Annotated in this window: 45 protein-coding genes and 1 other RNA gene; 18 read left to right on the top strand and 28 right to left on the bottom strand. The window is 65.1% G+C overall.

The genetic code is table 11. The features are described 5' to 3' along the window. The 9 genes from AAGA11_13145 to rsmI form a co-directional block, all read right to left on the bottom strand. A partial coding sequence (locus AAGA11_13145; GenBank protein ID MEM9603805.1) for a phospho-N-acetylmuramoyl-pentapeptide-transferase occupies positions 1-557 on the bottom strand: 557 nt, incomplete at its 3' end. After that, the gene (gene murF, locus AAGA11_13140) at positions 554-1,903 is read right to left on the bottom strand and encodes a UDP-N-acetylmuramoyl-tripeptide--D-alanyl-D-alanine ligase (protein ID MEM9603804.1); all 1,350 of its coding nucleotides are present in this window, start codon (positions 1,901-1,903) and stop codon (positions 554-556) included. The genes AAGA11_13145 and murF, both read right to left, overlap by 4 nt. Next, a complete protein-coding gene (locus AAGA11_13135) occupies positions 1,900-3,384 on the bottom strand; it encodes a UDP-N-acetylmuramoyl-L-alanyl-D-glutamate--2,6-diaminopimelate ligase (GenBank protein MEM9603803.1) in 1,485 nt (494 codons plus the stop codon). The genes murF and AAGA11_13135 overlap by 4 nt, the downstream gene beginning before the upstream one ends. After that, positions 3,381-5,108, bottom strand: a complete 1,728-nt coding sequence (locus AAGA11_13130) for a penicillin-binding protein 2 (protein ID MEM9603802.1) — start codon at positions 5,106-5,108, stop codon at positions 3,381-3,383. Before AAGA11_13130 ends, AAGA11_13135 begins: the two co-directional genes overlap by 4 nt. Beyond that, positions 5,105-5,374 carry a cell division protein FtsL gene (ftsL, locus tag AAGA11_13125; GenBank protein ID MEM9603801.1) on the bottom strand — a complete coding sequence of 90 codons (270 nt, stop codon included), beginning with the start codon at positions 5,372-5,374 and terminating at the stop codon, positions 5,105-5,107. Before ftsL ends, AAGA11_13130 begins: the two co-directional genes overlap by 4 nt. Then, positions 5,371-6,294 (bottom strand): 16S rRNA (cytosine(1402)-N(4))-methyltransferase RsmH, encoded by a 924-nt coding sequence (rsmH, locus tag AAGA11_13120; protein MEM9603800.1) that lies wholly within the window; start codon positions 6,292-6,294, stop codon positions 5,371-5,373. Before rsmH ends, ftsL begins: the two co-directional genes overlap by 4 nt. Next, positions 6,294-6,785 carry a division/cell wall cluster transcriptional repressor MraZ gene (locus AAGA11_13115; protein MEM9603799.1) on the bottom strand — a complete coding sequence of 164 codons (492 nt, stop codon included), beginning with the start codon at positions 6,783-6,785 and terminating at the stop codon, positions 6,294-6,296. The genes rsmH and AAGA11_13115 overlap by 1 nt, the downstream gene beginning before the upstream one ends. Positions 6,786-7,210: 425 nt before the next feature. Then, an RNA gene (gene rnpB / locus AAGA11_13110) (RNase P RNA component class A) lies at positions 7,211-7,562 on the bottom strand. Positions 7,563-7,583: 21 nt separating this feature from the next. Further along, positions 7,584-8,450: a 16S rRNA (cytidine(1402)-2'-O)-methyltransferase gene (gene rsmI, locus AAGA11_13105; protein MEM9603798.1), complete on the bottom strand. Its 867-nt coding sequence runs from the start codon at positions 8,448-8,450 to the stop codon at positions 7,584-7,586. Positions 8,451-8,497: 47 nt separating this feature from the next. Here rsmI and AAGA11_13100 point away from each other — a divergent pair, with 47 nt between their 5' ends. After that, the gene (locus AAGA11_13100; GenBank protein MEM9603797.1) at positions 8,498-10,543 is read left to right on the top strand and encodes a penicillin-binding protein activator; all 2,046 of its coding nucleotides are present in this window, start codon (positions 8,498-8,500) and stop codon (positions 10,541-10,543) included. Then, complete coding sequence (locus AAGA11_13095) at positions 10,536-10,904, top strand: YraN family protein (GenBank protein ID MEM9603796.1); 369 nt, start codon at positions 10,536-10,538, stop codon at positions 10,902-10,904. The genes AAGA11_13100 and AAGA11_13095 overlap by 8 nt, the downstream gene beginning before the upstream one ends. 108 nt (positions 10,905-11,012) lie before the next feature. Here the strand turns inward: AAGA11_13095 and AAGA11_13090 are convergent, their stop codons facing one another. The 6 genes from AAGA11_13090 to AAGA11_13065 all read right to left on the bottom strand — a co-directional run bounded on the left by AAGA11_13090 (position 11,013) and on the right by AAGA11_13065 (position 15,732). Further along, positions 11,013-11,432 (bottom strand): ClpXP protease specificity-enhancing factor, encoded by a 420-nt coding sequence (locus AAGA11_13090; GenBank protein ID MEM9603795.1) that lies wholly within the window; start codon positions 11,430-11,432, stop codon positions 11,013-11,015. Between the two features lie 20 nt (positions 11,433-11,452). Then, positions 11,453-12,046 carry a glutathione S-transferase N-terminal domain-containing protein gene (locus tag AAGA11_13085; GenBank protein MEM9603794.1) on the bottom strand — a complete coding sequence of 198 codons (594 nt, stop codon included), beginning with the start codon at positions 12,044-12,046 and terminating at the stop codon, positions 11,453-11,455. A 144-nt stretch (positions 12,047-12,190) separates the two neighbouring features. Next, positions 12,191-12,943 (bottom strand): cytochrome c1, encoded by a 753-nt coding sequence (locus AAGA11_13080; protein MEM9603793.1) that lies wholly within the window; start codon positions 12,941-12,943, stop codon positions 12,191-12,193. Beyond that, positions 12,940-14,178: a cytochrome bc complex cytochrome b subunit gene (locus AAGA11_13075; GenBank protein MEM9603792.1), complete on the bottom strand. Its 1,239-nt coding sequence runs from the start codon at positions 14,176-14,178 to the stop codon at positions 12,940-12,942. Before AAGA11_13075 ends, AAGA11_13080 begins: the two co-directional genes overlap by 4 nt. Continuing rightward, on the bottom strand, positions 14,178-14,795 hold the full coding sequence (gene petA, locus AAGA11_13070) for a ubiquinol-cytochrome c reductase iron-sulfur subunit (GenBank protein MEM9603791.1): 618 nt from the start codon (positions 14,793-14,795) through the stop codon (positions 14,178-14,180). Before petA ends, AAGA11_13075 begins: the two co-directional genes overlap by 1 nt. Positions 14,796-14,970: 175 nt before the next feature. After that, positions 14,971-15,732: a Nif3-like dinuclear metal center hexameric protein gene (locus AAGA11_13065; protein ID MEM9603790.1), complete on the bottom strand. Its 762-nt coding sequence runs from the start codon at positions 15,730-15,732 to the stop codon at positions 14,971-14,973. Between the two features lie 130 nt (positions 15,733-15,862). Between AAGA11_13065 and AAGA11_13060 the strand changes: the two genes are divergently transcribed. Continuing rightward, positions 15,863-16,933, top strand: a complete 1,071-nt coding sequence (locus AAGA11_13060) for a trypsin-like peptidase domain-containing protein (protein ID MEM9603789.1) — start codon at positions 15,863-15,865, stop codon at positions 16,931-16,933. Between the two features lie 20 nt (positions 16,934-16,953). Here AAGA11_13060 and hisC read toward each other — a convergent pair whose 3' ends face one another. The 5 genes from hisC to murA are packed head-to-tail and all read right to left on the bottom strand — an operon-like array spanning position 16,954 to position 22,084. Beyond that, positions 16,954-18,006, bottom strand: coding sequence for a histidinol-phosphate transaminase (hisC, locus tag AAGA11_13055; protein ID MEM9603788.1), 1,053 nt, complete (start codon positions 18,004-18,006; stop codon positions 16,954-16,956). A 10-nt stretch (positions 18,007-18,016) separates the two neighbouring features. Continuing rightward, positions 18,017-19,078 carry a 3-deoxy-7-phosphoheptulonate synthase gene (locus AAGA11_13050; protein ID MEM9603787.1) on the bottom strand — a complete coding sequence of 354 codons (1,062 nt, stop codon included), beginning with the start codon at positions 19,076-19,078 and terminating at the stop codon, positions 18,017-18,019. A gap of 24 nt (positions 19,079-19,102) precedes the next feature. Continuing rightward, on the bottom strand, positions 19,103-20,170 hold the full coding sequence (locus tag AAGA11_13045) for a 3-deoxy-7-phosphoheptulonate synthase (GenBank protein ID MEM9603786.1): 1,068 nt from the start codon (positions 20,168-20,170) through the stop codon (positions 19,103-19,105). Next, positions 20,167-20,808, bottom strand: coding sequence for an ATP phosphoribosyltransferase (hisG, locus tag AAGA11_13040; GenBank protein MEM9603785.1), 642 nt, complete (start codon positions 20,806-20,808; stop codon positions 20,167-20,169). Before hisG ends, AAGA11_13045 begins: the two co-directional genes overlap by 4 nt. A 10-nt stretch (positions 20,809-20,818) precedes the next feature. Beyond that, positions 20,819-22,084, bottom strand: coding sequence for a UDP-N-acetylglucosamine 1-carboxyvinyltransferase (murA, locus tag AAGA11_13035; protein MEM9603784.1), 1,266 nt, complete (start codon positions 22,082-22,084; stop codon positions 20,819-20,821). A gap of 343 nt (positions 22,085-22,427) precedes the next feature. Between murA and AAGA11_13030 the strand changes: the two genes are divergently transcribed. The 13 genes from AAGA11_13030 to mgtE all read left to right on the top strand — a co-directional run bounded on the left by AAGA11_13030 (position 22,428) and on the right by mgtE (position 34,485). After that, on the top strand, positions 22,428-23,381 hold the full coding sequence (locus tag AAGA11_13030) for a calcium/sodium antiporter (protein ID MEM9603783.1): 954 nt from the start codon (positions 22,428-22,430) through the stop codon (positions 23,379-23,381). Next, positions 23,378-24,349 carry a KpsF/GutQ family sugar-phosphate isomerase gene (locus AAGA11_13025; protein ID MEM9603782.1) on the top strand — a complete coding sequence of 324 codons (972 nt, stop codon included), beginning with the start codon at positions 23,378-23,380 and terminating at the stop codon, positions 24,347-24,349. The genes AAGA11_13030 and AAGA11_13025 overlap by 4 nt, the downstream gene beginning before the upstream one ends. Before the next feature lie 30 nt (positions 24,350-24,379). Then, the gene (gene lptC, locus AAGA11_13020; protein ID MEM9603781.1) at positions 24,380-24,931 is read left to right on the top strand and encodes an LPS export ABC transporter periplasmic protein LptC; all 552 of its coding nucleotides are present in this window, start codon (positions 24,380-24,382) and stop codon (positions 24,929-24,931) included. Continuing rightward, on the top strand, positions 24,906-25,478 hold the full coding sequence (gene lptA / locus AAGA11_13015; protein ID MEM9603780.1) for a lipopolysaccharide transport periplasmic protein LptA: 573 nt from the start codon (positions 24,906-24,908) through the stop codon (positions 25,476-25,478). The genes lptC and lptA overlap by 26 nt, the downstream gene beginning before the upstream one ends. Beyond that, complete coding sequence (lptB, locus tag AAGA11_13010) at positions 25,478-26,203, top strand: LPS export ABC transporter ATP-binding protein (GenBank protein MEM9603779.1); 726 nt, start codon at positions 25,478-25,480, stop codon at positions 26,201-26,203. Before lptA ends, lptB begins: the two co-directional genes overlap by 1 nt. A 267-nt stretch (positions 26,204-26,470) precedes the next feature. Next, complete coding sequence (locus AAGA11_13005; GenBank protein ID MEM9603778.1) at positions 26,471-28,063, top strand: RNA polymerase factor sigma-54; 1,593 nt, start codon at positions 26,471-26,473, stop codon at positions 28,061-28,063. A 169-nt stretch (positions 28,064-28,232) separates the two neighbouring features. Then, positions 28,233-28,568, top strand: a complete 336-nt coding sequence (raiA, locus tag AAGA11_13000) for a ribosome-associated translation inhibitor RaiA (GenBank protein MEM9603777.1) — start codon at positions 28,233-28,235, stop codon at positions 28,566-28,568. A gap of 140 nt (positions 28,569-28,708) precedes the next feature. Further along, a complete protein-coding gene (locus tag AAGA11_12995; protein ID MEM9603776.1) occupies positions 28,709-29,185 on the top strand; it encodes a PTS sugar transporter subunit IIA in 477 nt (158 codons plus the stop codon). A gap of 2 nt (positions 29,186-29,187) precedes the next feature. Then, positions 29,188-30,105: an HPr(Ser) kinase/phosphatase gene (gene hprK, locus AAGA11_12990; protein MEM9603775.1), complete on the top strand. Its 918-nt coding sequence runs from the start codon at positions 29,188-29,190 to the stop codon at positions 30,103-30,105. After that, positions 30,102-30,962 carry an RNase adapter RapZ gene (rapZ, locus tag AAGA11_12985; GenBank protein MEM9603774.1) on the top strand — a complete coding sequence of 287 codons (861 nt, stop codon included), beginning with the start codon at positions 30,102-30,104 and terminating at the stop codon, positions 30,960-30,962. The genes hprK and rapZ overlap by 4 nt, the downstream gene beginning before the upstream one ends. 19 nt (positions 30,963-30,981) lie before the next feature. Further along, positions 30,982-31,251 carry an HPr family phosphocarrier protein gene (locus tag AAGA11_12980; protein MEM9603773.1) on the top strand — a complete coding sequence of 90 codons (270 nt, stop codon included), beginning with the start codon at positions 30,982-30,984 and terminating at the stop codon, positions 31,249-31,251. A 43-nt stretch (positions 31,252-31,294) separates the two neighbouring features. After that, positions 31,295-33,043 (top strand): phosphoenolpyruvate--protein phosphotransferase, encoded by a 1,749-nt coding sequence (ptsP, locus tag AAGA11_12975; protein MEM9603772.1) that lies wholly within the window; start codon positions 31,295-31,297, stop codon positions 33,041-33,043. An 80-nt stretch (positions 33,044-33,123) separates the two neighbouring features. Next, positions 33,124-34,485: a magnesium transporter gene (gene mgtE, locus AAGA11_12970; GenBank protein MEM9603771.1), complete on the top strand. Its 1,362-nt coding sequence runs from the start codon at positions 33,124-33,126 to the stop codon at positions 34,483-34,485. Here the strand turns inward: mgtE and AAGA11_12965 are convergent. From AAGA11_12965 to AAGA11_12950, 4 genes are all read right to left on the bottom strand, one after another. After that, positions 34,482-34,808 (bottom strand): DUF1428 family protein, encoded by a 327-nt coding sequence (locus tag AAGA11_12965; protein ID MEM9603770.1) that lies wholly within the window; start codon positions 34,806-34,808, stop codon positions 34,482-34,484. The genes mgtE and AAGA11_12965 overlap by 4 nt on opposite strands. A gap of 135 nt (positions 34,809-34,943) precedes the next feature. Beyond that, positions 34,944-35,849, bottom strand: a complete 906-nt coding sequence (locus AAGA11_12960; protein ID MEM9603769.1) for a DMT family transporter — start codon at positions 35,847-35,849, stop codon at positions 34,944-34,946. 90 nt (positions 35,850-35,939) lie between these two features. Continuing rightward, positions 35,940-36,629, bottom strand: coding sequence for a glutathione S-transferase N-terminal domain-containing protein (locus AAGA11_12955; protein MEM9603768.1), 690 nt, complete (start codon positions 36,627-36,629; stop codon positions 35,940-35,942). After that, positions 36,626-37,339 carry a glutathione S-transferase N-terminal domain-containing protein gene (locus AAGA11_12950; protein ID MEM9603767.1) on the bottom strand — a complete coding sequence of 238 codons (714 nt, stop codon included), beginning with the start codon at positions 37,337-37,339 and terminating at the stop codon, positions 36,626-36,628. The genes AAGA11_12955 and AAGA11_12950 overlap by 4 nt, the downstream gene beginning before the upstream one ends. An 83-nt stretch (positions 37,340-37,422) precedes the next feature. Here AAGA11_12950 and AAGA11_12945 point away from each other — a divergent pair, with 83 nt between their 5' ends. Beyond that, complete coding sequence (locus tag AAGA11_12945; GenBank protein ID MEM9603766.1) at positions 37,423-38,232, top strand: DUF2797 domain-containing protein; 810 nt, start codon at positions 37,423-37,425, stop codon at positions 38,230-38,232. A 57-nt stretch (positions 38,233-38,289) separates the two neighbouring features. Here AAGA11_12945 and AAGA11_12940 read toward each other — a convergent pair whose 3' ends face one another. The 4 genes from AAGA11_12940 to AAGA11_12925 all read right to left on the bottom strand — a co-directional run bounded on the left by AAGA11_12940 (position 38,290) and on the right by AAGA11_12925 (position 43,148). Further along, entirely contained in the window at positions 38,290-39,858 is a 1,569-nt protein-coding gene (locus AAGA11_12940; protein MEM9603765.1) for a BCCT family transporter, read from the bottom strand. Positions 39,859-40,121: 263 nt separating this feature from the next. Then, positions 40,122-41,615 carry a tripartite tricarboxylate transporter permease gene (locus AAGA11_12935; protein MEM9603764.1) on the bottom strand — a complete coding sequence of 498 codons (1,494 nt, stop codon included), beginning with the start codon at positions 41,613-41,615 and terminating at the stop codon, positions 40,122-40,124. A gap of 7 nt (positions 41,616-41,622) precedes the next feature. Beyond that, on the bottom strand, positions 41,623-42,105 hold the full coding sequence (locus tag AAGA11_12930; GenBank protein ID MEM9603763.1) for a tripartite tricarboxylate transporter TctB family protein: 483 nt from the start codon (positions 42,103-42,105) through the stop codon (positions 41,623-41,625). A 68-nt stretch (positions 42,106-42,173) separates the two neighbouring features. Next, positions 42,174-43,148 (bottom strand): tripartite tricarboxylate transporter substrate-binding protein, encoded by a 975-nt coding sequence (locus AAGA11_12925; protein ID MEM9603762.1) that lies wholly within the window; start codon positions 43,146-43,148, stop codon positions 42,174-42,176. Between the two features lie 95 nt (positions 43,149-43,243). On the opposite strand from AAGA11_12925, the gene AAGA11_12920 reads away from it, so the two are divergent. After that, positions 43,244-43,609: response regulator (locus AAGA11_12920; protein MEM9603761.1), on the top strand; the 366-nt coding region annotated here is incomplete at its 3' end.

Here is a 43,609-nt window from a genome sequence, read left to right as displayed (position 1 = left end):
CCGACAATGACGAAGTACGCAAAGGGAATGAACAGCACGCCGAGCGCCACGGTGACATCCTTGAAGAACGGTACGATCAGGGTGGTCTCGAGCGACGAGGTGGCCAACAGATACAGGGTGATCGCAGCCACCGCCGCACACAAAGACTGCCAGCCGTACTTCTCGCGCGCCGAGAGGCCCGCACTGTTCTGCTTGACGATCTTCCGGTAGTCGTCCACCCAACCGATGACGCCAAAGGCGAGTGTCGTCAGCAACACAATCCAGACCTGGTGGACGCCAAGGTCCGCCCAAAGCAACACCGACACCGCCATGGCGACGAGGATCAGGGCACCGCCCATGGTCGGCGTGCCGCGTTTGTCGAAATGGCTGCTCGGGCCGTCCTCCCGAACCTGCTGGCCAATGCTCTCGCGCGACAGGAAACGGATCAGACGAGGGCCGATCATCAACGAGATAAGCAAGGCCGTGAGCGCGGCCATGATCGAGCGCAGCGTGATGTATTGCAGCACGCCGAACCCGCTGTCCAGCTGACCCAGCCAGTCTGTGAGGAGAAGAATCACGCGCACGACTCCGACAGGGCCGCACGCAATGCGTCAACAACGTTCTCCATGCGAGCGAGTCGAGACCCCTTGACGAGCACGCTATCACCGGCCTGCACCCCGTCGACCAGTTCGGCAATCAAGGCATCCTGATCCTGAAAATCAAGCCCCTTGGCGCCGAATCCGCGGCGGGCATCGACGGCGTGACGACCAATACTCAGGAAACACTCGATGCCGAGTTGCGCCGCCTGCTTGCCGACCTTGCCATGTAACTCGCCCGCCTCGTCGCCGAGCTCCGCCATCTCGCCGAGCACGCACCAGCGGCGTCCACCCCGTTGCGCTGCCAGCACTTTCAGTGCAGCGAGCGTCGAAGCCGGGTTGGCGTTGTAGCTGTCATCCAGCACGTGCACGGAGCCGAAGGCCTGTGGCACGAGGCGGCCGGGTACCGCGTGCATGGCCGCCAGGCCCAACGGGATATCAGCCCACGCAACACCGAGCCCGCGGCAGACCGCCGCCGCCGTCAAGGCATTGCAGAGATTGTGCTCACCGGCCAGCGGCAGCTCGATCGTGTGGGTTTCACCCGCTTCGCTGACCTCGAGCACACCGTCGCTGACGATGCGTCCCTGCAGGTCGCCGACACCGCGCATCGAAAAGCCAAGCACAGTACTACCGGTGGAGCGTGCCAGCCAGTCATCCGCTGCAAACTCGTCGAGGTTGATCACCGCGACGCCAGGGCCAACGAGGTGCTCGTAAATCTCACCCTTGGCTGCAGCCACACCGTGCAAACTGCCGAAACCGTCCAGGTGGGCGGGCCCGACATTGTTCACGACGGCGATGTCAGGCTTGACCAGCGACGCCAGGCGGTCGATCTCGCCGGCGTGGTTGGCGCCCATCTCCAGCACCGCGTACTCGGTGGACTCGGTCAAGCGGAACAGCGTCAGAGGCAACCCGACATCGTTATTGAGGTTGCCTTCGGTCGCCAGCGTCTCGCCGAGCCGTGTCAGGATCGAGCGCAGCATTTCCTTGACAGTGGTCTTGCCGTTGCTGCCGGTCAAAGCGATGCGGCGGGCTGTCGTTCGAGCACACCAGAGCGCGGCACTGTCTCCGAGCGCGCGGCGCGCATCGCGCACAACGAGTTGTGGCACCAAGACACCGCACTCGCGCTCAACCACCACGCCGGCCGCGCCTCGCGCGACCGCGTCTTCGACAAACTGGTGGCCGTCAAACTGGTCACCGGTCAGCGCAAAATACACATCGCCCCGCTGCAGCGTGCGTGTGTCGACACTGACGCGCCGCAGCTCGAGTTCACCGCCGAGCAAGGTGCCTCCCACCTGGGCCGCGATGTCTGAGAACGCCAAGCTGATCACAGCACACCCCCGAAATGGGCTCGCACGACGGCGTGGTCGCTGAACGGGACACGCTGACCGCGAATGTCCTGGTAGGGCTCGTGACCCTTGCCGGCGATCAGCACGCAGTCGTTCGCGGAGGCATGCGTCATGGCAAAGGCAATTGCTTCAGTTCGATCGAGAATGGTCTCGATCGGGTGCCCGCTGACCAGCCCCCGCGCCGCATCGCGGGCAATGGCCTCGGGCGACTCGAAACGGGGATTGTCGGTGGTCAGCACCACACGGTCTGCCAGACAGGCAGCGCGCGCCATGCCCGGGCGCTTGCCCGGATCACGGTCGCCACCGCACCCGAACACACACCACAGGGTGCCCGATACGTGCTCACGCACGGCCTGTACTGCGCTGCGCAGGGCCTGCTCGGTGTGGGCGTAGTCGATCACGGCAACCGCGTGGCCTGGCGCGCGCAGGCACTCGAGTCGCCCGACCACAGGCGCCAATGCCGACAGGCGCGAGAGGATCTCAGCCGGTGCGCGCCCGGCGGCGTCGGCCATGGCACACGCACACAGCACGTTCGCCAAATTGAAGCGGCCCAACAGGGGCAACTCGCACTCGATGCTGCGTGTCGATCCGACATCGATCCGGCAGCGCATACCCGTCGCCGTCATGTCGAGCACCGCACCGCGCCAGCGCGCGTCCACGCTGCCCGCTGTGCTGTACCCGAGCGCGCCCGGCGTCTCGGAAAACCACTGTGCGCCCACCGGGTCGTCGAGGTTGAAGACCGAGCGCACGGCGTGCTGCTGGAACAGCCGGCGCTTGGCCGCGATGTAATGCTCGAGCGTTCCGTGGTAGTCGAGGTGGTCGCGCCCGATGTTGGTCAGCGCACCCACGGCGTAAGACAAGCCCCCCACCCGCGCCTGGTCGAGAGCGTGCGAGGAGACTTCCATCGCAACGGCCTGTGCGCCCTCGTCGGCGACATCCGCCAGCGCACGGTAGGTTGAAAACACGTCGGCCGTGGTGTGCGACGCGGGTTCGAGCTCGCCGAGGAAGCCCGTCCCGAGGGTGCCAAGCACACCGCACGGTGCGCCGGCGGTGTGCATCAATTGGGCGAGAAACACCGCAGTCGAGGTCTTGCCGTCGGTGCCGGTCACGCCGCACAAGGTGAGGCGCGCGTCGACATCGCCTGACACGGCGCGCGCCCAGTCTGGCAAGCGCGCGCGCAAGCCGTCGACGGCAAAGCCTGGCAGGACCGTGTCCGTGTCGTTCAGGCGCTGAGCGTCCGCGGCGTCCACCACCACGGCAGCGGCGCCGGCCGACTCGGCCTGCGCAAGGTGGTCGAGCCCGTGCGACGCCGCGCCTGCCAGCGCGACGAAGCCGTCACCGGGGCGGATCTGCCGCGTGTCCAGCGCCAGTCCGCCGACACGAATCGGCGACGACACTGGCGCACCGACCAGGCGGGTCAGATCAACCCCGTGCTCTGCTGATCCGAGCGACAGCGCGGTCACAGCGCCGCCCCCTGCTCGGGCTCGCCCGCCGCCAACCGCGCCGGGTGCTCGATGGCGTCCATCGGCGTGCCCAGCACGCGCAGAGAACCCGCCATGATCGAAGCGAAGGCCGGCGCGGCTACTTCGCCGCCGTAATACTGCTTGCCACTCGGCTCGTCGATCAGCACGACCACGACCAGCTCGGGATCACTCGCTGGCGCCATGCCTGCAAAAAAAGCGTAGTACTTGTCGTCGCGGTACCCGCCCGGCGCGGGCTTGCGCGACGTGCCGGTCTTGCCGGCAACCCGGAAGCCCGCCACGCGTGCGCGCTCACCTGTGCCGCCGGGCTCGACCACGGACTCGAGCATGCGGCGCACCGTGCGCGCAACGTCGGGCGAGAGCACGCGACGGCCACGGTAGTTCGCGTCGTCGCGCTTGAGGAAACTGATCTCCGGCAGCACCCCGTCGTTGCCGAGCGCCGCGTACGCGCGCGCCAGTTGCAGTGGCGTGGCGGACAGACCGTAGCCGTAGGCGATCGTGGCCTGCTCGATCCGGCGCCAGTTCGAGCCGTGTCGCAGCACACCGAAGTTTTCCCCGGGGAACAGACTGCCGGTGTCGCGACCGAAACCGAGCTCGTCAAGCACCTCCCACATCTTGGCCGGGTCGGCGCCGAGCGACACCTTGGTCACGCCGACGTTGCTGGACTTCTTCAGGATATCCTCGAGACTCAGGTCCCCGTAGTCGCGGAAGTCCTTCACTTCCAGTCGCCCGACCCGGTAGGTGCCGGGTGCCGTGTCGACGACCTCTGCGGCCTCGACCACACCCAACTCGAGGGCCGCGGCGATGGTAAAGGGCTTGATCGTCGAGCCTGGCTCGAGCGGGTCTGTCACAGCGCGATTGCGTCGACTGGCATCGCGATCGGCGGCAGGTGCATTCGGGTTGAACGACGGCTGGTTGGCAAGCGCCAACACCTCACCGGTCTGCGCCCGCAACACCACCACACTGCCCGACAGCGCACCGTGGACCTCCACAGCGCGCTTGAGCTCACGGAACGCCAGGTACTGGATACGCCGGTCGAGGCTCAGCACCAATTCGCCACCCGGGCGTTCACGCTCGATGTACTCGACTTCGGAGAAAGCCCGGCCCTTGAGGTCGCGCATCACACGACGCGCACCGCTGGTGCCTGCCAGCAGTTCATCCCACAGGTTCTCGATACCTTCGATGCCGCGGTCGTCGATGTTGGTGGCCCCGAGCACGTGAGAGGCGACCTCACCGGCCGGGTAGTAGCGCCGAAACTCGCGCTGCAAGTGCACGCCTTCGAGCTTGAGGTCCGCCACCTGGTCTGCGATGCGCGGGTCCACGTGCCGAGCGACGTACATGAATTCACTGGTCGCCGAGGCCTTGTCGAGCGCCGCCTGCAGCCGCGGCTCGGAGATCGACAGAGTCGACGCCAGCGTCGATACCACGCCGTCCTGTTGACGCAGTTTCTGCGGCTCGGCCCAGACCGAGCTGATCGGTGTGCTGACCGCCAGCGCCGTACCGTTGCGGTCCAGAATCCGCCCGCGCGACGCGGGTACGGGGATCGTGCGCTGGTGCCGCGCAATGCCCTGCTTGACAAGAAAATCCTGCTCGTGAACCTGCAACTGCCAGGCACGACCGAGCACCACCGCTGCCATGCACACCAGCGCGACGCACATGAACGTCAGGCGCCAGGGTTGGACGATGTGGTCCTGACGTCGCTTCACAGCTGAATCATCCTGACATCGTGCAAATCCGGGGCGTACATGCCGAGCCGGCGACGCGCGATCTCGTCCACGCGCGCGTCCATGGACCACGTGCCGTACTCCAGCTGGAGCTGGCTCCAGTCCACCTCCAACTCGTCGAGCTTTCGCTCGTAGGACCGCAGCTCGCCGAACAGCTCACGGCTGACGTGCTTGCTGTACACCACCGAGAGCGCACTGACGAACACCACGAACCAGAGCGAAGGCAGCACCCAGACGTTGCGGTTCATGCGGCGCGCTCCGCGACGCGCAGGATCGCACTGCGCGATCGCGCGTTCCCTGACAGCTCCGACGCACCGGCCCGCACGGGCTTGCCACGCACACGCCAGGCTGCCGGCCGCGTCTCGACCGGCAGACCCCGCGGCACGTCGTGCTCCGGGGCCGGTCGAAAGAACCGTTTCACCAGACGGTCTTCGAGGGAATGAAAGCTGATCACGGCGAGCGTGCCACCGGCCGGCAAACAGGATTCGGCCGCCTGCAATCCGTCTCGCAGCGCATCGAGCTCGCCGTTCACGACCATCCGAATCGCCTGGAAGGTGCGCGTGGCCGGGTGCTTCTTCCCGTCACCGCGCCCGACAACACCGGACACCAGCCGCGCCAACTCCGCCGTGGTGCGGATCGGCGCTCGATCGCGCGCCTCGCAGATCCGGCGAGCGATACGCCGGGACTTTCGCTCTTCGCCGTAGAGGTAGAGCGCGTCCGCGATGTCCTGCTCGTCGGCCGACGCCAGCCACGCCGCAGCAGTCACCGCCTGCGAGGTGTCCATCCGCATGTCCAGCGGGCCGTCCTGGCGAAAGCTGAAACCCCGCTCGGCTTCATCAAGCTGCGGGCTGGACACACCGAGATCCATCAACATTCCGTTCACTTGGCCACACAATCCGTGTTCACGAAGCACGCTTTCCAGAGTTGCAAAATTTGCCCGAACAAATCGGAACCGTGGATCACGTTGTGCCAGTTGAGCTGCGTGCGCCTCGGCGGCGCCGTCACGATCGAGCGCGAGCAACGATGCCGATGAACCGAGCCGCCCGAGCAGCCGCTCCGAGTGCCCGCCACGCCCGTAGGTGCAATCGACATACACCCCGTCGGTCGGCCCGAGCACCGCCTCCACAGCCTCCTCAAGCAATACCGCCTGGTGGCCGGGATTCGACATCAGAGCATGGTCAGTCTGCTGGCGATCTGCGCATCCGCGTCGTCGCTGCCGAGATCGAGGTCCTTGGCGTCATCCATCACGGCGTCGAGGTACTCCGACCAGGTGTCCTCACGCCAGATTTCAAACTTGCCACCCTGACCCACGACACACGCCTTCTTGGCACCCGACCCCGTCTCGAGGCCGATGCGCTTGCGCAACTCCGGTGACACCAACACCCGACCGGCACTGTCCATCTTCACGTGCTCGGCAGAGCCGAGGTACAGGCGCCGCAGCCGCACGGCTTTGTCACTGGCACCTATACTCGTCAGCTCTTGCTGCAACACATCCCAAACTGGCAGCGGAAACATCAACAAATTAGGAGACCGATCCAGAGAGAGCACCAGGCAACCGTCGCAGTCAGCCAAGAGCTGCTCACGGTATTTGGTCGGAATCGACAACCGGCCTTTGGCGTCCAGCCCCACACTGGACATGCCGCAGTAACCGATGCTCACTGAGCCGAATTTCCCACAATTTGCCCCTATTTACCGCCATAACCCACTTTTCTCCACGGCGGGAACTATATGTGACCTCGACAGAGGCGGTCAAGGACCGTTTGGGGTTTCTGCGGCAAAAAAAAAGCAGACAGCACAAGCACTTAGCGACATCCCTGACAGCGAATCCAAAGGCTCCAAGTCCATTTCCTTGGATTTCATGCGCTTACACGGACTATTGAAAAATCACTTCAAGTACAGGCTGAGCGGACGGTCCCGGGTCAGGCCCGTAACGCGGGATTGCGGACCGGGGGAAGCGCCGCCGCTGTGACTGCCGCGATGGCGCCCTCCGCAAGGGCGAGTGCCGTTGCGACGGCTGCCGCACAGCCAACACACTGGCCGGCAACCTGCAGGTGGCCCTGCCTCCGCGCGGCGCCCGAGGAAAGAGGGGGAGTTGGCCGTAAGCCGGGTTCTGTCGTGGACAACCATTCATCTGGGATCTGCGTCACCGCAGACCTCTAGCGGCCTACCCGGAGGCGATGCGGGCCACACCGTGCCTCCCTATTTGGCCTTGCTCCGAGTGGGGTTTACCGTGCCACGGCGTGTTACCACCCGCGCGGTGCGCTCTTACCGCACCCTTTCACCCTTACCTGTGCCCCTGACAGGGCCATCGGCGGTCTGCTCTCTGCTGCACTTTCCGTGGGCTCGCGCCCCCCAGGCGTTACCTGGCACCCTGCCCTCCGGAGCCCGGACTTTCCTCAACACGGCGGTGCGCGCTGCGGTTGTCTGGCCAACTCCCGCGCTGAGTATGCGCTCTATTCAGGGTTTTCGGGCGAGAATCTCGCGGTACCAGTGGTTCTTCTCGCCGCCGAGGACCTGTGCTGCCAGGCTCGCCGCCTGGCGCGGCGGCAGCGCACCGGACAGCGCGCGCAACACCGCGTCGACGTTCACAGCCGCGTGCGCATCGGCACGCCCCCCGACGGCGCAGCCCTCGACGACCAACACGATCTCTCCACGTTGCTGATCGGGGTCGCGCTGGACCCAGTCGCACAACACCTCGAGAGAGGCGCGCCGCGTGGTTTCGAATCGCTTGGTCAATTCGCGCACCAGGGTCGCTCGGCGCGCACCGCCGAACTGCGCGCGCATGGCCTGCAAGGTGGCGAGCACCCGGTGCGGTGCCTCGTAGTACACCAATGTGTCCGCCACCGCGGCGACGTCCGCCAGCGCCCGGTCGCGCGCGCCCGCCTTGGCGGGCAGGAAGCCGCCGAACCGAAAACCCTCTGCGGACAGACCGCTGACCGACAGCGCAGCGACAACCGCCGACGGGCCGGGCACCGCGCGCACAGCCAACCCCAACCCGTGAAAGTGGTCAACCAGGCGCCCACCAGGGTCCGAAATCACCGGGGTGCCCGCGTCCGAGACGAGCGCCACGGCGCCCCCGTCAGCGACCAGGCCCGCCACCTCGTCGGCGCGGGCTCGCTCGTTGTGTTGGTGCAGGGACCGCACCCGGACCGCTACACCGACCCGACGAAACATCTGCTGGCTGTGCCGTGTGTCCTCGGCGTACACCCGATCGACCGAGGCCAGTACCTCTCGAGCGCGCGGCGACAGATCACCCAGGTTGCCGATAGGCGTCGCCACCACATACAAGGCGGGCTCGAGGGTCTCTGGGGTTTTGTCGCTCACTGGGCATCCTACTAAACTGTGCGATCACATCAGCGGTCCGACCACGCATGCGCGACACCATCGCCAACCGTCCCCGGGGCGGCACACCCCGCCTGCCGGCGAGCTGCCTCGTCGCACTCACGCTGCTGATCGCCGGCTGCAGCGTCCCGGAACTCGAGTCACCAACGACGCGACAGCCGGTCGAGCCCACACCGACGGAAGCCAGCCCCGACGCGATCACGGCGATCGCCGAGCAATTGCGGGCCGACGGCGACCTCGCCGCTGCGGCTGCAGCCTACACCCAGCTCGCCGAACGCGCGACCGACATCGCCGAGCAACAGCACTTCCAGCTCACCGCCGCGGAATTGCGGGTTGATGAACAGGCCTACGACGACGCGCGCGCGGTGCTCGCCAACGTGCTCGAACCGCTGGCGAGTGAAGACCTCGCGCACCGCCGCGCCGTGCTGGACGCCCGGCTGCTGCTGGTCGCGGGTGACGCCGACGCCGCGCTGCGCGCGCTGCCGGCGGAAGAGCGCGTGCTCGCACCGGACGCCTTGCTGCGGTTTCACGGCGTTCGAGCCGACGCGGCCAAGGCCGCCAATCAGCCGGGCAACGCCCTCGCGTCGCTGATCAACCTCGACATCCTCGAGGGGGGCGCCAACCGCGACGCGCGCAACCTCGAAATCTGGGACCTGTTGGCGGAGCTCGACACCCTCACGCTGACAGGCCTGTTGAACGCGTACACCGAGGACCTGCCGCGCGGCTGGTTGCAGCTCGCGCTCGATATCGACGCCGTGCGGGAACGCGGCGCCGACCTCAACAGCACGGTCGCCGCGTGGAAGACGCGTTACCCGGGCCACCCGGCTGACGCCCTGTTGGTCGCCTATGACGACACCGAAACGCCGCTCTTCGCCGGCGCGCCGAGCACGTCAATCCGGATTGGCCAGGTGAACCGGGTCGCGCTGCTGTTGCCCTTCACTGAACGGCTGCAGTCGTTCAGTGGTGCTATCCGAGACGGGGCCATCACCGCCTTGCTCGAGAGCGACACACCGGTTTCGCTCGCCGTCTACGACGTCGGAGACGCCGCGAGCGGCTCGCTCGGGGCCTACCAGCGCGCGGTCGTCGACGGCGCCGACCTGGTGGTCGGCCCGCTGCGCCGCAACGCGGCGCTGGCGCTCGCCACGTCAGCCAACCTGCAAGTGCCGGTGCTCTCGCTCAACTACCTGAACGACGGAAACGCCGTCGACAACCTGATCCAGTTCGGCCTCTCACCCGAGGACGAGGCGCGCAACGCGGCCGATTTCATCATCGGCAACGGCTTGTACAACGCGGCGATCATCCACCCCGCTACCGACGCGGGCACCCGCTCGGCGAGCGCGTTCAGCGACCGCCTGGCCGCCTGGGGTGGCCAGGTGCTGGCGACGACCGAACTGCCCTCGGACGCCACGGACTTTCGCCGCGAACTCAGCACGCTGCTGCTGACCGACCAGAGCCTGGCCCGCCGCCGAAGCCTCGAAGCGGCTCTCGGCACCAAGCTGACCTTCGAAACCACACCGCGGCAGGACATCGAAGCGTTGTTCATCCCGGTGTCACCGGCACTCGGCCGCCTGCTGAAACCGCAACTGGACTTTCACGGCGCCGAACGCATCCCGACGGTGTCGACCTCGCTGGTGTACGCCGGTCGCCCACGCGCCGAAACCGATCGGGACCTGAACCAGGTCTTTTTCAACGACATTCCCTGGTTGCTCAACGGCGAAGCCGGCGAGCAGGTCGCGCGCCAGACCGCCAAGGCGCTGGGCGTCGACGACGGCCCACTCGCCCGCTTCTTCGCACTCGGCCACGACGCCATGACACTGGCGCTGAACCTGCCCGCATTAAGTACGGGCAGCGTCTCGGCGCTCGGCGGTGAAACCGGCACATTGACACTCGTCGACGGGCGCGTCCGGCGCCAGATGCCGTTTGCCCAGTTCAACCGCGGCCTGCCACGGCGTGTCGAGTTCACGTACCCGGGTGAGCCGGTCCCGGCGGTGCCGGAGGACAGTTTCGGTGCAGGCGACCTGTTCGACAGCCAGCCAATCGACCCGCGCACCGAGACCGCACCCGCCCTTGACTAGCCGCGCGCGCGGTCTCGCAGCGGAGCGCCAGGCGCGGCACTGGCTCGAGCAGCGCGGCCTGCGTCACATCGAGAGCAACTACCGCTGCGCCATGGGTGAGATCGACCTCGTGATGCGCGACCGCGACACGCTGGTCTTCGTCGAGGTCCGTTACCGGCGCAACGCGGCCTTCGGCGGCGCCGCAGTGAGCGTCACCGCACCCAAACAGCGCAAGCTCAAGCGCGCGGTCGAGCACTACCTCGTGGCGCGTGCGGTGTCGGCTCGACGTCCGTGCCGAATCGACGTGCTGGCACTGCAGGCCGCCGACGACGCCGAGTGCACCGTGGAGTGGATCCAGAACGCCGTTGTGGGAGAGGGGTGATACCGGCCGCGTTCGGTCGGGCCGCGTTCGGTCGGGCCGCGCTCGGTCAGGCCGCGCTCGGTCAGGCCTCACTAGGTCGAACGTCGCCCGACGCCACGCGACGGAAGGCTACTTGACGATGCGCAACTGCGGGCGCTTCGGCCCGTCGTCGTCCGGTCCGTCGTCGTCCGGCGACGATCCGGCGTGGCTGTCCACGACGTCGCCGCCGGGACCGTTGTCACCGTCGTCGCTGAACATCATGCCCTGGCCGTTCTCTTTGGCGTAGATCGCCGAGACAGCGGCCACCGGGGCGGTCACCCACATGGCTTGCCCGTTGAACCGGGCGCTGAACGTGATTTCGCTGCTGCCGAGTTCGAGGTTGCGCGTCGCACCCGGTCCGATATTCAACACGATGCGCCCTTCGTCGACGTAATCCATCGGCACCTCGACGCCGTCCCGCGTCGTGTCGACCAACAGGTACGGCGTGAGGTTGTTGTCGACAATCCAGTCAAACATGGCCCGTATCAGGTACGGGCGACTGGACGTCATGGGCGTATCGCCTTCAGCCATCAGCGCATCTCGCGTTCCAGCTCGGTCAAGCTGGCGGAGAAACCGTCGCGCTTGAAGATGCGCTCGGCATACTCGTTGATCGGCTTGGCTTTGGCCGGCAGGTCCACGCCGTACTTTGGCAAGCGCCACAGGAGCGGTGCGATCGTGACGTCGATCATGGAGAACTCGTCGGAGAAGAGGAACGGCTTCGCACCGAAGATCTCGGCGGAGTTGGTCAGGTGCTCGCGCAACTGCTTGCGCGCCTCGGTGCGCTTCTTCTCACCCGCCGTCTCGAGTTGGTGCGCCAGGGGATACCAGTCGTTTTCGATGTGGTAGAGCGCAAGCCTGGCCTGGGCCCGCGAGAGCGGGTCGATCGGCATCAGCGGCGGGTGTGGAAACCGCTCGTCCAGGTACTCGCAGATCACGCGCGAGTCGTACAACACCAGTTCCCGATCGACCAACGTCGGCATCGCTTTCGACGGGTTCACTTCCAGGACTTCTTCGGGCAACGCGTTCGGGTCGACATCCTCGATTTCCACGACGATGTCTTTCTCGAACAACACCACCCGAACACGGTGACTGTGCAAGTCGGTTGGAACGGAAAACAGCGTCATGACAGAACGTCGCGTTATCGCGGTCACAGTCTTTCTCCAGGGCTCTTCGGCCAAGTCGTTAAAAAAAGCAACGGGCCCAACACGGTCAGCGTGGGCCCGTCTCAAGGCGACCGGAGGGGTCACCCGCTGGTGGCGGAGCGGTGGTCAGTGCACGTCGCGCCAGTACTCCTTCTTCAGAACCCACGCGAGGCATGAGAACACGAGCATGAATAATATCACCCAAAAGCCCATGGCCCGGCGGCGTTCCTGTCCGGGCTCGGCGGCGTAGCTCAGGAAATTGACCAGATCGGTGATCGTCTTGTCGAATTCCCGCGGGCTCTGGCTGCCCTCGTTCACCAACTCGACCCCGATGAGCTCCTTGCCGTCGTCGGAATACACCGGCGCCTGGTGTCCTTGCAGTTGCCAGAGCACGTTCGGCATGGCCGAGCCCTTGAGCACCGCGTTGTTCGACCCCAGACCCGCACGGCCCTCGTCGACGTAAAAGCTCTTGAGGTAGGTGTAGAGCCACGCCTCACCCCGTGAGCGCGCCGTCAGTGACAGGTCAGGCGGTGCAACACCGAAGGCCTGCTTGCCGTAGTCGGTCGACATCCCGCTTTCCATCATGCTGGTGACCTTGAGCGGGTTGCCCTCGTCGTCGGCCGCGAAGATCAGGTTGTCTTCAACCAGCTTGGGCGGGATGCCGAGGTCCTCCGCGACCCGCGCGTAGCGCATGTACGCCAGGCTGTGGCAGGTCATGCAGTAGTTGACAAAGGTTTTGGCGCCGCGCTGGAGCGAGCGCTCGTTGCCGACGTCAATCTGCGGGCTCTCCAGCGGGTACTTGGAGCCCGCTGCGAGCACGAGTTGCGGTGCCAGCAGCGACAGCGTGGCCACGAACACCCAGGTGGTCACACGCTTCATGATGTGACCCTCTCCGGTACGGGCTTGGTGTTCTCGTTTCCGCTCATCCACCACAGCAGCGCGAAATAGGCGAAGTAGTAGAAGGTGCAGATACGCGACAACAGGGTGCCCCAGAACGAGGGCGGCTGGATACCGTAGTAGCCGAGCACGATGAACGACACGGCAAACAGACCGAGCAGCACCTTGTAGAGCGCAGAGCGGTAGCGGATCGAGCGCACCTTGCCGCGGTCGATCCACGGGAGGAAGAACAGCACGATGATTGCGCCGAACATCACGAGCACACCGGGGAAGGCCGACCCGGCAATCGGCGGGACCGCGCGGAGCATCGCGTAGAACGGCGTGAAGTACCACACCGGTGCAATGTGCTCGGGGGTTTTCAGCGGGTCAGCCGGGATGAAGTTGGCATGCTCGAGAAAGTAGCCACCCATTTCCGGCATGAAAAACACCACGGCGAAGAAAAAAGTCAGGAAGACCGAGAGGCCGAAGGTGTCCTTGACGGTGTAGTACGGGTGGAACGCAATGCCGTCTTTCGGCACGCCGTTCTCGTCCTTGTTCTTCTTGATGTCGATGCCATCGGGGTTGTTCGACCCGACATGGTGCAAGGCGACGATGTGCAGAAACACCAGGGCAGCGAGCACCAGCGGCAAGGCGATCACGTGGAACGCGAAGAAGCGGTTGAGCGTGATGTCGGAGACGATGTAGTCGCCGCGAATCCACTCGGTCAGCGCCGGGCCGATCCACGGGATGGTGTTGAACAGGTTGATGATGACCTGCGCACCCCAGTAGGACATCTGGCCCCAGGGCAGCAGGTAGCCCATGAACGCCTCGGCCATCAGACACAGGTAGATCACCATGCCGAATACCCAGATCAGCTCACGCGGCTTCTGGTAAGAGCCGTACAGCAGGGCACGGAACATGTGCAGGTAGACCACGATGAAGAAGAAGCTTGCGCCCGTGGAGTGCATGTAGCGCAGGATGTCGCCAAAGTTGACGTCGCGCATGATGTACTCGACCGAGGCGAAGGCCTTCGCCCCGTCCGGCTTGTAGTTCATCGTCAGGAAAATGCCCGTGACGATCTGAATCACGAGCATGACCATCGAGAGCACGCCGAAGTAATACCAGAAGTTGAAGTTCTTCGGTGCGTAGTACTTCGTCATGTGGTACTGCATCGTCTCCGTGAACGGGAAACGATCGTCGACCCACGTCATGAAGGCCCCTTTCTTGGCATCGGCCATTACGCAGCCTCCTGATCAACGCCAATCAAGACAAGCGTGTCGCTCACGTAGGAGTGGGGCGGCACCTCGAGGTTGGTCGGCGCGGGCACACCGCTGTAAACCCGACCGGCAAAATCGAACTTCGAGCCGTGGCACGGGCAGAAGAATCCCCCGAGCCAGTCGGCGCCGAGATCCGGCGGTGCGATTTCTGGCCGGTATGTGGGCGCACACCCGAGGTGCGTGCAGACGCCCAGCATCACCATCATGTTGGGTTTGATCGACCGCGTTTCGTCGGAAACGTACTCCGGCTGCTGCGGCATCTCGGACGCGGGGTCGGCCAGTTCACCGGTGACCTCACCCAGGCTCGCCAGGGCTTCGTCCGTACGGTTGACGATCCAGACGGGCTTGCCCCGCCACTCGACCGTCATCATCTGGCCGGCCTCGAGCTTGCTGATGTCCACTTCCACGGGTGCGCCAGCCGCCTTCGCCCGTCGGCTCGGCGCAAAGGACGACAGCATCGGCGCGGCCAGCGCCGCCACCCCTGCCACCCCGACCCCGGCAACACCGAGTGTCAGAAGTCGGCGCCGCTTCGGGTCCGGACCGTCTGGGTCCACAGCCCCGGTGTCTGCTTCTGTCATGTTGAGTAGTCTCCGAAAAACACGAATGACCCCTGCCTCACAGACCGACGTCGGCCAAATGAACGCAAAGGTTATGCAAACCGGTAATCCGCGGAGTTTATCACATCAAACGCGCAGTCAAATGCGGCAACCGGGCATTGCCAAGCGGTTGACGCAACATCTTGCACACTGGCGTTCAGGCCGGGTTTTCGACGTCGAAAAACCGGTACTCGATCGCACACTCGTTGGCCAGAAAGGCGCCGAGTGCCTGCACCCCCAGGCGCTCCGTGGCGTGGTGCCCTGCCGCCAAAAAACCGACGCCAAGTTCGCGTGCTTCGTGCGTCGTCCGCTCCGAGATTTCACCCGAGATGTAGACGTCCGCGCCGAGCGCGGCCGCGTCGGACAAGAAGCCCTGCGCACCGCCAGAACACAGGGCAACCCGTTTGACCTCCCCGCGCGCAGGTGTGCCCACCACTGTCGGCGTCCGCGCCACCACACCGGCAACCCGCGCTGCAAAGGCGTCCAGCGGTTCCGCCTCATCAAGTTCGCCGACCCAGAGCAGGCCCTCGGTCCCGCCCGCCGCAAGAGCGCGGGTCTGTTGCAGCCCGAGGCGCGAAGCGAGCTGTGCGTTGTTGCCGAGCGTGGGGTGCACGTCAAGTGGCAGGTGGTAGGCGATCAGGTTCTGGTTGGCGCGAATCAGCTTGGCCACGCGGCGGCCCTTCATACCCACCAGCGGCTCGGCCTCACCGCGCCAGAAGTACCCGTGGTGCACCAACACGGCACACGCATCCCACCGAATCGCCTCGTCCAACAGCGCCTCGCACGCCGTGACCCCGGCCAGCACCCGTTGCACCTGGGCGCGACCTTCAACCTGCAGGCCGTTGGGGCAATAGTCGGTGATGGCGTGACTTGCCATCACCGATTCACACCGTGCCACCAGTTCGTCGCGTTCGACCATCTTCCCTCCCCCGCCCGGATCGGACAGTGCCAGCTGCTATGCTAGCGGATGATGTCGACACGATGCGTTTCCGCTGGCGAACAGCGCGACCCTTGATGAACAGCGCTCTCGTCGCCCTGGCTCCCGGACCATGAAAACAGCTTCCATCGCCTTCTGGCTGCGCTCGGCCGGCTTCGGTCTGCTTGCGGCGCTGGCGGCGTGGGGTGTCTGGCAATCGTGGCAACGCTACATGGTGCCAGCCGAGCTGGCCGTGCCGAGCTACGCTTCGGCGGTGACCCGCGCGGCGCCCGCCGTGGTCGAGGTCCGCGCACAGCGACCCGCCGAACGCGCTGCGACCGACAACCCGCTGCTGGACGAGCTGTTCAACGACGACCAGGAACCGACACCGCTGCGCACCCAGGGCTCGGGCGTTATCGTCAATGACACCGGCCACATCATCACCAACCATCACGTCATCGCCGATGCCGTTGACATCAAGGTGACGCTCAACAACCTCAACGAATACGCCGCGACCGTGATCGGTGCAGACCGCGAAACCGACATGGCCGTGCTGAAGATCGAGGCCGACGAGCCGCTGCCGGTGATCGCACTCGGCGACGATCAGCTGCTGCAAGTGGGCGACATCGTGCTGGCCATCGGCAACCCGTTCGGGATCGGCCAGAGCGTCACTCAAGGCATCGTCTCAGCACTGCGCCGACAGGTCGGCGGGTTCACCGCCTACGATCAGTTCATTCAAACCGACGCTGCCATCAACCCGGGCAGTTCCGGCGGCGCGTTGGTCAACCTGCGCGGCGAGCTGATCGGGCTCAACACGTCTGTATTCGACCGCGGCGACAGCAGCCAGGGGATCAGTTTCGCAATCCCCACGCAATTGTTGATCTCGATCGCACAACAGCTGATCGAGCACGGCACCGTGCGGCGCAGCTGGCTCGGTGTCGCAGCGACCGACTGGACGCTGGGCGACGGCCAGCCGGCGCCGGGGGTGTTGATCACCGGCATCTACCGAAACAGTCCGGCCGAGAACGCAGGCTTGCGGCCCGGCGACATCATCCGTGCGATCGACACCGAGTCGACCGACAACGTGCGCAGCTTGCAATACCTGAGTTCGCGCTACGGGCCGGGCGACACGGTGCTGCTGCGCGTGGCGCGCCAGGGCTCGCTCTACGACGTTGAACTCGTGCTCGGTGAGCGACCGTCCTGATTGTGACAGCGGCCTGGGCGTCAGACGATGGCGCTCAGTGCCTCGACCAGCGCCGCACACTCGGCGCCGCTACCGACGCTGATCCGAAGGTGGTCATCGATGCGCGGCTTGTCGAAGTGACGCACCAGGATATGCCGCTCGCGCAAGGCCGCGGCCAGTGCCGCACCGGCGTGGTCCGGGTGTCGGGTGAAGAGAAAATTGGCCGCCGACGGCACGGTTTCGAATCCGAGGCCGGCCAACGACGCCACGAGCTGATCGCGGTTGCGCACCACGCGCGCGCAATTGGCCTGGAAGTAGGTCTCGTCGGCGACGCTCGCGACCGCGGCCGCGTGCGCCAGGCGGTCGAGCGGATAGGAATTGAAGCTGTCCTTGACCCGGGTGAGGCCGTCGACCAGCTCGGCTGAGCCCACCGCGTAGCCCACCCGCATGCCAGCGAGTGCACGCGACTTCGAGAAGGTGCGCACCACCAGCACGTTGGGGTGCTGCGGCAGCAGCACGATCGCCGATTCACCGCCGAAATCAATGTAGGCCTCGTCGACGATCACGGCGCAGTGGGCGTTGCGCTCGGCAATCGCCGCGACCGCATCCAGCGGCATCAGTCGCCCGGTCGGCGCGTTGGGGTTCGGGAAAATCACGCCGCCGCAGTCGCCGGCGAATCCCTCCGGGTCAATCTTCAGTTCGGCGTCGAGTGGTACTGTGCGCGTCGGCACAGCGAAGAGCCCCGCGTACACCGGATAGAAGCTGTAGCTGATGTCGGGGTACAGCAACGGCTGTGTGTGTCGGAACAGCGCGCGGAATGCGTGTGCCAACACTTCGTCCGAGCCGTTGCCGACGAACACCTGCTCGTCGCCCACGCCGTGGTATTGCGCGAGGCTGCTGCGCAACGCCGCGGAGTCGGGCTCGGGGTACAGACGCAGGTCATCCACAGCTGCCTGTATGGCTGCCGCTACACCGGGCGCCGGTGGGTACGGACTCTCGTTGGTGTTGAGCTTGATGAGGTCCTGAACGGCGGGTTGCTCACCCGGTGTGTAGGGGCGCAACGCGTGGACGTCGGGACTCCAGAACTGGCTCATTGTGTTGCGCCTAGCCCCGCGCGTCCCGGCGCGCCTTGACCGCGTCAGCCAGCGATTGCAGCAACGGCACCGTGTCTTCCCACCCGATGCACGCATCGGTGATGCTCTGCCCGTAGGTCGGCGTGCGGTCGGCGCTGTAACTCTGGTTGCCCGCAACCAGGTGGCTCTCGATCATCACACCGACGATACGGTCGTCGCCTGCGGCGACCTGGGAGGCGACATCGCGGCCCACGTACACCTGACGTTCGTGCTTCTTGCGGCTGTTGGCGTGGCTGAAATCGATCATGACCCGCTCGGCCTGATCGGCCTTGGCCAGCAGGGCGCAGGCGTCGTCGACGCTCGCCGCGTCGTAGTTGGTGTTCTTGCCACCGCGCAGGATCACGTGACAGTCCGAATTGCCGGTCGTTGTCAGAATCGCCGACGCTCCGCCCTTGGTCACACCGATGAAGCGGTGCGGGTAAGCTGCCGAGCGCAACGCATCGACGGCTATCTGCACGCTGCCCGCGGTGCCGTTCTTGAAGCCGACCGGGCACGACAGCCCGCTGGCGAGTTCGCGGTGCGATTGGCTCTCCGTCGTCCGCGCCCCGATGGCGCCCCAACTGACCAGGTCGGCGATGTACTGCGGGCTGATCAGGTCGAGAAACTCCACCCCGCAGGAGACACCCATGTGGTTGAAGTCGAGCAACAGTTCGCGCGCCACCACCAGACCGCTGTTGATGTCGAAGGACTCGTCGAGGTGCGGGTCGTTGATCAGCCCTTTCCACCCAACGGTGGTGCGTGGCTTCTCGAAATACACGCGCATGATGATGTGCAACTCTGACGCGAATTGCGGCATGGCCTCCACCAGCCGTCTGGCGTACTCGCGGGCGGCAGCGGGGTCATGGATCGAACAGGGCCCGACCACAACGATGAGTTTGTCGTCCACGCCGTCCAGGATGGCGCGGGCGGCCTGACGCGACGCCGTGACAGTGTTTGCCGCCGCTTCTGTCAGCGGGTGCGCGTCGCAGAGAGCCTGCGGGCTGGTGAGTTCGTGTTGCTCGCGGATGCGGAGGTCGTCGGTGGTGGTGTTCATGAGCTCGGGTGTCGATGCAGTAAATTAAGCGGTTGAGAGTGCCCGGCGGGCGCGCACGGCCTCGGCGAGCTGGTGCAACATCGGGACAGTGTTGTCCCAGGCGACGCAGGCGTCGGTGATGCTCTGCCCGTAGACGGGTTCACGGTCAGCCCGGTACGGCTGGTTGCCCTCCACCAGGTTGCTCTCGATCATGACGCCGGTGATGCGCGCGTCACCGTCGGCAATCTGGTGGCAGATATCGCGGTTGACGTAGACCTGCCGGGCGTGTTTCTTCCGGCTGTTGGCATGGCTGCAGTCGATCATGACGCGCGGCATCAGATCGACCTTCTCGAGCAGCGCGCAGGCATCGTCGACGCTGGCGGCATCGTAGTTGGTGTACGCGCCGCCGCGGAGAATGATGTGGCAATCGGTGTTGCCGGTGGTCGCGAAGATCGCCGAGCCCCCGTCCTTGGTCACCGAGAGAAAATGGTGCGGCTGCATGGCCGAGCGGATGGCGTCCACGGCCATCTGCACGCTGCCGGCCGTGCCGTTCTTGAAACCGACCGGACAAGACAGTCCGCTGGCCAGCTCGCGGTGCGACTGGCTCTCCGTCGTGCGCGCCCCGATTGCGCCCCAGCTGACGAGGTCGGCAATGAACTGCGGGCTGATCAGGTCGAGGTACTCGACACCGCAGGGCAAGCCGAGCTCGTTGATGTCGAGCAGCAGTTGTCTGGCGATGCGCAGGCCACGGTTGATCTCGAAGCTGCCGTCGATGCCGGGGTCGTTGATCAGGCCTTTCCAACCCACCGTGGTCCGCGGCTTCTCGAAATAGACGCGCATGATGATCAGCAGGTCCTGCTCGAGCTCGGGCGTGAGTGCCGCGAGACGCTCGGCGTAGTCGCGCGCCGCGTCAGGGTCGTGGATCGAACACGGCCCCACCACCACCGCGACCCGGTCGTCGGTGCCGTCGAGCACCTCGCGCATGGCCTGGCGGGCGTTGAATACCGTCTCCGCTGCCGTCGCGGACACGGGGATTTCGTCCATCACCTGTTTCGGGGGAGAGAGCTCCTTGAGTTCGCGGATGCGGAGATCGTCGGTCTGGTGCTGGGTCATGAGCGGGCTTCCAGGGCGGCCTGTATCCGGGCAATGAAATCATTGACGGCCGCGTGTTTGAGTTTTGCCGAGGCTTTGTTGACCACCAGTCGCGCGCTGATGGGCATGATGGTTTCGAGCTCAACCAGGCCGTTGGCGGCCAGGGTGCTGCCGGTGTCGACGAGGTCGACGATGACATCGGCGAGCCCGACGAGGGGCGCCAATTCCATCGATCCGTAGAGTTTGATGATCTCGATCTGTTGCGGCGTGCCGGGGCCGCTGGCGAAATGCTGTTGGGCCAGGCGTTCGAATTTGGTCGCCACACGCAGGCTGCGTTCGGTGGACCAGCCGGTGCCCGGGCGGCCAGCAACGCTGAGCCGGCACAGGCCGATACCGAGGTCGAGCGGTTCGTAGAGGCCGTTGCCACCGTGTTCGAGCAAGGTGTCCTTGCCGACGATGCCGAGGTCGGCCGCACCGTGCTCGACGTACACGGGCACATCGCTCGCGCGCACGACGAGGGCACGCAAGCCGGGGTCGACGGTGTCGACCACGAGTTTGCGGTGGCTGTCAGGGTCTTCGGCCAGCCCGCAGCCGGCTGCAGTCAGCAGCGGATGCATGTCGTCGAGCAGGCGCCCCTTCGCCAGGGCAATGGTTAACACGGGTACCTCATCAGGGGTCTGCTGCGGCGCGCAGAATCGTCGCACCGAGTTGGTTGAACTTCTCTTCTATGCGCTCGTACCCCCGGTCGACGTGGTACACGCGCTGAATGACGGTCTGGCCTCGAGCCGCGAGGCCGGCAATCACCAGGCTCGCCGAGGCGCGCAGGTCGGTTGCCATCACCGGCGCAGCCTGTAGGAAATCGCGGCCAGACACAATGACCGTGTTGCCTTCGACGCGCATGTCGGCGCCCATCCGTTGCAGCTCGTGAACGTGCATGAAACGATTCTCGAAAACCGTTTCGGTCACGGAGCCCACGCCCTCGGCCACCGCATTGAGCACACAGAACTGGGCTTGCATGTCGGTCGGGAAACCGGGGTGCGGGGAGGTGCGCACGTTGACCGCACGCGGGCGCCGGCCGCGCATGTCGAGCTCGATCCAATCGTCGCCGGCGCTGATGTCGGCGCCCGCCTGTTCGAGTTTCTGCAGCACGGCGTCGAGCAGCCGCGGGCGAGTGCCCTCGGCGCGTACCCGCCCGCCCGTGACAGCCGCCGCCAACAGATAGGTCCCGGTCTCGATCCGGTCCGGCACCACGGTCCAGTCACAGCCGCCGAGCGTCTCGACCCCGTCGATCTCCAGCGTCTGCGTACCGGCACCGCGAATCCGAGCGCCGCAGGCGTTGAGAAAGTGGGCGAGATCGACCACTTCGGGTTCGCGGGCCGCGTTCTTGATCAGCGTCTTGCCCTCGGCGAGCGCTGCGGCCATCATCAGGTTTTCCGTGCCGGTGACGGTCACCGTGTCGAGCACCAGGCGCGCACCGGTCAGGCGCCGCGCAGTCGCCTTAATGTAGCCCTGCTCGACAACCACCTCCGCACCGAGCGCCCGCAGCCCCTCGAGGTGCAGGTCCACGGGTCGCGAGCCAATCGCACACCCTCCCGGCAACGACACCTCGGCGTGGCCGAAGCGGGCGAGCAGCGGGCCCAGCACAAGGATCGACGCCCGCATGGTCTTGACCAGGTCGTAGGGCGCGACCCGCTCGGGCACGTGCCGCGCGTCGATCCGGATGCCCGCCCGATCGTCGAGCGTGACCGATACCCCCAACCGGCCCAGCAAGCGCATGGCCGTGCTCACATCGCGCAGGTGCGGCGCGTTGCGAATCGAGACCGGTTCCGAACACAACAGCGTCGCCGCGACGATCGGCAGGACCGCGTTCTTGGCACCCGATATCTGCACCGTGCCATCGAGCGCTTGGCCGCCGTTGACGATGAGGGTGTCCATCACTGCACAGTGCTCGGGTTTCCGTGTGGATGTCGAGTCGACGCCGACGCGCCGCCAGTCGCCCATTGCGCAGTCGACACGTGTCGGCCTCGCGTGACGGGGCCGTTGGCGGGTCCGGGCGGTTGGGTTCGGGCTGGCGATGGCGATCGCCACGCCGAAGCAACGGAAACCGGGTGCCCGTCGACCGCGGCGCGGCGGCGGCCCGGCAGCGCGTGAGGCTGCCTTGGCTCGACCAAACCCCCTATAATAAAGGAAAGCGTGCCGCTGTGTCCGCCGCGACCGCCGCGTCGAACGGCCACCTCGACGGCGCGCAACGCGCCGACGCCTGCCCTGGAATCCCACGATGTTGATTGCCTCGCTGTCCGTGGTCATTGGACTGACAGCCTTGCTCTGGAGTGCCGATCGCTTCGTTGCAGGCGCCTCGGCGATCGCCACCCGCTTCGGGTTGTCGCCGATTCTGGTCGGCGCGGTGATCGTCGGCTTCGGCACCTCGTCGCCCGAGCTCTTCATCGCCACCCTCGCCAGCGTGGACGGCAGCCCGGGCATTGCCGTCGGCAACGCGCTGGGCTCGAACATCGCCAACATCGGGCTGATCCTCGGCGTGGTCGCGTTGGTCGCACCGGTGCACGCGATCTGGGCGGACATCCGACGCGACGCGATCGCACTGATCGGTGCGACCGGGCTGGTCGCGATTGCCGTAGTGGACGGCCACTTGGCCCGGCTGGAGGGCCTGGCGCTGACCGTCGCCCTGCTGGCCTACCTCGGCTATGCCATCCGCGACGCAAGCGCCGAATCGGGCAGCAGCGAGGACGACGCGCTGCCCGAGCACGCGGACGGCGCCGGGCGGCGCGCCTGGTTCCAGTTGTTTTTGGGGTTCAGCGTGCTGCTGGTGAGCTCCCGGTTGCTGGTCTCCGGTGCCGAGGAGCTCGCCCGCATCGCCGGCCTCTCGGAACTCGTGATCGGTCTGACGATCATTGCCATCGGCAGCAGCCTGCCCGAGCTCGCGGCCTCGCTCGCAGCCGCCGCCCGCGGGCGCGCCGACATGGCGCTGGGCAACGTGGTGGGCTCGAACGTGTTCAATTCGCTCGCCGTGCTCGCGATCCCGGCCTTGATCGCGCCAGGCGCGCTCGAGGGGGCCGTCGCCTGGCGCGACCTGCCGTTGACCGTGGTGCTCACCGCCACCTTGTTATGGTTGTGCGCGCGCAAGAGTCACCGCATCCACCGCCTCGAAGGCGCCCTGCTGTTGCTGATCTACTGCGGTTACCTCGGCTACCTCGGCTGGCAGGCCATGGCATGAGCGCGCACCGCCTGACCGAACTCGCCGATGCCGTGCTGGAGACCGAAGCGCGCGCGATCACCGCGCTGCGGCGGCGGCTCGACGACGATTTCGTGCGCGCGTGCTCGCTGCTGCTCGCATGCACCGGCCGCGTCGTGGTCACCGGCATGGGCAAGTCCGGTCACATCGGCCGCAAGCTCGCCGCGACACTCGCCAGTACCGGCACGGCCGCCTTCTATGTGCACCCAGGGGAAGCGACGCACGGCGATCTCGGCATGATCCGCGAGCACGATGTCGTCGTCGCACTGTCCAATTCCGGGGAGACGCCAGAGCTGCTCGCACTGCTGCCGTGGCTGCTTCGCCACGGCATCGGCCTGATTGCGCTGACAGGCCAGCCACGGTCCTCGCTCGCCCGTGCCGCCAGCGCCCACCTGGATGTCAGCGTCGAACAGGAGGCCTGCCCCCTCGGGCTGGCGCCGACCGCCAGCACCACCGCGACACTCGCGATGGGCGATGCGTTGGCGATTGCGCTGCTCGACAGCCGCGGCTTCACCGCTGAGGATTTCGCCCGGTCCCACCCCGCCGGTGCGCTTGGCCGCAAACTGCTGATGCGGGTGTCCGACGTCATGGTTTCAGGCACTGACATCCCGACGGTCAAACCCGAGACCCGACTGACCGACATGCTGGTGGTGATGAGCAGCAAGGGCCTCGGCATGACCGTCGTGAGCGACGACGGCGTCAACATCGAGGGCGTGTTCACCGACGGCGACCTGCGCCGAACACTCGACGGCGACACCGACGTCAAGCAGGCGACCGCGCGCGAGGTGATGACACGCGACGGCAAGCGCATCGAGGACACCGAGCTGGCCGCCGTGGCGCTGCAGACCATGCAGGCCCACAGCATCACCGCGCTGCCGGTCGTCAATGTCGATGGCGCGCTGCGTGGGGTCGTGCACCTCAACGCGCTGTTGCGCGCCGGGGTCGCCTGAACTGTGGGCATCGGCCGACTCGTTCGACGCGTGGCCTTCGTGGTCCTGATCGCGCTGGCGCTGTTCACCTGGCTGCGGCCGCAAACGCCGGACGACGCACCGGAATTCGAGAGCGTGTCGATGGTGGAAGCGCGCAGCGACTACTACCTCGAAGGCTTCCAGATCCTGCAAAGCGACCCCGAAGGGCGGACCGAGTACGCCCTGGTCGGGGCGCTGCTCAGCTACGACCCGCTGACCGACATCGCCAGCCTGCACGCGCCGCGGCTGCACGTCGCGCAACCCGACGGTCTGGTCTGGGCGCTGAGCGCCGAGCGCGGCAGCATGCCCCGAGACGGCCGCAACATGACCCTGACCGACGCGGTCGAGCTGGTTCGGACCCTGCCCGACGGCAGCCAGCCCTCGACCTTGTCGACGGAAGAGATCGACATCGATATCGACGCAGGCACAATACGCGGTGACGAACCGGTGACCCTGACGGGTCCCGGCTGGCAGATTGACGCCCTCGGCATGGCCGCAGACACCGAGCAGGGCGCGCTTGAACTGACGGGGAGAACACATGGCCGCTACCGCACGCAACCCTGAGGCGCGGCATCCGCGCCCACACCGCAGCTCGGGTGTCACGCTCGCTGCCCTGTGCCTCGGATGGGCGCTGCTCGGCTCGCACGGCGCCACGCTTGCACGCGAGTCCGATGCACAGCAGCCGATCGAGGTCGAAGCCGACAGCACGGCGTTTGACAACCAGCTGCAGCGTCACACCCTCGAGGGCGATGTGCGCATCCGCCAGGGCACCATGTCGGTCAACGCCGAGCGCATCGTGTTGCAGCTCGCCGACGGCAGACTGACAGAAATCAACGCCGAGGGCGGCCCACTGTCCTTCAGCATCGAAGACGACACCGGCGCAACCGTGACCGCCCAGTCTGAGCGCCTGCTCTACAAACCCGACGACGCGACGCTCTCCCTGCTCGGCGCCGCCGTGCTGTTCAGCGACGGCCGCGAGCTCAGCGGTGACCGCATCGACTACGACATCACCAAAGCCAACGTGCAGGCACTGAGCGGCAACAACACCCGGGTGCGCGTGGTGATCGACCCCACCGTGGTACCGACGCTGTCATCTGGCTCAGGAGACTGATGGCCACGCTGCGCGCGCAAAACCTGCGCAAGGCCTATAAAAAGCGTCAGATTGTCACGGACGCGAGCCTGGTCGTGCACTCGGGCGAAATCGTTGGCCTGCTCGGGCCAAACGGCGCCGGCAAGACCACCTGTTTCTACATGATTGCCGGGTTGGTCAAAGCCGACGCCGGTGACGTCACACTCGACGATCAGGACATCACCGCCCTGCCCGTCCACCAGCGCGCGGCGCTCGGTATCGGCTACCTGCCGCAGGAGGCGTCGGTGTTCCGCCGCCTGTCCGTCGCCGACAACATCATGTCAATGCTGCAGCTCCGCCGCGGACTCGGGACCCGCGAGCGCGAGAGCATGCTCGAGTCGTTGCTGGACGAATTGCAGATCCAGCACATCCGCGACAGCGAGGGGATCGCGCTCTCGGGTGGCGAGCGCCGTCGTGTGGAAATCGCACGCGCTCTGTCAATGGAACCCCAGTTCATCCTGCTCGACGAGCCTTTCGCGGGCGTCGACCCGATCTCGGTCGGTGAAATCCAGCGGATCGTGCGTCACCTCAAGGACCGCGGCATCGGCGTGCTGATCACGGACCACAACGTGCGAGAAACGCTCGGCATTTGCCAGCGGGCATACATCTTGGGTGGGGGATCGGTGATGGCAGAGGGAACGCCGGCCGATATCCTGGACAACGCCCAGGTCAAAGAAGTGTATTTGGGAAAAGATTTCCAAATTTGAGAGATATCTAGCACTTTGCGTGCCAATATTACTAGTAAATATCTCAAATGTGAATCAATATTGCCTATTAGCGCCATTTCTGCACTTGTGTGATTGCACACGAGCGCCTGCTAACCATACTTGCCCTTGTACCGGCCCAGCGATGGGCCTACGGTGAGCGTCGGTTTGGCGGCAACAGGTCAACTGTTGTCTCAGACGGACGCTGAAATTGACACGGCCACAAGATTCGCGCCAGGGCGCTGACGGCCTGACAAGGGATGCTGACACATGAAACAAGCCCTCCAGCTTAAGCTCGGCCAGTCACTGGCCATGACGCCGCAACTTCAGCAGGCGATCCGCCTGTTGCAACTGTCCACACTGGAGTTGCAGGCCGAGATTCAGGAGGCACTGGAGAGCAATCCCCTGCTGGAGGTCGAGGGCGAAGGCGATAACGCCGAGGGCGCCGACACCGCCACGGCCGAACAGCAGAACGCCGTCGAGGACACCGCCCAGGTCCGCTCCGAGACCCGCGAGCTCGAGGTCGAGGGCGCTTCCGCCAACGCGGACGAGCCGGTCACGGACATCGTCACCGAAACCGTCGACGACAGCTTCGATGTGCTCGAGGGTTTCGACGGCACCGCCACGGTTGAAGCCGTTGAAAACGAGCAGATGCCCGACGAGCTGCCCGTCGACAGCGCCTGGGAAGACGTTTACGAGCCCAGCTTCTCGACACCGCTGGGCCGCGCCGAGGACAGCGACCGCGACTTCACCGAGTTCCACGCTGGCGACAGCGCCTCGCTGCAGGATCACCTGCTCGAGCAGCTCTACCTCAGCAAGCTCAGCGAACGCGAGCACCAGATTGGTGCAGCGATCATCGAGTCCATCGACGATTCGGGCTACCTGACCCTCGAACTGGACGACATCTTCAGCACCAGCGAATGGCTGACCGCGGGTTCTGCGGGCATGGACGACATCGAGTCGGTACTGCACTTCATTCAACGGCTGGACCCAATCGGCTGTGGCGCCCGCGACGCTGGCGAGTGCATGTACGTGCAACTCGAGCAGCTTCCGCCCTCCAACGTGCGCGACCGCGCCATGCTGGTCGTCAAGGATCACCTCAAGCGGCTGGCCAACCACGAGCTGCCGAAGATCCGTCGCGAGCTGCGCATCAACGAAGCAGAGCTGAACGAGGTGATTGCGCTGATCCGTCAGGTCAACCCGCGGCCGGGCTCCCAGATTTCCTCCGACAAGACACACTACATCGTGCCCGATGTCATCGTCCGCCGGGACCGCCATGTCTGGAAAGTGGAACTCAACCCCGAAATTGCACCCAAACTGGGTATCAACGCGATGTACGCGAGCCTGGTCAAACGTGCGGACAAGAGCGACGACAACACCTTCATACGCAACCACTTGCAGGAGGCGCGCTGGTTCATCAAGAGCCTGCAGAGCCGCAACGAGACCCTGCTCCGGGTGGCCACCGCGATCGTCGAGCACCAGCGCGACTATTTCGAGCGCGGTGAGATGGCCATGAAACCCCTGGTGTTGCGTGACATCGCCGAACAACTCGGCATGCACGAGTCGACCATCTCCCGCGTGACCACACAGAAATACATGCACACACCACGTGGCATCCACGAGTTCAAGTTCTTCTTCTCCTCACACGTCTCTACCGCGGACGGCGGCGAGTGCTCGGCGACGGCCATCCGCGCCATGATCCGCAAGCTCGTTGCCAGCGAGAGCGGCAGCCAGCCGCTGAGCGACAGCAAAATCGCGAACACCCTGGTTGCCGACGGCATAAAGGTGGCGCGCAGGACGATTGCCAAGTACCGTGAGTCCATGGCGATCCCACCGTCGAACGAAAGGAAACGGTTGCACTGAATACGTCAAACGTCTCCCTCGAAGCCGCTCATTCCCCGCTTTCCGCGCGGGGAGGAGCGGCTTTTTTTGTGTCTGGCACACCCATGACGCCCCCCGCTTGGCGCGACAACCCCGGAGCTCCGGTGCCAGAGAGGCGCTCCAACCCACCCGAACGACTCAGGAGTTGCACATGAATCTAACTGTCGCAGGCCACCACGTTGATGTCACCGATTCGCTCAACCACTACGTGGGCGAAAAGATCCATAAGCTAGAAAGGCACTTCGACAACGTCACCGATATTCATGTCACCCTCACCGTGGAAAAACAGCGGCAGAAAGCCGAAGCCACGGCCCACGTCAGCGGCGCAACGCTGTACGCAGATAACACCGATGAAAACATGTACGCTGCGATCGACATCATGACGGACAAGCTCGACAGACAGCTCATAAAATACAAAGAGAAGCTCAAGGACCACCACAAACGGGAAAAAGAGAAAATCGAACAACAGATACAGGGCTCCTCCTAGCCCGGTCTGACCCTCACCGACTTGACGGTGGACCGCGCCCGCTGTGTAATCTCGGCCCTTGACCCAGCGGGCCGGCCGGTGCGCATCACCCTCGTGTGATGCGCCATTGACCTGTCGCTGAAATGCGAACGGGAACCTCCATGACGCTCATTGACCTGCTGAGCACGGACCGCGTGCGCTGCCGCGCGGAGCTCACGAGCAAGAAACGGGTGCTGCAACAGCTCGCCGACCTGCTCTCCCACGACAACCCCGATGTGCTGGACCGCACGGTGTACGACCGTCTCTGTTCGCGCGAGCGGCTTGGCTCGACCGGGCTCGGCGCCGGCATCGGCATCCCGCACGGGCGCGTCCCCGGCCTCGCCGCTCCGCGCGCCGCCCTGTTGACGCTGCAGGAGGGCATCGACTTCGACGCCATCGACGATGCCCCGGTCGACCTGTTGGTCGGCCTGCTGGTCCCCGAGGACGCCGACGAAGCCCACTTGCAGATCCTCGCGACCCTTGCCGGCCATTTGAGTGACGCCGAACTGTGCGCCGCGATCCGTGCCGCGCAAACCCCCGCCGACGTGCTCGACCTCCTCGCCGCCGATCCCCCGCACGACAACGCTGCTTCGGGCTGACGGTGGCCACACTCGGCGTCGCAAAACTCATCAACGCACTGCAGGACCCGCTTTCCTTGACGTGGATTCACGGCAGGGAGCACGTCGGTACAGCGGTGTTCAGCGAACACGCCGATGACACGGTCGGGCTCTACAACCCGCTCGCGGCCGCGAGCATCCACATCATCGACGGGCGTGCGTTCAACGCCCTGCACGGCGACACGCCGACCCCCTATCCGCTGACGCACGTCTTCGAGGCCCCCTGTGCACTGGTGATCTACTGCAACGGCTTGCGCCCGCCCGCGGACGTGGCCGCAGTGGTCGGCGACACCGCGGTGGTGCTGTCCGACCAGCCCGCCGCCGAGGTCATCCAGGAAGTGCGCGATGCGCTCGCCCGCCAACGCGCCCGCCGCACCGTGGCCCACGGTGTGTTTCTCGACGTACTCGGCACCGGCGTGCTGTTGACCGGGAAACCGAGCATCGGCAAGAGCGAACTCGCGCTCGAACTGATCAGCCGGGGACACGCCCTCGTGGCCGACGACGCGCCGTATTTCACCCGCCGCACTGACGGGTTGGTCTACGGCACCTGCCCGGACGTCCTGATCGATTTCCTCGAGGTGCGTGGTCTCGGTATCCTCAACGTGCAGAAGATGTACGGCGACGCGGCCACGCGACCCGAGATGCCGCTCAACCTGATCGTCGACCTCAGGCAATTCGACGCTGACGGGCTGAGCGACCTCGATCGGCTTGAAGGCAAGCGCCGGGTCTGTGACTTCCTCGGTGTCGACATCACCGAGATCACATTGCCGGTCGCACCGGGCCGAAACCTCGCGGTGCTGGTTGAGGCCGCGGTGCGAAACTACCTTTTGATGGCACAGGGCGACTACGCGGCTGAAGACTTGCAAGAGAGACAACGTCTTATGATGCGAGAAGACGGATGAGATGCGTCATCGTCAGCGGCCAGAGCGGCTCCGGCAAGACGGTTGCCCTGCACACCCTCGAGGACGAGGGCTTCTACTGTGTGGACAATCTGCCGATTTCCCTGATCCCGGACCTGATCGAGCGGATTTCGACCACCCACGCGGAGCTGCACCAGAACGTCGCGATCGGCGTGGATGCGCGCTCGAGCGACGCCGACAGCCTGTTGCACTTTCCGGACATCATCGGCCGGGTGCGCAGCCGGGTCGACTCGCTGCAGGTCGTGTTCCTGCAGACTGACCTCGACACCCTGGTGCGGCGATTCAACGAGACGCGCCGGCGACACCCGATGACCCGACAGGACCGGCCGCTGGTGCAGGCGATCCACGAGGAGCGGCGCGTGTTGGAGCCCATCTCCCAGCTCGCCGACGCCTTCATCGACACCACGACGACCAACTTGCACCAGTTGCGTCAGCATGTGCGCGACCGCATCGTCAAGAACCGCGGCGACGGCATGTCGATTCTCTTCCAGTCCTTCGGCTACAAGCACGGCACGCCGCTGGACACCGACTTCGCCTTCGATATCCGCTGCCTGCCGAACCCGCACTGGCAGGTCAATCTGCGGCCGCTGGACGGCCGCGACAAGCCGATCATCGACTTTCTCGAGGAGCACAGTTCGGTTGGCGACATGTACGGCTCCATCGAGCAGTTCCTGCACCGTTTCGTGCCCGATTTCGAGTCCGAGGGTCGGGCCTATCTGACCATTTCCATTGGCTGCACCGGCGGAAGACACCGCAGCGTTTACATGGTCGAGAAGCTTGCGGCTGCGTTTCGCAAGTCCGGACACACCGTCTCGGTCCGCCACCGCGAGATCCACTGACCGTCACAGGGGGCTGAACATGCCGAGTGCACAGGTTGAAATCATCAACAAGTTGGGCTTGCACGCCCGGGCAGCGGCAAAACTTGTCAAGACGGCAGCGGTTTTCGCGTCCGACATTTCGCTCGAGCGCAACGAGCAAACAGTGTCAGCCAAGAGCATCATGGGCGTGATGATGCTCGCTGCCAGCAAGGGCACCACGGTGATCGTCTCAGCCGAAGGCGAGGATGCCGACGAAGCGCTCGACGCCGTCGTCGACCTGATCAACGACCGCTTCGGCGAGGACGAATGACCACGGCTGCCGTCGGCATCACGCGCGCCGAGAGACGTGTGCGATGAGTCTGATGTTCAACGGCATCGGTGTGTCGCGCGGGATCGAGATCGCACCGGCCCGTACACTCAAGCGCGACTTGGGTGAGCTGCGGGAGACCCCGATCGAACGCAGCCAGGTGACAGCCGAGATTCGCCGCTTCCAACGCGCGATCAAGAACGCAACCCGGGAACTGACAGACGTTCAGAAGACCATCCCGGAGTCGGCGACCACGGACATCCGCGGTTTCATCGAAACGCACCTGCTGATGCTCTCCGACGACGCCTTCGTCAACCGACCCAAGGACATCATTCGCGAGCAACTGGTCAACGCCGAGTGGGCAGTCCACTCCCACCGCCAGAGCATCATTGAAGTGTTCGAAGCGATGGAGGACCCCTACCTCGCAACGCGCAAGAACGACGTCAACCACGTGGCCGATTCCGTGCTGCGCGCCCTGCAAACCGGTGGCGCGTCGGCCGACGATCTGACCCAGGCCGATTGGCGCGGTGTGATCGTCATCGCAGACGACTTGACGCCGGCAGACACGGTGCACATGCAGACCCAGGGTGTCGCCGGGTTCATCACCGAGACCGGTGGTCACCTGTCGCACACGGCGATCCTCGCACGGTCGCTCGGCATCCCGGCGATCGTCGGCGTGCACGAGGCGCGGCGCTACATCCTCGACGGCGAGGAGCTGCTGATCGACGGCTCGAACGGCCTCGTGGCAGCCGCCCCTGACGACAAGAGCCTGGCAGACTACCGAAAGCGGCAACGAGAGCAACGCCGCGCAAGCAAGGCACTCGAGGCCTTGCGGGATGCGCCGGCCAAGGCGCGCAGCGGTGAGGCCATCGGCCTGTTCGCCAACATCGAAATCGACGAGGACGTGAAAGCCCTGCGGCGCGCCAACGCGATTGGTGTCGGGCTGTACCGGACCGAATTCCTGTACATGAACCGCGATGACATCCCGACTGAAGAAGAGCACTACCGTAATTACACACGCATCCTACGGGCCCTGCGGGGCGCACCGTTGACCATCCGCACGGTCGATCTCGGCGCGGACAAGGAAGCCTCAAGCATGCAGGGACCGTTGGCGCACAACCCGGCCCTCGGCCTGCGCGGCATCCGCCGTTCACTGAAGGAGCCGGCGTTGTTCGTGCCGCAGCTCCGGGCCATCCTGCGCGCTGCGAGCAAGGGGCCGGTGAACATCCTGCTTCCCATGTTGACCAGCCTCGAAGAGGTGCGCCAGGCGCGCGCGTTGATCGCGCAAACACGCGACGCACTGCGGGGCGAAGGCTACAAGATCGAAGGCGACTACCGCATTGGTGGGATGATCGAAGTGCCTGCCGCTGCCATCGCGGCGGATCAGTTCGCCGCCGAGCTCGATTTCCTCTCGATCGGCACCAACGACCTCATTCAATACACCCTCGCGATCGACCGCATCGACGACCACGTCAACTACCTCTACGACCCATTGCACCCGGCCGTGTTGATGCTGGTGAAAGCGGCGATCGATGCCGGCAACAAACGTGGCATTCCGGTATCGCTGTGCGGCGAGATGGCAGGTGAGCCGCGGTTCACCCGACTGTTGCTCGGGCTCGGCCTGCGCGATTTCTCGATGCCGGTGAACAGCCTGCTGGCAACGAAAAACGTCATCCTGAACAGCCGACTGAAGGAATTACGGCCAAAGGCGCTGGCCTTTGTGCGCACCACCGACGGTGAAAAGCGCAAGGCCTTGCTCGAGGCCATGAACAGCGACCTGGATTTGCAAGCCTGATTGACGTAAACGGTGCCCGGTAGCACGAGCTCACCTGCCCTCGATCACCACGCAGACCGACCTCTTCTCGAGTGCCCGACATGCCATCGACATCACCAGAACTCGAAACCCGCCCCGAGATCGGCGCACTGCAGGCGATACTCCAGAGCGGGCAGGCTGATTCCGCCCGCAAGACCCTGCAAGGCATGCACCCGGCTGAAATCGCCAACGTCCTCGAGGGCATTCCCGGCAACAAACGCCTGGTGGTGTGGCAACTGCTGGACGACGCGCTCGCGGGCGACGTGCTGATCGAGCTGAACGAGGAGTCACGCGACTCGCTGGTCAAGCACCTCGACTCGGAAGACCTGCTCCAGGCCATCCGGCACCTCGAAGTCGACGACATCGCCGACCTGGTTCAGGGCTTGCCCGATGCCGCGATCCCCGAAGTGCTGGCCGGCATGGACAAGCAGAATCGCCAGCGCCTCGAGTCGGTGCTGTCCTGGCCCGAGGACAGCGCCGGCGGCCTGATGGACCTCGACGTGGTCACGGTGCGGGCCGACGTGTCGCTCGATGTGGTGATCCGCTATCTGCGGCTGAAGGGCGAGATTCCACGCTACACCGACCGCCTGATCGTCGTCGATCGATTCGATCACTACCTCGGTGTGTTGCCGATCCGACGCCTGCTCTGCAACGACCCGGAGCTCGACGTGGCCGCGCTCATGCGCACCGACGTCGACGCCATACCCGTTGAAACGGACCAGCACGAGGTGATACGCCAGTTCGAGGAACTCGACCTGGTGTCGGCGGCCGTGGTCGACCGCGACAACAAACTGCTCGGTCGGATCACCGTGGACGACGTTGTCGACGCGATGCGTGAGGAGGCAGACCAGCAGATGTACGGCATGGCTGGCGTGTCCACAGAAGAGGACCTGTTCGGCTCCGTGCTGAACGCCAGCCGCCGCCGTGCCATCTGGTTGGGCATCAACCTGTTGACCGCCCTGCTCGCCGCGTGGGTGATCGGCCGTTTCGAGGTCGCACTCGAGGAGATCGTGGCACTGGCCATCCTGAACCCGGTGGTGGCGAGCATGGGCGGGATCGCCGGCAGCCAGACACTGACTCTGGTCATTCGAGGCCAGGCACTCGGCCACCTCTCATCCCACAACGTCCGCTGGTTGCTGAACAAGGAAGTGATCGTGGGCTTTGTCAACGGCGTCTTCTGGGCGACGATCGTCGCGCTGATCACCTACCTCTGGTTCGGAGACGCCGAGCTCGGCCTGATCATCGCCGCCGCGCTGGTGATCAACATGGCCGCCGCAACCGCCGCCGGCGTCGCGGTGCCGACGCTGTTGCGCCGCATGGGGGTCGACCCGGCCCTGGCGGGCAGCGTGGTGCTGACGACCGTCACCGACGTGGTCGGATTCGTGGCGTTTCTCGGTCTGGCCTCCGCGGTGCTGCTGCGCTAACGCACTGGACACTGTGGGGGCCACGCCTCAGCTCCCCCAACCACGTCGAAGCCTGCAAGGATCATCTGGTTGCCGTCGAAGGGCATGGGGTTGCGCCCGGGCGGCGGACGCTCGTCCTGCACCGCGGCGGCCATGCCGACGTCCCGGGCGGTCATGGACAGCCACCAGATCCACGAGAACACCCCAGTTTCGTCAGGCTCGCGTTGCAACTCGTCAACACAGGGTGTGCGTTCGCCGGCTTGCGCGTCATCGCCACAACACGCGACCAGATTCACGGCACCGTACGCCTCATGCACCTCGGCTGAAGCCGCAGCGTGTCGGATGTACGCGGTCTAGTTGACCGTTGGCACCGCCTGCACGAAACCGTCGATACAGGCCATGGTGTCGCTCCCCGAGGTTGACTTGCGCTGCACGGTGCAGCGACAGGCTGTGGCCTGGACTACCAGCCCACCGGCACGTCACGGGCGCCGCCACCACGACACCAGCCGGCCGTCGATACACAGGAGGCCGGCGCCGATCACAAGTGCACCGGCCACTTCACTCGCGTGCACGGCTTCGCCGAGAAACACGGCGCCCAGCGCAATGGCGATCACCGGGATCAGCAGGGTCACCAACATGACATTGCTGGCACCGGCGCGTACCAGCAGTGTGAAGAACACGATGTAGGCGAGCGCCGTGCCGAGCACCGCGAGGGCGAGGATGGCCCAGACCACCGCCACGCTCGGCATCCCGAGTTCCCAGGGGCGGTCCACGACGGCCACCACGCAGGCCATGACCGCGGCCGAACAGATCAACTGGCAGGTGGCAGACGTCACCGGCGGCACGGTCGCGAGGTAGCGCCGCCCCCACAAGCCGGCAAAGCCGTAGCTGAGGGCGGCTGCCATGCACAGTCCGATACCGAGCACCTGCGCGTCCGCAAGGTCGTATCCGGCACCGCGCAACACGGCGACCCCCACCACACCGAGCACCACGCCCAACACCCGGTAGGCGGTCAGCCGCTCTTCCCGAAACCCCGCCATGACCAACACCGTGAACAGGGGGGTCAGCGCGTTGATCACCGAAGACAGGCCCACCGTGATGTGGGTCTGACCGTAGAAGATCAACGAAAACGGCAGCACGTTGTTGAGCAGGCCCATGCCGAGAAACGGCAACCAGGCGCGCGCAGCGGTGGGCAGGCGCTGCCCCAGCCACCAGACCACCGGTAGCATCACGCAGGCGGCGATGGCGACGCGCAGCAACACCACGGTCAGCGGCGGCAATTCACGCACCGCGACACCAACAAAAAAGTACGCCCCGCCCCAGAGCAGCGCGAGCAGCAGCAACAGACCCCAGTCCACGCGGTCCATGGTCTTGGCCGTTTGCATGTCCCTACTCCGTGATCGACGCCGCCCGGCACTGTCCGGCTTCACCCGCCATCACACCACCCGAAACCTGCGCAACTGCGCCGTGCCGGCTCAATCGGGCGCCTTGTTGTCGAACAGGGTTTGCCACGCGGCCTTATCCATGCTCGGGTTGACGCGCAGATCGGTCAGCACGGCCATGCCGCGTTGCACGGCCGGGCGGCCCTCACAGGCCTCGAACCAGCGCGCGAGCGCCGGAAAATCGGCGAGGTCCTGACCTTGGCGCTCGTGCGGCACGATCCAGGGAAAGGTGGCGATATCCAGAATCGAGTAGTCAGCCCCGCCGAGCCAGGTGTTGTGCTCCAGGCGGGTGTTGAGCACACCGTAGAGCCGTGCCGCCTCGGTGGTGTAGCGATCGATCGCGTAGGGAATCTTGTCAGGCGCGTAGGTGCGGAAATGGTGATTCTGGCCGAGCATCGGGCCGATGTGGGCCGCTTGAAACAGCAGCCAGGGCATCAAGGTGTGGCGCGCACGTGCGTCGCTGACCCAGAACAGACCGGTTTTCTCGGCAAGGTACAGCAGGATCGCAACCGAGTCGTTGACCGCGATCGGGTCGCCGTCGGGTCCGTCGGGATCCACCAGCACCGGAATCTTGTTGTTCGGGCTGATGGCCAGAAAATCGGGTTCGAATTGCTCGCCCTTGCTGATGTCGACCGGTATGGCGTTGTACGCCAGCCCACATTCCTCGAGCATGATCGTGCACTTCTTGCCGTTCGGCGTCGCCCAATAATACAAGTCGATCACGATGCCATCCCCGCGTCGGCGAAGTCGTAGCCCACTGCCGAGGCCGTCACCGCGCTGTAGCGCGCCAGCATGGCGTCACGCCACACGTAGACCGGGTCATCTGCGTTCAACAGCTGAAAATCGGACACGCTGCGCGCCCACATGAACGACGCGAACAACAACAGGTCGGCGAGCCCCGGGTCATCGCCGCTCAGCCAGCGCTGCCGTTTGAGTGTGGCGCGAAAGGGGCCAAGCGCAGTCTGCAAATCGCGGCGGTGTGCCTCTCGGCCCGCCTGCAACGCCTCCAGCGTGTTGCCGAACCGTGCCTCGCGCGTTTCGCGAAAATAGGCCGCGTCGGCGGGCGCCAGGTGGTTGTGGATGTCCAGAATCACGCTGCGCAGCACGGGGCCCATCACGGTGTGCTCGACCACCAGCTTGATCAGCGTCGCCTGTCCGAGCGCGTCAGCCGAACCCGCCGCCGGTGTCTCAGGGTACTGCGCCTCCAGGTGTTGGACGATCTGCCAGGAATCGACCACGGTCTGCTCGCCATCGGTCAGCACCGGCAGTTGTTTCCAATCGGCAAACGCGATGCTGGCCTTGTCGGTGAACGGCAGGGGGCGTGTCTCGAGCGGCAGGCCCTTGTGCGCCACAACCAGTTTGACCAACCAGCAGTAGGGGCTGAATCGGCGGTCGAGCTCCTCACCGCACAAGTCGTACATCAACAAAGCCATGGCCATCCTCACGTCGGGTCGGGTTCGCGCAGCAGCGCACAAGCCCGGTATGATCGCACATTGACTTCCGCTCGGAGCAGCCGGTGCCCACGCCGCTCGACAAGATGACCGCGACGCTCGGCGACCCCATCCAGTACGCCTTGCCGATGGGCGAGGCAGCCGAACCGCTTAACGCCTACCTCGGCCAGCGACTGCGCTTGCACCACACCGGCAACATCTACTGCGACCATTGCCACAAGCGCACACCCAAAAGCTACGCGCAGGGCCACTGTTTCTCGTGCATGAAAACGCTGGCAAGCTGTGACAACTGCATCATCCGTCCCGAGACCTGCCACCACCACCTCGGCACCTGCCGCGAACCGGAGTGGGGCCTGGCCAACTGCTTTGCGCCGCACATCGTCTACCTCGCCAACACCAGCGGATTGAAAGTCGGCATCACCCGGCAGAGCCAGGTGCCGACGCGCTGGATCGACCAGGGCGCGACCCAGGCACTGCCTCTGTTGCGGGTGAAAAGCCGGCTGGTCGCCGGCCTGGTCGAGGTCGCGCTCGCACAACACGTGGCCGACAAGACCAACTGGCGCGCGCTGCTCAGGGGCGATCCCGAGCCCTGCGACATGCACGACGCTGCGGCAACGCTGTTGGCCAAGCTGGAACCGGCACTTGCACCCATCCTCGCTGCGCACGGCGAGGACGCCATCGAGCGCCTCAGTGAAGACGTGGTCACGCTCGACTATCCGGTGCTGGAGTACCCCGGCAAGATCGCCTCGCACAACTTCGACAAGGACCCCGAGGTCGCCGGCGTGTTGCTGGGCATCAAGGGCCAGTACCTGATGTTCGACACCGGCGTGATCAACGTCCGAAAGTTCACGGGCTACGACGCCACCCTGGCCTGAAGCGGTGCGGCCGCGCGGGCCGCACCGTTGGCGATCGGCGCGTGGCCGATCAGGCGTTCACCGTTCTTCGGTCTGCAGTGCCTTGAACACCGTGTAACACATCAGCAGAACCACCACGGTGAAGGGGATGCCAGTGGACACCGCCGCCCCCTGCAACGCCGAGAGGCCGCCGCCAAGCAACAGGGCTATGGCCACCAGACCCTCCAGCGTGCACCAGAACACCCGCTGCACCGACGGTGCATCCATCTTGCCACCGGCCGTGATCGTGTCGATCACGAGCGAGCCACTGTCCGAAGAGGTCACGAAGAAGATGATGATCAACACCAGCGAGATGGGTGCAATGATCGAGTACAACGGAAGCTGATCGAGAAAACGGAAGAGCGAGATCTCCGGCTTGTAGGTGTCGACCACCACCCCCGTGATGCCCTGTCCTGTGCCGTTCTCGATCATGTCGATTGCTGCACCGCCGAAGGTACTCATCCACAACGCGCACACCAGCGTCGGCGCAATCAGCACGCAAATGACGAACTCCCGCACCGTGCGGCCCTTCGAAATCCGCGCGATGAACATGCCGACAAACGGCGACCACGCGATCCACCAGGCCCAGTAGAAGGTGGTCCAGCCGTGGAAGTAACTCGTGTCCTCCCGGCCGAAGGGGTTCGACAGCGGCACGATCTGCACCATGTACTGGACCATCACGTCAGCGTAGCGGGCGATGGCCGACCCGACCCCGGTCACGAACAGCACGAAGAAGAACAGGCAGATCGCCATGACCATGTTGATCTCGGACAAGCGCTTGACGCCCTTGTCCATGCCGGCGAGCACCGACCCGAGCGCGACGATGGTGATACCGACAATCAGCAGCACAACCACCGTGTTGCTGGGTTCGATGCCGAACACATCGTAGAGTCCGGCTGCAATCTGCTTGGCGCCAAGGCCGAGCGACGTCGTCAGACCGAACAAGGTCGCGAAGACCGCCAGCGTGTCAATGACGTGCCCCGGCCAACGCCAGACCTTGTCGCCGAGCAAGGGGTAGAACGCCGAGCGCAGTGTCAGCGGCAGCCCCTTGTTGTAGCAAAAGACCGCGAGGCTCAGACCCACCACCGCGTAGACGGCCCAGCCGCCGAGGCCCCAATGGTGCACGGTGCCGACGATGCCGATGTTCTCGTTGCCGGGTGTCTTGGGGTCGATGCCCAACGGGTTGGCCGCGCCGCCTTCGGCGTAGGTGTAATACACCGGCTCGAGCACGCCGAAAAACAGCAGCCCGATGCCGATGCCCGCGGCGAACAGCATCGCGATCCAACCGGCGTAGGAGTAGTCGGGTGTCGCGTGCTTGCCACCGATTCGCACCGACCCGATTGGCAGTACCACCAACAACAGGCAGAACACCAGCATGATGTCCACGGCGATCACGAGAAACCAATCGAACTCGCGGGTCAGAAAGGGCCGCAACCACCCGAAGAATTCGGCTGAGGCCTCCTGAAAGGACAACGAGGCAATCACGAACAAACAGATCACGCCCGCAGACACGAGAAAGACCGGGTTGTGGATGTCGAGTCCGAAGGGCCTGATGTTGTCGCTGCCGGCCTCGTAGTCCGGCTGCGGCGTGTCGTGCGAATCCGCCATGGGGCTGTCCTCTCGTGATTGGGGGGAACGGTGTTGTCGTGTCGTCTAGGCAGGGGTCCTGGTTGGCCACTCGCACCAGCGCGGTGCAGGCGCGTTCCATGAAAAGCCATTCGCAGGCAATTTGCAACCCGACGACCCAAAAAGCCGTGTTGGCATTTTGACGGCGCGCACAGACCACGCACCCCGAGTGAGACGCTTTGTCTCGCTCAAGTCCGCGTACACGTGCGTTGCTGCCCGACCGTCCCGAGGGCGGATGTACGCCCTCAGTCCGCGCGCCGCCGCCGCCGGATGCTCGGCAACACGAGCAGAACGAGCGCCAGCAGCAACAGCGCCAGCGTCATGGGGCGCTCCCAGACAAAGGCCATGCCGTCGTAGAGCTGCATCGCCCGCGAGAAGTTGTTTTCAAGCAGCGGCCCCAGAATGAAGCCGATCAGGAGCGGTGCAAGCGGGTAGTTCGCGAAACGCAACAGCGTGGCACACACACCGAAACCGACGAGCAACAACAGTTCGGTCGCGTTGTTTTGCCCAATGTAGGCGCCCATCAGGGTGAAAAACAGGATGAACGGGATCAGGTAGTTGCGCGGCACCGCGAGCACTTTTGCAATGTACGGGATCAGCGGCAGGTTGAGTATCAACAACACGAGGTTGCCAAGGTACATGGAAATGATGACTGCCCAGAAGATCTGCGGCTCGTCGATCATCAAGCGCGGCCCCGGGCTGACGTTCAACGCGACCAGCGCGCCGAGCAGGATCGCCGTGGTACCGGACCCGGGGATACCGAGGGTCAGCAAGGGCACGAAGGAGCCTGTTGCCGCGGCGTTGTTGGCGCTCTCGGGCGCGGCGACACCTTTGACCGAGCCCTTGCCGAACTGGTCCCGCTCCTCCGTGGACGCGATGTTGCGCTCGACCGCATAGCCGAGAAACGAGGCGATGGTGGCCCCGGCGCCAGGCAGCACGCCGATGAAAAAACCCTGCAGCGACTGACGACCGATCACCGGCGCTATGCGTTTGGCCTCGTCGCGCGTGATGCGCAGGTTCGTGATCTCGCCGCTCTCACCGTCGCCGGTCTTGGAGCGGTTCGGGTCGAGCACCAGGTAGATGGCTTCCGGCAGGGCGAACATGGCCATCGCCAGGGTGATGAAACCGAAGCCCGACTGCAGATCCATGATGCCCATGGTGAAACGCGGCGCATTGAACAGCACACCCTCGCCCACCGTCGCCATGATCAACCCGAGAAAGGTCATCAAGAGGGCCTTGCACACCTGCCCGGTGCCGGCAAAGGCGGCGATGGCAGACAACCCCACCACCATCAGGGCAAAGTACTCCGAGGAGTGAAAAAGCAGCGCCACCGACGCGAGCGCCGGGGCGAAGATCATGAGCAGGATCGCGCCGATGGTGCCGCCCGCGAAGCTCGCGATCGCGGCCACGGTGAGCGCCTTGCCCGCCTGCCCTTTTCGCGCGAGCGGGTAGCCGTCAAAACTCGTCGCCACGGTGGACGCCACCCCCGGCGCGTTGATCAGGATGGACGACGTCGAGCCGCCGAAAACCGCGCCGTAATACACACCGGCGAGCAGGATCAACGCGGTGGACGGGTCACCGATGGTGATCGCCACCGGGATCATGATGGCGATGATCGACATCGGCCCGAGGCCCGGCAACATGCCGATGAAGGTGCCGACCAGGCAGCCGGCGACCACGATCACGATGTTGGTGAGACTGAAGGCTGTCGACAGCCCGGTGAGTATGCCTTCGAACATGGCGGCCTCAACTCAGGAAAAGCGGCAAGGGGCTCAGGAAGATCCCGAGCACCTCGTTGACGAGGTACCAGATGAACCCGGCGGCGACAGCCGACACCGTCGCCATCAGCAGATACCGGCGTTCACCCAGGAGGTAACTGCCGATGAAAAGAAACGCGAAGGTCGCGGCGAGAAACCCGAGCGGCCGGAGCAACTGGGCGTACGCGACCATCAGTCCGAGCAACAACAGCGCCTGGCCCACCTTGTATTGGCCGAGCCGGTTGAGGTCGATGTCGCTCTGCGCCGTACCCGCGTTTTTCTCTACGCCGAAGATGATGGCCAGCGACAACAGGATGCCGCCGACAGCGAGCACCTTAGGAAAGCTCGACGGCCAGATCGGACTGCGTCGCATGATCGGCGGCAGCAGATCGTCCATGGCAAAAAAGGCCGTGTACCCGTAGGCGAGGCACACCACCAGAATGACAATCGCAATCCAACGGTCGAGCGTCATGGTGATCGTTCCTGGTCAAAAAAACCGGCCAGCGCAGGCGCCGGCCGGGTCACGAGCTGCGCCGAGGCTCAGAGGAAGCCGAGCTTGCGCATCAGGTCGCCGATCACCTCTTCCTGCTGTTCGAGGAAGACGCGGAAATCGTCGCCGTTGTTGTGGATGTTCACCCACCCGTTGCGTGCGCGCACCTCTTCCCACTCCGGGGTGTCGTACATCTTGGTCAGCACATCCTGGTAGGCCGCGAGCGTGTCGGCCGGCAGGCCGGGTGCCGCGAAGAAGCCACGCCAGTTCACGAAAGTGGTGTCGTTGCCCTGTTCCTTCATGGTCATGGCATCCGGGAAGGCGTCGACGCGCTCGTCGGAGGTCACACCGATGATCTTGACTTCGCCGGCCTTGGCGAGCTCAACCGCCTCGGAGAACCCGGTGGACACGGCCTGCACTTCGCCTGACAGCAGGCCCGCCATGGTCGCGCCACCACCGTCGTAGGGCACGTATTTCATGGAGATCGGGTCGGCCCCAGCGGTCTGAAACACCATGGCCGCCACAAGGTGGTCCATGCCGCCCGGCACCGAGCCACCGCCGATGGCAACGCTGCTCGGATCCGCGTTGAAGGCCGAAATCAGGCCATTGAGGTCCTGGATATCACCCTCGGCTGGCACGACCAACGCGGCGTAGTCTCCGATGGTGCCTGCCACCAGGGTCAGGTCGCGGAAGCTCTGCGGGAACACACCCGTCAACGAGCGAATCACGATCGGTGTGGAGTTGACCATCATGGTGCCGTGGTTGGACGCGGCGTTCTCGATCAGGTAGCCGATCGCCTTGCCGCCACCGCCGCCCGACATGTTCTCGTAGGACGCAGAGCCGACCAGCCCGGCGTTTGTCAACGCCTCGCCGGTACCACGGGCGGTGCCATCCCAACCGCCGCCGGCACCGCCGGGGATCAGGAAGTGGATCGAATCCACGGTCGACGCCGCGTGCGCTGACGCGCCGGCCAGGGCCAGCACCGCCGCTGCGGCGAGGTGTTGCGTCTTTTTCAACATTTTCATCACAATATCCTCCATTGGCTTTATTCAGCCGCCTGCACAATAGTGCTGCAGCACACGCCAATAGTGCCACATCACCCTGACACCAGCCTGACAACATGCACTATTTACTGGTTGAGGACAGTGAGGACATCGGACAGGCGGTGACCGCACGGCTGAGCGAACAGGGCCACGCCGTGGACTGGGCGCGCACCTTGGCCGAGGCTGACGCCGTGCTGGCCGCGAGTGGCGTCGACCTGATCGTGCTCGACATCATGCTGCCCGATGGCGACGGTCGCGACTTCCTCGCCCGGCACCGGGCCCGCGCCGACACCACACCGGTGTTGGTCCTGACCGCGCGCAGCCGGGTTTCGGACCGTGTCAGCGTGCTCGACCTCGGCGCCGACGACTACCTGACCAAGCCCTTCGACATCGACGAACTCGACGCGCGCTGTCGTGCCCTGATCCGGCGCAGCAGCGGGGGG

It is taken from the genome of Pseudomonadota bacterium (genome assembly GCA_039196715.1).
Classification (GTDB): Bacteria; Pseudomonadota; Gammaproteobacteria; order CALCKW01; family CALCKW01; genus CALCKW01.
The sequence above is the reverse complement of the archived record's forward strand: the minus strand, read 5'-3'. Positions and strand labels throughout refer to the sequence as shown.

What these genes read in the sequence shown, in the direction of transcription:
- ftsL (MEM9603801.1), bottom strand. Translation starts at nt 5,374, where the DNA reads ATGAACCGCAACGTCTGGGTGCTGCCTTCGCTCTGGTTCGTGGTGTTC.
- rsmH (MEM9603800.1), bottom strand. Translation starts at nt 6,294, where the DNA reads ATGTCGAATCCCGGCCACCAGGCGGTATTGCTTGAGGAGGCTGTGGAG.
- AAGA11_13100 (MEM9603797.1), top strand. Translation starts at nt 8,498, where the DNA reads ATGCGCGACACCATCGCCAACCGTCCCCGGGGCGGCACACCCCGCCTG.
- AAGA11_13090 (MEM9603795.1), bottom strand. Translation starts at nt 11,432, where the DNA reads ATGACGTCCAGTCGCCCGTACCTGATACGGGCCATGTTTGACTGGATT.
- AAGA11_13085 (MEM9603794.1), bottom strand. Translation starts at nt 12,046, where the DNA reads ATGACGCTGTTTTCCGTTCCAACCGACTTGCACAGTCACCGTGTTCGG.
- AAGA11_13080 (MEM9603793.1), bottom strand. Translation starts at nt 12,943, where the DNA reads ATGAAGCGTGTGACCACCTGGGTGTTCGTGGCCACGCTGTCGCTGCTG.
- AAGA11_13075 (MEM9603792.1), bottom strand. Translation starts at nt 14,178, where the DNA reads ATGGCCGATGCCAAGAAAGGGGCCTTCATGACGTGGGTCGACGATCGT.
- petA (MEM9603791.1), bottom strand. Translation starts at nt 14,795, where the DNA reads ATGACAGAAGCAGACACCGGGGCTGTGGACCCAGACGGTCCGGACCCG.
- AAGA11_13065 (MEM9603790.1), bottom strand. Translation starts at nt 15,732, where the DNA reads ATGGTCGAACGCGACGAACTGGTGGCACGGTGTGAATCGGTGATGGCA.
- AAGA11_13060 (MEM9603789.1), top strand. Translation starts at nt 15,863, where the DNA reads ATGAAAACAGCTTCCATCGCCTTCTGGCTGCGCTCGGCCGGCTTCGGT.
- hisC (MEM9603788.1), bottom strand. Translation starts at nt 18,006, where the DNA reads ATGAGCCAGTTCTGGAGTCCCGACGTCCACGCGTTGCGCCCCTACACA.
- AAGA11_13050 (MEM9603787.1), bottom strand. Translation starts at nt 19,078, where the DNA reads ATGAACACCACCACCGACGACCTCCGCATCCGCGAGCAACACGAACTC.
- AAGA11_13045 (MEM9603786.1), bottom strand. Translation starts at nt 20,170, where the DNA reads ATGACCCAGCACCAGACCGACGATCTCCGCATCCGCGAACTCAAGGAG.
- murA (MEM9603784.1), bottom strand. Translation starts at nt 22,084, where the DNA reads ATGGACACCCTCATCGTCAACGGCGGCCAAGCGCTCGATGGCACGGTG.
- AAGA11_13030 (MEM9603783.1), top strand. Translation starts at nt 22,428, where the DNA reads ATGTTGATTGCCTCGCTGTCCGTGGTCATTGGACTGACAGCCTTGCTC.
- AAGA11_13025 (MEM9603782.1), top strand. Translation starts at nt 23,378, where the DNA reads ATGAGCGCGCACCGCCTGACCGAACTCGCCGATGCCGTGCTGGAGACC.
- lptA (MEM9603780.1), top strand. Translation starts at nt 24,906, where the DNA reads ATGGCCGCTACCGCACGCAACCCTGAGGCGCGGCATCCGCGCCCACAC.
- lptB (MEM9603779.1), top strand. Translation starts at nt 25,478, where the DNA reads ATGGCCACGCTGCGCGCGCAAAACCTGCGCAAGGCCTATAAAAAGCGT.
- AAGA11_13005 (MEM9603778.1), top strand. Translation starts at nt 26,471, where the DNA reads ATGAAACAAGCCCTCCAGCTTAAGCTCGGCCAGTCACTGGCCATGACG.
- raiA (MEM9603777.1), top strand. Translation starts at nt 28,233, where the DNA reads ATGAATCTAACTGTCGCAGGCCACCACGTTGATGTCACCGATTCGCTC.
- AAGA11_12995 (MEM9603776.1), top strand. Translation starts at nt 28,709, where the DNA reads ATGACGCTCATTGACCTGCTGAGCACGGACCGCGTGCGCTGCCGCGCG.
- rapZ (MEM9603774.1), top strand. Translation starts at nt 30,102, where the DNA reads ATGAGATGCGTCATCGTCAGCGGCCAGAGCGGCTCCGGCAAGACGGTT.
- AAGA11_12980 (MEM9603773.1), top strand. Translation starts at nt 30,982, where the DNA reads ATGCCGAGTGCACAGGTTGAAATCATCAACAAGTTGGGCTTGCACGCC.
- ptsP (MEM9603772.1), top strand. Translation starts at nt 31,295, where the DNA reads ATGAGTCTGATGTTCAACGGCATCGGTGTGTCGCGCGGGATCGAGATC.
- mgtE (MEM9603771.1), top strand. Translation starts at nt 33,124, where the DNA reads ATGCCATCGACATCACCAGAACTCGAAACCCGCCCCGAGATCGGCGCA.
- AAGA11_12960 (MEM9603769.1), bottom strand. Translation starts at nt 35,849, where the DNA reads ATGCAAACGGCCAAGACCATGGACCGCGTGGACTGGGGTCTGTTGCTG.
- AAGA11_12950 (MEM9603767.1), bottom strand. Translation starts at nt 37,339, where the DNA reads ATGGCTTTGTTGATGTACGACTTGTGCGGTGAGGAGCTCGACCGCCGA.
- AAGA11_12940 (MEM9603765.1), bottom strand. Translation starts at nt 39,858, where the DNA reads ATGGCGGATTCGCACGACACGCCGCAGCCGGACTACGAGGCCGGCAGC.
- AAGA11_12935 (MEM9603764.1), bottom strand. Translation starts at nt 41,615, where the DNA reads ATGTTCGAAGGCATACTCACCGGGCTGTCGACAGCCTTCAGTCTCACC.
- AAGA11_12930 (MEM9603763.1), bottom strand. Translation starts at nt 42,105, where the DNA reads ATGACGCTCGACCGTTGGATTGCGATTGTCATTCTGGTGGTGTGCCTC.
- AAGA11_12925 (MEM9603762.1), bottom strand. Translation starts at nt 43,148, where the DNA reads ATGAAAATGTTGAAAAAGACGCAACACCTCGCCGCAGCGGCGGTGCTG.